Source organism: Nocardiopsis baichengensis YIM 90130 (assembly GCF_000341205.1).
In the GTDB taxonomy this organism is placed as follows: Bacteria; Actinomycetota; Actinomycetes; order Streptosporangiales; family Streptosporangiaceae; genus Nocardiopsis_A; species Nocardiopsis_A halophila.
This window is the reverse complement of sequence record NZ_ANAS01000024.1, coordinates 57,077-108,445: the sequence shown is the minus strand read 5'-3', so window position 1 is coordinate 108,445 and position 51,369 is coordinate 57,077. Positions and strand designations below refer to the sequence as shown.

At 74.4% G+C, this 51,369-nt stretch carries 30 protein-coding genes and 1 CRISPR repeat array (1 of these 31 running past the window's edge); of the genes, 9 read left to right on the top strand and 21 right to left on the bottom strand.

Annotated elements, in window-relative coordinates:
• Window positions 1–979: 979 nt before the first annotated feature.
• Window positions 980–1,525, top strand: coding sequence for an AAA family ATPase (locus tag C892_RS0119975; protein ID WP_040685511.1), 546 nt, complete (start codon window positions 980–982; stop codon window positions 1,523–1,525).
• Here the strand turns inward: C892_RS0119975 and C892_RS30105 are convergent.
• The gene (locus tag C892_RS30105) at window positions 1,522–2,229 is read right to left on the bottom strand and encodes a condensation domain-containing protein (protein WP_239647459.1); all 708 of its coding nucleotides are present in this window, start codon (window positions 2,227–2,229) and stop codon (window positions 1,522–1,524) included. The genes C892_RS0119975 and C892_RS30105 overlap by 4 nt on opposite strands.
• On the opposite strand from C892_RS30105, the gene C892_RS29290 reads away from it, so the two are divergent.
• Entirely contained in the window at window positions 2,110–3,702 is a 1,593-nt protein-coding gene (locus C892_RS29290; RefSeq protein WP_239647458.1) for a penicillin acylase family protein, read from the top strand. The genes C892_RS30105 and C892_RS29290 overlap by 120 nt on opposite strands.
• A gap of 199 nt (window positions 3,703–3,901) precedes the next feature.
• Here the strand turns inward: C892_RS29290 and C892_RS0119960 are convergent, their stop codons facing one another.
• Together C892_RS0119960 and C892_RS29285 are read right to left on the bottom strand one after the other, a co-directional pair.
• Window positions 3,902–5,395, bottom strand: coding sequence for a class I SAM-dependent methyltransferase (locus C892_RS0119960; RefSeq protein ID WP_017558613.1), 1,494 nt, complete (start codon window positions 5,393–5,395; stop codon window positions 3,902–3,904).
• 77 nt (window positions 5,396–5,472) lie between these two features.
• Window positions 5,473–7,062, bottom strand: a complete 1,590-nt coding sequence (locus tag C892_RS29285; RefSeq protein WP_017558612.1) for a DHA2 family efflux MFS transporter permease subunit — start codon at window positions 7,060–7,062, stop codon at window positions 5,473–5,475.
• Between the two features lie 268 nt (window positions 7,063–7,330).
• On the opposite strand from C892_RS29285, the gene C892_RS0119950 reads away from it, so the two are divergent.
• Complete coding sequence (locus C892_RS0119950; RefSeq protein WP_017558611.1) at window positions 7,331–8,059, top strand: LuxR C-terminal-related transcriptional regulator; 729 nt, start codon at window positions 7,331–7,333, stop codon at window positions 8,057–8,059.
• Window positions 8,060–8,091: 32 nt separating this feature from the next.
• Here the strand turns inward: C892_RS0119950 and C892_RS29280 are convergent, their stop codons facing one another.
• From C892_RS29280 to C892_RS0119915, 7 genes are all read right to left on the bottom strand, one after another.
• Window positions 8,092–9,948, bottom strand: a complete 1,857-nt coding sequence (locus tag C892_RS29280; RefSeq protein ID WP_017558610.1) for a non-ribosomal peptide synthetase — start codon at window positions 9,946–9,948, stop codon at window positions 8,092–8,094.
• Window positions 9,945–12,230: a condensation domain-containing protein gene (locus C892_RS30100; RefSeq protein WP_020379997.1), complete on the bottom strand. Its 2,286-nt coding sequence runs from the start codon at window positions 12,228–12,230 to the stop codon at window positions 9,945–9,947. Before C892_RS30100 ends, C892_RS29280 begins: the two co-directional genes overlap by 4 nt.
• A 124-nt stretch (window positions 12,231–12,354) precedes the next feature.
• Entirely contained in the window at window positions 12,355–16,632 is a 4,278-nt protein-coding gene (locus C892_RS29270; RefSeq protein ID WP_017558609.1) for a type I polyketide synthase, read from the bottom strand.
• A complete protein-coding gene (locus tag C892_RS29265; RefSeq protein WP_051060571.1) occupies window positions 16,629–19,973 on the bottom strand; it encodes a non-ribosomal peptide synthetase in 3,345 nt (1,114 codons plus the stop codon). Before C892_RS29265 ends, C892_RS29270 begins: the two co-directional genes overlap by 4 nt.
• Window positions 19,970–25,540 carry a non-ribosomal peptide synthetase gene (locus tag C892_RS29260; RefSeq protein ID WP_017558608.1) on the bottom strand — a complete coding sequence of 1,857 codons (5,571 nt, stop codon included), beginning with the start codon at window positions 25,538–25,540 and terminating at the stop codon, window positions 19,970–19,972. The genes C892_RS29265 and C892_RS29260 overlap by 4 nt, the downstream gene beginning before the upstream one ends.
• 9 nt (window positions 25,541–25,549) lie before the next feature.
• Window positions 25,550–33,157, bottom strand: a complete 7,608-nt coding sequence (locus tag C892_RS0119920; protein ID WP_026124504.1) for an SDR family NAD(P)-dependent oxidoreductase — start codon at window positions 33,155–33,157, stop codon at window positions 25,550–25,552.
• A gap of 20 nt (window positions 33,158–33,177) precedes the next feature.
• The gene (locus C892_RS0119915; protein ID WP_026124503.1) at window positions 33,178–36,252 is read right to left on the bottom strand and encodes a type I polyketide synthase; all 3,075 of its coding nucleotides are present in this window, start codon (window positions 36,250–36,252) and stop codon (window positions 33,178–33,180) included.
• Window positions 36,253–36,694: 442 nt separating this feature from the next.
• Here C892_RS0119915 and C892_RS29255 point away from each other — a divergent pair, with 442 nt between their 5' ends.
• From C892_RS29255 to C892_RS29250, 3 genes are read left to right on the top strand one after another with little or no spacing between them, the layout of a single operon-like run.
• Window positions 36,695–38,071 (top strand): cupin domain-containing protein, encoded by a 1,377-nt coding sequence (locus C892_RS29255; protein WP_017558606.1) that lies wholly within the window; start codon window positions 36,695–36,697, stop codon window positions 38,069–38,071.
• Between the two features lie 45 nt (window positions 38,072–38,116).
• Window positions 38,117–38,893 carry a YqcI/YcgG family protein gene (locus tag C892_RS0119905; RefSeq protein ID WP_017558605.1) on the top strand — a complete coding sequence of 259 codons (777 nt, stop codon included), beginning with the start codon at window positions 38,117–38,119 and terminating at the stop codon, window positions 38,891–38,893.
• A complete protein-coding gene (locus C892_RS29250) occupies window positions 38,890–39,690 on the top strand; it encodes a thioesterase II family protein (RefSeq protein ID WP_017558604.1) in 801 nt (266 codons plus the stop codon). Before C892_RS0119905 ends, C892_RS29250 begins: the two co-directional genes overlap by 4 nt.
• Before the next feature lie 686 nt (window positions 39,691–40,376).
• Here C892_RS29250 and C892_RS32650 read toward each other — a convergent pair.
• A complete protein-coding gene (locus C892_RS32650; RefSeq protein ID WP_017558603.1) occupies window positions 40,377–40,958 on the bottom strand; it encodes a TetR family transcriptional regulator in 582 nt (193 codons plus the stop codon).
• 191 nt (window positions 40,959–41,149) lie between these two features.
• Here C892_RS32650 and C892_RS0119890 point away from each other — a divergent pair, with 191 nt between their 5' ends.
• Window positions 41,150–42,319: a Bcr/CflA family efflux MFS transporter gene (locus tag C892_RS0119890; protein ID WP_161631991.1), complete on the top strand. Its 1,170-nt coding sequence runs from the start codon at window positions 41,150–41,152 to the stop codon at window positions 42,317–42,319.
• Window positions 42,320–43,018: 699 nt separating this feature from the next.
• On the opposite strand, the gene C892_RS0119880 is transcribed toward C892_RS0119890, so the two are convergent.
• Genes C892_RS0119880 through C892_RS0119870 form a run of 3 tightly spaced genes read right to left on the bottom strand, consistent with a single transcriptional unit; the run spans window position 43,019 to window position 43,895 of the window.
• On the bottom strand, window positions 43,019–43,387 hold the full coding sequence (locus C892_RS0119880; RefSeq protein ID WP_017558600.1) for a hypothetical protein: 369 nt from the start codon (window positions 43,385–43,387) through the stop codon (window positions 43,019–43,021).
• Window positions 43,384–43,644, bottom strand: coding sequence for a hypothetical protein (locus C892_RS0119875; protein WP_017558599.1), 261 nt, complete (start codon window positions 43,642–43,644; stop codon window positions 43,384–43,386). The genes C892_RS0119880 and C892_RS0119875 overlap by 4 nt, the downstream gene beginning before the upstream one ends.
• Window positions 43,641–43,895: a hypothetical protein gene (locus tag C892_RS0119870; RefSeq protein ID WP_017558598.1), complete on the bottom strand. Its 255-nt coding sequence runs from the start codon at window positions 43,893–43,895 to the stop codon at window positions 43,641–43,643. The genes C892_RS0119875 and C892_RS0119870 overlap by 4 nt, the downstream gene beginning before the upstream one ends.
• A gap of 440 nt (window positions 43,896–44,335) precedes the next feature.
• Between C892_RS0119870 and C892_RS0119865 the strand changes: the two genes are divergently transcribed.
• On the top strand, window positions 44,336–45,193 hold the full coding sequence (locus tag C892_RS0119865; RefSeq protein WP_017558597.1) for a helix-turn-helix domain-containing protein: 858 nt from the start codon (window positions 44,336–44,338) through the stop codon (window positions 45,191–45,193).
• Window positions 45,194–45,203: 10 nt separating this feature from the next.
• Complete coding sequence (locus C892_RS30755) at window positions 45,204–45,401, top strand: DUF397 domain-containing protein (RefSeq protein WP_083934422.1); 198 nt, start codon at window positions 45,204–45,206, stop codon at window positions 45,399–45,401.
• Window positions 45,402–45,770: 369 nt separating this feature from the next.
• On the opposite strand, the gene C892_RS0119860 is transcribed toward C892_RS30755, so the two are convergent.
• From C892_RS0119860 to casB, 7 genes are all read right to left on the bottom strand, one after another.
• On the bottom strand, window positions 45,771–46,283 hold the full coding sequence (locus C892_RS0119860) for a hypothetical protein (protein WP_017558596.1): 513 nt from the start codon (window positions 46,281–46,283) through the stop codon (window positions 45,771–45,773).
• Window positions 46,284–46,339: 56 nt separating this feature from the next.
• A CRISPR array of direct repeats spans window positions 46,340–46,913; the repeat unit is 25 nt; unit sequence CCATCCCCACGGGCGTGGGGCTCGC.
• 108 nt (window positions 46,914–47,021) lie between these two features.
• Complete coding sequence (cas2e, locus tag C892_RS0119855) at window positions 47,022–47,354, bottom strand: type I-E CRISPR-associated endoribonuclease Cas2e (RefSeq protein WP_239647456.1); 333 nt, start codon at window positions 47,352–47,354, stop codon at window positions 47,022–47,024.
• 20 nt (window positions 47,355–47,374) lie between these two features.
• Window positions 47,375–48,367, bottom strand: a complete 993-nt coding sequence (gene cas1e / locus C892_RS0119850; protein WP_017558594.1) for a type I-E CRISPR-associated endonuclease Cas1e — start codon at window positions 48,365–48,367, stop codon at window positions 47,375–47,377.
• Window positions 48,368–48,435: 68 nt separating this feature from the next.
• The gene (gene cas6e, locus C892_RS0119845) at window positions 48,436–49,122 is read right to left on the bottom strand and encodes a type I-E CRISPR-associated protein Cas6/Cse3/CasE (RefSeq protein WP_239647454.1); all 687 of its coding nucleotides are present in this window, start codon (window positions 49,120–49,122) and stop codon (window positions 48,436–48,438) included.
• Window positions 49,119–49,838 (bottom strand): type I-E CRISPR-associated protein Cas5/CasD, encoded by a 720-nt coding sequence (cas5e, locus tag C892_RS0119840; RefSeq protein ID WP_017558592.1) that lies wholly within the window; start codon window positions 49,836–49,838, stop codon window positions 49,119–49,121. The genes cas6e and cas5e overlap by 4 nt, the downstream gene beginning before the upstream one ends.
• Window positions 49,831–51,000, bottom strand: coding sequence for a type I-E CRISPR-associated protein Cas7/Cse4/CasC (gene cas7e, locus C892_RS0119835; RefSeq protein ID WP_017558591.1), 1,170 nt, complete (start codon window positions 50,998–51,000; stop codon window positions 49,831–49,833). The genes cas5e and cas7e overlap by 8 nt, the downstream gene beginning before the upstream one ends.
• 5 nt (window positions 51,001–51,005) lie before the next feature.
• Window positions 51,006–51,369, bottom strand: the 3' portion of a protein-coding gene (gene casB / locus C892_RS0119830; RefSeq protein ID WP_017558590.1) for a type I-E CRISPR-associated protein Cse2/CasB. 212 nt of this gene lie beyond the right edge of the window; the window shows 364 of its 576 coding nt (coding positions 213–576); its start codon lies beyond the right edge, outside the window; its stop codon occupies window positions 51,006–51,008.

Genomic DNA, 51,369 nt, shown 5'->3' with positions numbered 1-51,369 from the left:
GAGCCGTACTCGTCCTTCAACTCCGAGAAGCAGGATGAAAAGGGCTCCGTGTCCGGATGGCCGACCCCCTTGCGCTCCACCAACTCGTAGGGCAGGTCTTCGATGCTTGATCCACTTCGAGCAAACGAGATCATGGACTGATTTTCTTCCCAGTGGTGCGTGAGAGTTCGATCTGTCAGGCGCTCCGTCAGCCTGTGAATGTCGAAGGTAGCCGATCATGGAACGTTGCCCGATGCAAGGTCGATCCGCTTGACGGGAGAGCATCGCCGCAAGGCCCACGCGGTGCCGGAGGTGACGCGGTCTCGGCGCAAGCGGTGGTCGCCGCAGGTCAGAGCCGTATGATGATTCCTTGGCAGCCACAAACACAGCGAGAGGCCACCGGGGAGAACGGAAGCGACACTTCACCGCTCGAACTGCAGGAGCTCTGCGCACGGCGGCTCCGCCATTCCCGCCCTCCCCGGGGTGAGGGCCTGGGCGGGGACAGCGGACACTCCTCGGCACCGCCTCCCAGAAAGGCTGCGGTCATGCACATGCTCTCGCCATGAACATCGTCGACGAATCCTGCCCGTGCGCACGGAGAGGCCCACTCTGGCGGCAGCGGCTCTTCGAGCAGGCCGAGGGCGTCGAAGACCCGGCCGGCGAGGACGAACCGTCCCGGACCGACGGGAAGGGCATGACCGGACCCCGAACAGACCTCACATCGGCCGGCCCCGGGATATCGCGATCCTGCTGCCGGTCCGAGGCCGTGCCCGCCCAGACGAGCGGTCCCGCGGCAAGGACGCCGAGGAGCGCGGGGAGGGTGCAGGATCGTGTCACAATGATCGCACAAGGGGTTCCCTGGCCACAGGCATCGTGAGAAGCGGGCCGCCGTGCCCCTTTTTGAACGGCGCCGCCTCGGGCCGGTCGCGCCCCGATCGATGAACCGGCGCAGGCTCGTGAGAGTATGTCTTCGCTGTGGAGACGATCGGGAGGATGCGCCGTGAACGCCCGCCGACTATTGGTCACCGGCGCAAGTGGCTCTGGCACGACGACGCTCGGTATGGCCCTGGCCGCACATTGGGCCGTCCCGCACGCTGACGTGGACGACTATTTCTGGGTGCCGTCCGAGGACCCCTACACGGTCAAACGGGACAGCCGGGACCGCGTGCGCCTCATGCATGAGATATTTCTACCGCGCCCCGCATGGGTTCTATCCGGGTCGGTCATGGGATGGGGCGAGCGGATCGTTGATCGCCTGGAAGGCATAGTCTTCCTCGAGCTCGATCCCGGGGTGCGCCTTAAGCGGCTCAAATCCAGGGAGTACCGCCGGTACGGCGCAAGGATCGACCCTGGAGGAGATCGCCAGTCGAATCACGAAGAGTTCATGGACTGGGCCCGGCGGTATGATGATCAGGATTTCGACGGCCGTAGCCGCCGACGCCACGAGGAATGGCTGGCCTCCCTCGACTGCCCTTTGCTGAGGCTGGACGCCTCAGACGAGCTGGCGCTGCTCGTGAAGTTCGTGAGGAACTGGGCGGGCGACTAGGCTTCCCGCACGACCGCGATCGTGGAGTCGGCAGAGGAGGCCAGTCGACGGCAAGCGCGCTCATAGAGGTCGGCGACCCGCTGCCCGTCGTCACCGTTGAAGGTCTCGGTGTCCCACTGGAAGTGACACAGTGCCCCGCCAGGCGTCCGCAGCACCTGGAGCGCCATCTCCGCCATGGCTTCGCCTGTCGAAGGGTTGGGCCGTTGCTCGACGCTCACGGACGAGAACAACGGAGCCAGGGGGTGAAGGCTGTGGAAGATGAACAGATTGCGGAAGAGGGTCTCAGGAAAGCCCTGCATTTCCCGGCCGATGACATCCTGCAAAACGAACGCGAGCGGCATCTCCTGATGGCTCTGTGCATCTCGTAGTGCGCGGGCCGTCGCGATCACGAGCTCGCGAAGCGATCGCTCGGGGTCGATCACGACACGAACCGCCTGTGTATTGGCCAGAAATCCCATGCACCCGTCGGAGGGCCGGCGTCGACGATTCGCCATCGGCACACCGACGGTGACATCGGATTGACCGGACTCGATCGCAAGGATCACGTTGTACACCGCCAGCGCGACCGTTGCGAATTCCCGCTGCTGGCAGGGGATCCGCACCGGCTCCTCGAACTCCCGGGTGTCTATCAGCAGATCCGCTTGGCCTGCCGGGAGTACGACGTGATCGGTCTGGCTTTCCCGGGCGTTCCCGGGATCCAGCACTTCGGACACACCGGCCACGCGGCGTGGGGCGTCACGAACGCGGTGGCCCACTCCGATCAGGTCTTCCGTGAGCGCCTGGCACACAGCGAGCACGGCCTGGCCGCTGCCGGCCCCCTAGGAGACGAACCCGTCGATGTGCTCGAGACGCGCCTTGCCGTGCGCGGAGACGACCACGAGGCCATCCGCTGTGTCGAGACCGGCCGAGGAACCGTCGTCGTCGACGGAGACCTCTGCTACAGCATTCGCCAACCCGCCCGTGTCCTCTGCGACCTCGGGTTTTCGGCGTTCAGGCCGCTGCTGCGGGCGCGTTCGGCCGAAGACGTGTTCTCAGCACTGAAACGCTGGGTCGACCCGGTCAACCGGGTTCTGGCCGCGGACACCGGCGGACGGGTACTGCGCGGCACGGTGGGGGTCACCCCGAAGCTCGACCGCGAGCGTCGCTGGCTGCCCCAGGAGCCCTCGGAACCGCAGGGCTGGCGTGATCCGTCGCCACCGGCTTCGGTGCAGGGGTGGGCGGTGGACGCCAACGAGCTCCCCGCCGACCGTCCCGACCACGACCTCGGTGACTCCTACCCCTCGGCTGCGCGGGCGGATCGCATCCATGTACTCCTCGGACGACTCACCGGCATGATTCCCGAGGACTTCTGGCACATCCACGCCGACACCCGGAGTGCACCGGCGGTAGACCTGGTCGATCGACTCCGCCGAATCCGCAGTGGGGCTTCACTCGGTCCGTCCGCGAGGACACTCGCGGAGGAGCTCGAGGCATGGGACGGCCACATGGATCAGGAGAGTCGCGCTGCGGGGCGTTTCGCCGCCTGGCGTTCGTCCCTCGTGCGCAGGCTCGTCGGCCACCCGGCCCTCGCCCCACTCGGCTCGCCCCACGGCATGGGCGGGATCTTCGACGCCTGGTTCGATGTCCCGCATCGCATCGCGGCCTCCTTGGAGAGCCTTCTCGACGCCGATGAACTGGGGATCGACGCCGCCACGGAAATGCTCGGCGCACTCGAAGCCGCAGCCGGCGAAACCGTCGACCGCTGGGGCGACCGCCACGCGCTCGCGCCGCTGCACGTCCTGACCGACATCGCACCCATGGCCGCCTCGCAGATACCGTCGGTGGGTCTCCCCGGAGACACCGACACGGTGGCTGCGAACGCCTCGGTCCCCGGCGTGACCGACCTTGCCTTCGGCGGACCCGTCGCACGCTGGATCTGGGATCTCGGTGACCGGGACCGAAGCCGCTGGAGCGTTCCCTTCGGCGCGTCCGGCGTACCGACGAGCCCTCATTTCGCCGACCAGCTCGACACCTGGCGAACCGCCTGCACCACCCAGGTCGTGACCGACTGGTCGCGATTGCGCGAGACGCCCTGGCCGGCCTCCACGCCTCCTGTCCACCGTCCTATGACGGCACCGTCCAGTGACGGACGGGATCAGGGGGACGGCCGCTCCGACACGACGCTCGAAGGCCGGTGACAGGACCGGCTCGTCCCCTCTGACCACGCACGGTCGGCGGGACGGGAGCCCCGGCCCGCCGACCGCGCACAAGTGCATCCGCCCACCCGGTCACTCGGCCGTCATTCCGGCTCCGTCCGCTTCAAGGAGGTCTGATACCGCTGCGGCTTCGGGGGGCCACGTACAGCGGGCCGCCGGCGCTCGGTTTCCGGAGAGGCGCTCAGGCCCACTGGATGGCGTCGGCCGCCCTTCCGTCGAACCCTCCAGAGGGCGTCTCCGGAAGGTCCTCCAACAGGACGAACCGGCCCGGCACCGATTCCTCCGGCAAGCGCTCGCGCAGTCGGCTGCGCAGGTCGGCGGTGTCGCACCGCTGCGACCGGCCCTGCCAGGGGCGGTTGGTCGGCCAGAGCCCCGCTCCGGTTCCGGGGAAGACCGGGACGCCGCCCGGTCCTCCCTCGTCCCGACGGCGGACCAGGGCGACGTCGTAGGAGCCGTCAGGGGCCGAGGACGCCCAACTGACGTGGGCGTCATAGGGCAGCTCCTCAGCCAGTCGCCAGAACTCCTCCGGGTCGGCCCCCGCACCTCGGTCCTCCGTCTCCACCGATCCAGCACCGGAGGTGAGGTCTGGGGCGCGCAGCGCCCGCTCGGCGGCGTGGTCGGCGCGGACACGCGGATTGGGAACCGCTGTCAGACCGAGAACGGCGGGCCGCTCCCGCTTCAGCCTGTCGGCCAGCTCGTGCGGGCCGGTCCCCAGCTCCTCCCACGGCGTCCATTTCCCTGGCTCCACGAGGGCGGACGGCGGTTCGTCGAGGTGGACGAGCACGTCGTAGCGGTAGTCGGTCATCTCGTTGCGGTACCGGCCACGCTTGGGCATGACCGCCACGTGGGCGACCCGGTCCATCCGGCCGCGCAGCCCGGTGAAGTAGGAGGGGTCGACCACCAACTCCACCCCGGTTCCGCAGCGGGCCTCCACCGCGGCGCGCACGCGCTCCGGTTCGGCGTCCTGCCCGGCTCGGACCAGCTCCACCCCGGTGGCGAAGGCCGGGTTCACCGCGGCCGAGCGGACGTCGCCGACGAACAGGACGCCGCGCGGCCCCAAGGCCCGCACCGCCCGCTCGACGACGCGTTCCAGGTACGCGGCGTCCGGGAAGTACTGCACCACCGAGTTGAGCAGCACCGTGTCCACCGACCCCTCGGGCACGCCCGCGCTCTCGTCAGCGGCCGCCCGCACCAGGCTCAGATGGCCCGGCAGCGCACCGTCGAAGGATTCGGCCAGCCGGGTCAGGGCGTGCTCGGAGAAGTCCGAGGCGGCGTAGGACTCCACACGGTCGATCAGCCGGTGCAGCAGCAGCCCGGTGCCGCACCCGATCTCCCACACCCGGCGCGGGGCGAGCGCGCCGATCCGGGACAGCGCCCGGCCCAGCCATTCGGCCATCTCGGTGGCCGGCACCTCCAGGTCGGTGTAGCTGCTGACCCAACCCCGCACGTCGAAGCGGGCCTTCTCGGAGTCGGGCCGCAGGTAGAGGTAGTCGTAGAGGGAGCGCCACTCGGCCACCTGGCGGCCGGCGAGCCCGTCTGCCCCGGCCCGGAGCGCGCGGCGGGGCACCACATAGGCGGAGAGCACATCCGGCCCGTCCGGGTGCGGCGGCCGCACACCGCACCGCTCGACCTCCGGAAGGTCCTCCAGTTCCCGCCGGACCCGCTCGACATCCATGCTCTGCACTGCTTCCTCCCTCTCCTCCGGCGGCGCCGGCGCGCGACGGCAATGGCCTGTCCCGGGCGGTCCGGGGATCAGGACTCCTCGCCGGTGCCCGGACCGCGGTCCGCCCTGTGCTCGGCGCCCCCGCCCTCGGACTCCGCCTCCTCCTCGTCCCCGGAGATGTCGGACTGGCGCACCATGGTGGCGGCGATGAGGAGCGTGAGAACGGCGACCCCGGCGGCGGTGAACATCACCGCGGAGGCCCCGGAGGCCACCGCCCGCTCCACGACCTCGGCGACGTTCCTGGCGGCCCCTGAGGTCAGCTCGGCGATCCGGTCCACATCGCCCGTCGCGGCGGCGTGCGCCACGTCCGCCCGCTCGCCCTCGGCGAGCGCGGGGTCGGCGGCGGCCGCGGCACCGATGCGGGCCTTGTACACCACGCCGAGCAGCGCGGTGCCGGTCGCGGCGCCGATGGAGAAGAGGCTGTTGATGGTCCCCGAGGCCATCCCGTGCCGCTCGGCGGGAACGGCGCCCATGCCGACCGCCATGATGGGCGCCGAGGCGATCCCTCCGCCCAGGCCCCACAGCGCGAGCGGTCCGACCAGGGACCACACGGAAGCGTCGGGCACGAAGACCAGGGCGAGCAGCACCGCGGCGAGGAGCTTGGCGCTGTAGCCGGTGATGATGATCCGGGCCGCGGAGAACCGGGCCATCGCCTTTCCGGCAAGGATTCCCGCGGGGATCTGCAGCAGGAAGACCGGGAGCAGCAGCAGGCCGCTCTCGAAGGGGCTCCGTCCCAGGGCGACCTGGAAGTAGAGCACGAAGTAGACCGACCCGCCGATGGTCACCACGCGGGTCAGGAACGACATCAGCGCCGCGGCCGTGAAGCTGGGGGTGCGGAACAGCGACAGGTCGAGCATCGGGTCCGAGGCGCGCCGCTCGACCGCGATGAAGACGCCTGCGGCCAGCGCGGTCGCGGCGAACAGCCCCAGGGTCGCGGGGGCGGCCCATCCCTGGTCCTCGCCCCGGGTCAGCCCCAGGTTCACCAGCGCCAGGGCGGCGACCAGCAGCAGCGCGCCGGGCAGGTCGAGGCGCCCGGACCGCCGCGTGGGCTCCTCGGCGGGCAGGCGGGTGACGGCGAGCAGGAACGCGACCAGCCCGATGGGGACGTTGATCAGGAACATCCAGCGCCAGTCGGTGTAGTCGACGATCAGGCCGCCGAGGACGGGGGCCGCCGCTCCGGAGGCCGACAGGGCGGTGCTCCAGATCGCGATGGCCATGTTGCGCTCCTGGCCCTCGTGGGTCTGGCTGATCAGCGCCAGGGAGTTGACCATGACCATGGCGGCGCCGACCCCCTGGAGGAGCCGGAAGACGTTGAGGGCGAGCACGCTGGGCGCCGCGCCGCAGGCCAGCGAGGCCAGGGTGAACACGGCGATGCCGAGGATGAAGACGCGGCGCCGCCCGTACCGGTCCGACAGGCCGCCCACGGTCTGCAGGGACGCTCCGAGGGCGAGCGCGTAGGCGATGATCACCCACTGCACGCCGGCCAGGGTTCCGCCGAGGTCGGCCTGGATGCGGGGGAGGCCGACCGAGACGATGGTGATGTCGACGACGAGCAGCATCGACGCCAGGGTCGCCATGACGAGCACGATGCGTCGCCGTGCGGGTGTCAGGGGGGTCATACACGGCCTTTCCGGAGGGTCACGGTCACCGCACCGCGAACGCGGGGGCACGGCGCATGCGGGTATTGCAGTGTGACCGGGCGAGCACACCGCGCCACATCCACCGCAGAGGCTAGCCTCACCTAACCACGTTATGCAAGTCCTCGCTGTACTGTTTTTCGATTCCGGCCTATAACGGCCGAACGCCTCAAAAATCAGGACTAAATCGGGCAGAATCGTAGTCCCGCAACCCGATTTCGAAACGGAACGTCGAATTGAAGACCACGCGATGAGCCGCTCCCCGACCCGAGTCCGCCTGGTCATCGCCGAAGGCCACACGCTGATCCTGCGCGGCCTGCGCGCCCTGCTGGAGGCCGAGCCGGCGATCGACGTCGTCGGCGAGGCCGGCGACGTGCGCCAGCTCACCGCGACGGTGCTGCGCCGACGGCCCTCCATCGTCATGACCGGGACCGACCTGCCCGGCGGCGACCTTACGGGCGCGCTCGCCCGGATCGACCGGTCGACCTCCCCGCGTCCGGGCACGGTGCTGCTGGTGCACGGCGACCTGTCCCCGCTCGAGGCATTGGACGCGCTTCGCCGCGGAGTACGGGGAATGGTGTTCAAGGACGAACCGACCAACGACCTGATCGCCGCGGCCGTCACGGTGGCGCGCGGCGGAGCGCTGTTCAGCCCGAGGATCGCCCCGCTCCTGGTGACCGGAGCGGACGAGGCCGCGCGGACGGACGGTCCCCCCGTCCACGGCCGCCCCGGGCCCGACTCCCTCGGCCGACTGACCCGCCGCGAGGCCGAGGTCTTCCGCCTCGTGGCCCAGGGCGCCTCCAACCCCGCCATCGCCGCCCGGCTCTCGGTCTCCGAGGCCACCGTCAAATCCCACTTCAACCGCGTGTGCAAGAAGCTCGGCCTGACCAACCGGGTCGAGGCCGTCATCCACGCCTACGAGTCCGGCGTGGTCAGGGGCGGCGGCCGGAACGCCGGGCGCCGCTGCTCGGCCGGCTGACCGGCGTCCGGAAGGCGGATCGGGGTGCGCACTCATCCTCCGGTCCGCCTTCTGCGCGCCGTCCCCCTGCGCGCCCGCTCCGCCCGGTGCCGCCCCCGGCTCGCACCGTCCCGCCCGCCGGCCTGCGGTCCGCCCGCGTCCAGCCGACGGGCGACCCCCGCCACCGTGGGGTCGTCGAGCAGCCAGTCCATCTCGACCCGGCGCCCCAGCCGCTCCTCCAACCGCTCGCGTGCGTGCATGAGCTGCAGCGAGGTGCCGCCCAGGGCGAAGAAGTCGTCGTCCGGCCCCGCCCCGGCGAGGCCCAGCACCTCGCACCATGCCTGCGCGACCACCGCGCGCGTCCCGGACACGGGCGCGCCGGCCGATGCCCCGCCGCCCGGCGCCGGAGGGGCGGGCAGCGCATCCCGGTCGAGCTTGCCGTTGGGGGTGAGCGGGAGCGCGCCGATCGGCGCGAACTCCGCCGGGACCATGGAGGCCGGCAGCCGCTCGGCCAGGAAGCCGCGCCAGGCGCCCGGGGCCGCCTCCTCCCCCGGGGCCGGAACCACGTAGGCGGCCAGCCGTGACGCGCCCGCCGGGTCGGAACGGGGCACCACCGCGCACTCGCGTACGCCGGGGCAGGCCAGCAGCACCGCCTCCACCTCGCCCGGCTCCACCCGGTACCCGTCGATCTTCACCTGCCGGTCGGTGCGCCCCAGGTAGTGCAGCACCCCGCCGTCCCCGCGGCGCACCAGATCCCCGGTGCGGTAGGCGCGCCCGCCCTCTCCGGGGGAGGGGACGAAGCGCTCCGCGGTCAGCTCGGGTCTCCCCAGGTATCCCTCGGCCAGGCACGCCCCGCCGATCAGCAGTTCGCCCTCGCCCTGCGCACCGCCCCGCCCGTCGTCCACCAGGTCGTCCACCAGGGCCCGCACATGCGGCAGCGGCGCACCGATCGGGGGCAGGTCCGGCCACGCGGCAGGGTCGCCGGTCAGCGCGTGCGCGGTGACCACGTGCGTCTCGGTCGGCCCGTAGTGGTTGTGCAGCTCGGCTGCGTCGAGGAGGGAGAACCAGTCGCGCACCGCCCCGGTGACACGCAGCCGGTCCCCGGCGCACACCACACGGCGGAGGCGCGGCAGCGGCGGCCCCCCGACGGCGGCCACGGCCACCGGGTGCAGCACCGCCGAGGGCAGGAAGAGCCGGTCGATCCCCTCCCGCGCGAGCAGCTCCACCAGCGCTCGGGGATCGCGGCGGTCGCGCTCGCGCGGCAGCACCAGAGTGCCCCCGGCGCACAGCGTGGCGAACACCTCCTGAAAGAACACGTCGAAGCCCATGGCAGCGAACTGCAGCGTGGCCCGGCCCGCCAAATCGCCCTCGGCCGCCAGGTGCCAGTCGATGAGCGAGGCGAACGCGGCGTGCCCCATCACCACCCCCTTCGGGGCGCCGGTCGAGCCGGAGGTGTAGAGGATGTAGGCGTGGCCCCCGCGCTCGGTGCCCGGCCGCGGGGCCGCGGCCCCCGCCTGCACGGCCTCCGCTGCCAGTCCGTCGAGGTCCGCCACCGGCACCCCGGCCGGGGCGCGCTCCGCCGGGCCGTCCGCAACGACCAGGCGCACACCCGCGTCCGCGGCGATCCGGTCGAGACGGGCCGCGGGCTGTCCCCCGTCCAAGGGGACGCACACCCCGCCCGCCCGGGCCACCGCGAGCAGCGCCGCGACCGCGCCCGGGGTGCGGGTCGCCGCCACCCCCACCGGCTCGCCCGGGGTGATCCCCCGCCGCAGCAGCCCCGCGGACGCACGACCGCTCAGCTCCGCCAGCTCCCCATAGGAGAGCGCCCCGGAGGGCCCCCGGACGGCCGTGGTCTGCGGGGTGCGGGCCGCCTGGGACAGGAACGGCTCCACCACGCTCGCGATGCTCACCCTGCCCCCCTTCCCTTGCGGGACCCGTCCCTGCGCGACCGGGCCGAGCGGCGCCGCTCGGCCCGGTCGCGGCCGCGTGCGCCGTCGGCGCCGCCGGGCCCGTCGCCGTCCAGGAAGGCGGCCAGCCCGCCCACCGTAGGGTGCCGGAACAGGTCCACCATCGGCACCAGGCGCCCGGTGCGCTCGCGCAGCAGGTCCTGCAGGCGGGCCATCCGCAGCGAGGTGCCGCCCGCGTCGAAGAAGTTCCGTGCGGCGTCCACCTCGTCGGTGCCCAGAACCGTGCACCACAGCTCGGCCACGGTCCGCGCGGTGGTTCCGGTCGCGGCGGCGGGGCGGGCGGCGACGGCCGGGGGCGCATCGGAGAGCGGGCGCAGCCCCGCCTCGCCGACCGGGAGGCCGTCCTCGACCGGCACGAGTGCGCACCGCGCCCCCTGCGGGAGCGCCCCGCGCAGCGCCTCCTCCGCGCGCGTCCGGGCCGGCGGACCGGCGTCCTCCGAAAAGCGGACGTAGGCCTCCACCCAGGTGGTCCCGTCCGACCCGATCCGGCCCACGACCCGGCGGTCGGCGACGCCTTCCACGGCGGCCAGGGCCCGCTCCGCCTCGGCCGGCCGGGCCGGCGCCCCGGCGGCCGGTATCCGGGCCGCCAGAGGGTCGACCAGGTCGATCCGGGCGCCCTGGGCCGTCGGCCACAGCCGCGCCCGCTGCCCCGTCGGCTCCGGGGCCCCCGCCCCGTCGGCGGTGTGCAGCTCTCCCACCTGCCCCCATGCCGCGGTCCGCCCGTCCGGGGCCAGGACCGTGAGCCGTTCCCCGGGGAACAGGACCGCGGCGACGGTCCCGGGGTGCGGGACGGTCGGCACTTCGGAGCCGACCGGCGGCCCCGGCGGGTCCGGCGGCCGCAGCCGGGAGACCGGCAGGCCGGGGTCGTCGGCGGCGGCCGCCAGCAGGGCGGCCAGGTCGTGCAGGTCGCGGTCGATGGAGGCGGCGTCGAACAGGTCGGTCCCGTAGACCGCGGTGCCGGTGACGCGGTCGGGGTGCTCCCAGAAGTGCAGTTCGAGGTCGAAACGGGTGGAGCCGCGCTCGACGGGCAGCCGCTCGGCCCGGACCCCGGGCAGGTCCCAGTGGGTCCGGGGCGGGTTCTGCAGGGCGAGCAGCACCTGGAAGAGCGGGTTGCGCCCGGGCAGCCGCTCGGGCCCCACCTCCTCCACCACCTGCTCGAAGGGGGTGTCCTGGTCGGCGAAGGACTCCAGGCAGACCGCGCGTGCCCGGTCCACCAGGGCGCCGAACCCCGGATCCCCGGACAGGTCCACCCGCATCACCAGGGTGTTGACGAACAGGCCGATCAGGCCCTCCAGGTCCGGGTGGGAGCGTCCGGCGACCGGTGTGCCCACCGCGATGTCGGACTGGCCGCTGCGGCGGTGCAGGAGGGCGGCCACGGCGGCCAGCAGCACCATGTAGACCGTGGCGCCGCGGTCCGCGCACAGTCGGCGGAGTCCGGTGCGGGCCGCCTCGGGCAGCGTGAAGTCCCGCCGCGCCCCGGCGAAGGAGGCCACGTCCGCGCGGACCCGGTCGGTGGGCAGGTCGAGCGCGGAGGGCGCCGCCAGCCGGTCCCGCCAGCGCGCCAGGCGCCGGGCGGCCTCCCCCTCCGCCGGGAGGTCGCGCTGCCATTCGGCGAAGTCACCGTATTGGAGCGGCAGCGGTCCGAGCCGGTGGGGCCGCCCTTCCAGGGCCGCCCGGTAGAGCTCGCTGAGCTCCCGCTCCATCACCTTCAGCGACCACCCGTCGTGCATGATGTGGTGCATGCTGAAGAACAGCAGGCGGTCCCGGTCGGAGAAGCGCAGCAGGGAGACCCGGAACAGCGGCGGGCGGGCCAGGTCGAAGGGGCGGCGGAGCAGTTCCGGCATCAGCTCCCGGACCCTGTCGGACTCGGCCGGGTCGGGGCCGTCGCCGAGGCCGCCCGCGCCGGAGAGGTCCACGGTCTCCCAGGGGACCTCCACGACCGGGGACACCACCTGGAGCGGTTCCTCCCCGGACACCGCGAACGAGGTACGCAGCACCTCGTGCCGCTCCACGAGCCCGGCCAGCGCCGTGCGCACGGCGTCCTCGTCCAGCGGTCCGCGCACCCGAACCGCCATGGGGATGTTGTAGAAGTGGTCCCTGGGGTCCAGCCGGTGCAGGAACCACATCCGCTGCTGGGCATGGGAGGTCCGGAAGACGACCACGTCCTCGGCGGACGCCTCCCCTGCGCCGTCCCCGGTACCCGCCGCGTCCTCCGACGCGAGCATGTGCCACCTCCTCCGTGTCGTCGCGGGCCGGGCGGTCTCCCCGCCGACCGCGCGCTGGTCGCTGTCGCGCTCCCCGTTCGCTCCGTGCCCCGCGGCGCGGGGCGCGGGGCGCGGAGCGGGGCCGTCATGCGTCCCCGCCCCCTGCTCCCCCGCCCAGGACGAGGGAGCCGTCGGCGGCGCGCCGGGCCCGGCGGCCGCGTCGGCCCGAGACGGGAGCCGGGCCGGTCTCCGGCGCCCCGTCGGCGCCGTCCGCCGGGACGGGGAGGCCCTCGGCCAGCCCCGCGACCGTCGGAGTGTCGAACAGGCTCCGCATGGAGCAGTCGGTGCCGAACACGGCGCGCACGCGCGCGGCGATCTGCATGGCCAGCAGGGACTCCCCGCCCAGGTCGAAGAAGTCGTCGAGGACGCCGACCCGGTCGAGGCCCAGCACCTGGGCCCAGATCCCGGCGAGGCGCTCCTCGGCCGGGCCGCGAGGCGCCGTGTACGGGGTCTCCAGGTCGGGGCGGCGGTTGAAGCCGCCGGAGGCCGGCGCGGACTCCGCGGGGCGTTCCCGAGGGCGGCCGTCGCCGACGACGGCCGAGACCAGCACGTGGTCGGCCGCGTCGGCGCCGCCCGTGCCCTCGGCGTCCGGACTCGGCTCGGCGGCCGTCCGTTCGAAGCCCTCCTCCTTCAGCAGCCGCAGCCACGTCGCCGCGGACACCAGCGGGGACCCCGACCGCAGGTCATCGTCGTAGGCCCACCACCCCTCGTACAGCCCGGTGGTCAGCAGCGACCAGCGGCGCTGGCGGACCGCCTCCAGCAGGACCAAGGCGCCGCCCGGCTCCAGCAGCGACCGGGCGTTGCGCACGGCGCCCCGAAGGTCGGGCAGGGCGTGCAGGACGTTGAATGCCAGCACGAGGTCGAAGCCCCCGGGCCCGTACCCCTGTGCGGCCGGGTCCGCCCCGATGTCCAGCACGCCGAAGCGCATCAGGTCCAGGCCGCGTTCGGCGGCCTCGCGCTGGGCGTCCAGAACGAAGGAGCGCCCGACGTCGGTGAAGTGGTACTCCACCGGACCGGCGCCGCGCAGCGCCTCGGCCACCGTCCAGGTCAGGTAGCCCCGCCCGGCGCCGACCTCCAGGATCCGCACGGGCCGCCCGGCGGCGCGCACGGCGTCGGCGGCCGCGGCCGCCGACGCCTCGCGGCCCGCGGGCACGTCGCTGTCGGCCAGCCTGCGGTCGATCACCCGCCGCTGGAGGGTGTCGTCCCCGTCGGGGAGCAGGACCTCGTTGCCGTCCTTGCGGCCGCGCAGCACGGCGTCGTAGTCGGCCGCGCAGCGGCGCAGCAGCTCGACGTCGGCGGCGAGGTCCGGGCGCCGGGCCAGGAGGCCCTCGGCGGCCGGCCCCGGGGCCGGGACGGTCCCGGCGGCCGGGAGGAAGCGCACGCGGTCGCCGTCGCGGGCCAGCGCGCCGTCCTCGGCGAGGACGCCGAGCATCGCCGCGAAGAAGCGCCGGTGGCGCGGGACGACGCCGAGCCGGTCGGCCAGCTCCGGCACGGCGGCCTCGACCCCGGGACGGGGGTCGGCTCCGGACCGTCGCAGGTATTCCAGGACGAGGCCGGTGGCGAGCCCGTCCAGTTCGGCCTCGTCCCCGCCCCGGGCCGCCCCGGCGGGCCGGGCGGCGCGCACCTCCCGCAGGCGTTCGGACAGATCGGAGGGATCCCAGGCCAGGGCACCGCGGTCGGCCGTCCGGGCCGCGCCCCGCCGTGCACCGGCCGGCGGGTCGATCCAGTACCGGTGGCGCTCGAAGGGGTGGCCCGGCAGCGGCACTCGTCGGCGCGGTCCGCCGCGCGCCGCCCAGTCCACCGGTACGCCCAGCTCCCACAGGCGCCCCAGGGCGCCCAGGAACACCGCGTGGGCGGGGCGGCCGCTGCGGCCCGACGGCACCGGGGCCACCCGGTCCAGCGGCCGCCCGCCGCCGATCAGGCTGGCGGTGCGGGTCAGCGCCTCCCCCGGACCGGCCTCCACCAGCACCGGCGGCGCCTCCCCGACGCCGTCCCCGGTACCGACCCCCAACAGGGTCTCCATCCCCTCGGCGAACCGGACGGGGGCGCGGGTGTGCCGGACCCAGTAGCCGGGGTCGGTCGCCTCCCCGTCACGGAGCCACGTGCCGGTCGCGTTGGAGACCACCGGGATGTCCGGGGCTCGCAGCGGCACCTTGGCGACCACCGCGCCGTAGTCGTCCAGCACCGGGTCGAGCAGGGGCGAGTGCGCGGCGGCGGCGAAGGCCACCGGCCGGTGCTCCACACCGTCGGCGTCCAGCCGCTCGGCCAACCGGCGCAGGGCCTCCCGGTCCCCGGAGACCGTGCACCGCCCGGGGGCGTTGACCGCCGCGACCGCCGACCCCGGCTCCAGCAGCCCGGTCACCTCCTCCTCGGAGAGCAGGACGCCGAGCATGCCCCCGTCGGCCGCGGCCTCGCGCATCAACCGCTCCCGCTCCACCAGCAGCGGCAGGACGTCCTCCGGGGTGAACACCCCGGCCAGGCAGGCGGCGGTGTACTCGCCCAGGCTGTGCCCGATGAGCGCGTCGGGCCGCACACCGGAGGCCATGAGCAGGGACGCGGTCGCGTACTCGGCGGTGAACAGCCGAGGGAAGACCGACCGGCCGTCCTCGTCGGCCGCCGTGCCCTCCAGCAGCGCGGCGCGCAGCGCCGGCCCGCGGCGGCCGAGGGCGGCGGCGCACCGCTCGACCGCCTCGGCGTACACCGGCTCGGTCCGGTGGAGCTCGGCGCCCATCCCCGGGTACTGGACCCCGGCGCCGGGGAGGACGAACACCACCTCGGGCCGCCGCCGCGGGGCCGGGCGCCCGCCGTCGGCCGCCTCGGCCAGCCGCTCGGCGGCCTCCCCGGCGTCCCGGCACACCACGGTGCGCCGGTGCGGGTGCGCCTCCCGGCCCACCTGGAGGGTGCCCGCGACGTCGGCGATCGGCACGTCGGGGCGGGCCCGCAGGCGGGCGGCCAGCCGGTCGGCGGCGGTGCGCAGTCCCCCGGCCGTGCGCGCCGACAGGGTCAGCACGGCCGGTCCCCGCGTCCGGGGCCGGTCGTCGGGCGCCGGTTCGGGCGCCTCCTCCAGCACCGCGTGGGCGTTGGTCCCGCCGATCCCGAAGGAGCTCACCCCGGCGACGCGACGCCGCCCCCCGCGGGACCAGGGCTCGGGGCGGCCGCTGATGCGGAAGGCCGTCCCGTCCAGTTCCAGCAGCGGGTTCGGCGCGGTGAACCCGGCGAGCGGCGGGACGACCCCCTTCTCCAGCACCAGCACCGCCTTGATCAGCCCGGCGATCCCGGCGGCGGCGTCGGCGTGCCCGATGTTGGCCTTGACCGACCCCAGCGAGCAGAACCCCCGGTCGCCGGTCGCCGCCGCGAAGACCCGGGCCAGCGCGGCCACCTCGATCGGGTCGCCCATGGGGGTCCCCGTGCCGTGCGCCTCCAGGTAGCCCACCCGTTCGGCGCCGATCCCGGCCACCGCGAGCGCCGCGGCGACCGTCTCGGCCTGCCCGTCCACGCTGGGGGCCGCGAACCCCACCTTGCGGTCGCCGTCGTTGCCCACCGAGGTGCCCTTGAGCACGGCCCGGACCGCGTCCCCGTCGGTGAGGGCGTCGCCGAGCCTCTTGAGCACCACGGCGCCCACCCCCTCCCCGGGGACCATCCCGGCCGCGGCCGCGTCGAAGGGGCGGCACCGGCCGTCCGGGGAGAAGGGGCCGTCCTTGACGTAGCGGTAGCCCCGGCCGCGGGCCGCCTCCAGGGTCGCCCCGCCCGCGACGGCGGCGTCGCAGCGGTGGGCGATGAGGTCCTGGACGGCCGTGTGCACCGCCACCAGGGAGGTGGAGCAGGCGGTCTGGACGGCGATGGCCGGGCCGGTCAGCCCGAGCGCGTAGGAGACGCGGGCGGGGAGCGTGGAGCCGGCGTTGGCCAGGTGCGCCTGGTGGGCGGTCACGGTGTCGTCCGGGTCCAGTCCGGGGTGGACGTTCTCCAGGAAGTAGCGGCTCTGCGCCGCCCCCGCGTACACCCCGGTCGGGCCCGGCATGGACCGCGGGTCGTACCCGGCGTCCTCCAGCGCGTGGTAGGCCGTCTCCAGGAAGAGCCGCTGCTGGGGGTCGAGCACGGCGGCCTCGCCCGGGGTGTAGCCGAAGAAGGGGGCGTCGAAGGCGTCCGTTCCGTCGACCACCGACTCCACCGCCACCAGGGCGGGGTCGTCGCCGGCGGCGGCGAAGGACCGGGCCGCGACCCGCCCCTCGGCGATCACCTCCCAGTAGGCGTCGAGGTCGGGGGCGCCGGGGAAGCGCCCCGCCATTCCCACGACGGCGATGTCGAGTTCGGGGTCGGCGCCGGCCGGCGGGCCGGCGCCCTGAGCGGTGTCGGACGGGGTCACTGGGCTCCTCCGGCTCTGCGGCGACGGGAGAGGACGGCGCGTGTGGTCCGGGCGCGGCGGACCGCGCCGTCGAGGTCCCCGGCCGGACCCTCGCTCCCGGCCAGGTGGGCGGCGAGGGCCGCCACGGTGGGGTGGGAGTACAGGTCGACCATGGACACGTCGCGGTCCAGGCGGTCCTTGAGCAGTGCCTGGACCCGGACCAGCAGCAGGGAGTGGCCGCCCAGGTCGAAGAAGTTGTCGTGCACCCCCACCCGTTCGGCGCCGAGCGCCGCGCACCAGGCGTCGGCCACGGCCCGCTCGTACCCGTCCCGGGGCGGGGCGGCCCCGGACGGGCGGTCGGGGCCGGGCGCGGGCAGCGCCGCCCGGTCGACCTTGCCGGAGGGGGTGAGCGGCAGCGGGTCGAGGAAGGTCACCGTGGCCGGGACCATGCTCTCCGGGAGGGCCGAGCGCAGCTCCCGGCGCACCTGGTCCGCGGTGGGGGCGGCGCCGTGCTCGGGGGCGCAGTAGGCGGCGATCCGGTCCCGGTGCACCGCGGCCACCCCCTGACGCACCCCGCGGCAGCGGCCGAGCGCCGCCTCGACCTCCTCCAGCTCGATCCGGTGCCCGCGCACCTTGACCTGGTTGTCGGCGCGCCCCAGGAATTCGATCTGTCCATCCGGGCGGAGCCGGGCCAGGTCGCCGGTGCGGTAGAGGCGGGCACCGGGTTCGAAGGGGTCGGCGGTGAAGCGCTCGGCGGTGCGCACCGGGTCGCCGACGTAGCCCCGGGCCAGCGGGGTGCCGCCGATGTGGATCTCCCCGGGCACCCCCACCGGGACCGGCCGCAGCCGGCGGTCGAGCACGTGGATCCGGGTGTCGGGGTTGGGCCGCCCCATGGTGATGCCGCCGGTCGCCGGCTCGTCACGGTAGACGCGGCAGGCCACGCCGATGGTCGCCTCCGCCGGCCCGTACCCGTGGTACATGGTGGCGGCGCTGCGCTCGCGGAAGCGCGCGTACAGCGTCGGGGTGAGCGCCTCGCCCCCGCACCACACGTGCCTCAGCGAGCGGGTGGCACGGAAGAAGTCGCCCCGGTCCAGCATGGCGTCGAGCATCGAGGCGACGATGTAGACGAAGGTGACCCGCTCCCGCTCGATCAGGTCGAGGAGGTGGGCGGCGTCGCCGTGTCCGCCGGGGTCGGCCACGACGAGGCGGGCGCCGACCACCAGCGGGAGGAAGATCTCGTTGACCGAGATGTCGAAGCTCATCGGCGCCTTGTGCAGGACGGCGTCGTCCGGTCCGAGGCCGAGCATGGCGGCCTGCCAGGGCAGGCGGTTGCAGATGGCCTGGTGCCGGATGACCGCGCCCTTGGGGGCGCCCGTGGAACCCGACGTGTAGACGATGTAGGCGGCGTTCTCCATCCGCGCGCGGGGCGGTCCGCGGCGGACGCTCCCCGCACCGGCCCCGCCGTCCTCGGTGCCCGCACCGCCGGCGGCGTCGGAGGCATCGGAGGCGTCAGAGGCGTCCGCCGCGTCGACCTGCGGCATCCCCGCGTCCAACGGGGAGTCGGCGGCGGTGACCACGGCCACCGGGCGCGCCTGCCCGGCCACGCCGACCAGGCGGGCCCGGGGCCACCCCGGGTCGAGGGCGATGAACGCCGCGCCGGTCTTGAGCACCGCGAGCAGTGCGACCACCAGCTCCGGCGAGGAGTGCAGGTGCACACCGACCGTGCGCTCGGGCCCGGCCCCCAGTGCGGCCAGCCGGGCCGCCAGCCGGTCGGCCGCCCCGTCCAGCTCCGCGTAGGTGAGGGTGCGCCCCCGCGCGACCACGGCGGGGGCGCCGGGGGTCCGTGCCGCCTGCCTCTCGACCATGCGGGCCAGCGGCTCGGTCTGGTCCCCCTCCTTGGGGCCGCGGCTCCATTCGGCGATGAGCTCCTGTTCGGCGGCGGTGAGCAGCGGCAGGTCGCGGGCGCGGCGCCCGGGATCGGCGCAGACGGCGGCGGCCAGCGTCTCCATGTGGCCCAGGATCCGCTCGGCCGTGGCGGGGACGAACAGGTCGTCGCGGGCCGTGACGGACAGCTCCAGCCCTCCCTCCGCGGCCTCGGCCGCCTCCAGTACCAGGTCGAAGCGGGCCGTGCCGTCGTAGACCGGGAGTTCGGTGAAGCGCACCCCGGCCGCCTCCGCGGTGCGCGGGGGCGCGGCCACGTAGGAGAAGACGGCGTCGAACAGGGCGGTGCGCCCCGGCTCGCGGGGCGGGCGCACCTCCTCGACCAGGCGGTCGAAGGGGAGCTCCTGGTGGGAGTAGCCGTCGGTGCAGGTGCGGGCCACCCGCGCCAGCACCTGCCGGAAGGGGGCGTCCGGGTCCACCTCCGTGCGCAGCGCAAGCGTGTTGCCGAGGTTGCCGATGAGCCGTTCCAGCTCGGGGCGGTCGCGGTCCACCACGGGGCTGCCCACCACGATGTCGGTGGCGCCGGAGTAGTGGTGCAGCAGCACCTTCCACAGCGCCAGCACCAGGGTGGCCACCGTGGTGTGCTCGGCGGAGGCCAGGGCGCGCAGCCCGGCGGCCGTGGACGCGGGCAGCGCGCGGCCGCGCCGCAGTCCGCCCGTGGCGGGGCCGGGTCCCCGGGACAGGTCGGTGGGGAGCGCCGGGGGCACGGGCACGGGGTCCAGGCGGGACCGCCAGTAGGCCAGCGCCTCGTCCGCGCGCCCCTGCTCCAGGGTGGTGTTCTGCCAGTGCGCGTAGTCGGCGTACTGCAGGGGCGGGGGCGGCGACGCCGCGCCGCCGTCCGCGTACCCCTCGGCGATCTCCTCCAGGAGCAGCCCCCAGGATGTGTCGTCGAAGGCGATGTGGTGGACGGCGAGGAGCAGCGCGTGCGCGTCCGGGGCGAAGCGCAGCAGCCGCGCCCGCACCGGGATCTCGCTCTCCAGGTCGAAGGCGGCGCTTCCGAGCTCCACGGCCCCCGCCTCCGCGGCCCGCCGCCGCTCCCGGTCCCCGGCCGCCGCGGAGTCGGCCACCGGGACCTCCAGCCGGTAGCGCTCGGCGGGCACCTGCTCCACACCGCCCGCGCCGTCGGCGCGGTAGGTGGTGCGCAGCACCTCCGAACGGTCCACCGCCCGGCGCAGCGCCCGCTCCAGCCGGACGGGGTCCAGCGGTCCGTCCAGCCGCACCGCGCCGCACAGGTTGTAGGCGGCGCCTCCGGGGTCGAGGCGCTGGAGGAACCACATGCGCCGCTGAGCCGGGGAGAGCGCCGCGGGCGCGCCCTGCGGGCGGGGTCCGACCGCGGGGCCGCCTCCCCCGCCGCCGCCGAGTCCGGCCTCGGCCAGCCTGCGGCGCAGCAGCTCGCGCCGCCTGTCCTCTGCTCCGCTCACCTTCCGCTCGCTCCCTTCGCCCCGCCCGCCTCGGAGCCGCCCGCGAGCGCGCGGTCGACCTCCTCGGTGCTGAGCCGTTCGATCTCCAGGACGATGCGGGCGGTCCGCTCCAAGGCGTCGCCGTCGCCCTCCTCCGACATCAGGGCGGCCATCGCGCGCACGCTGGGGGCGGCGAACAGGGTGCGCAGCCGGATCGTCGCCCCTTCGAAGAGCCCGCGCAGCCGGGCGACGATCCGGGTGGCCGCCACCGAATCCCCGCCCAGGGCGAAGAAGCCGTCCTCGGCGCCGACCTCCGCCCGGTCCAGGCCGCGCGCCCACTCGGCGGCCAGCACCCGTTCCAGGTCGGTGCGCGGGACGGCGCCTCCGGCCGGTGCGGGCGCCTCCGGTGCGGGCAGCGCCGCGGTGTCCACCTTGCCGTTGGGCGTCAGGGGCAGCCGGTCCAGCACCGTCAGGGTGGCCGGGACCAGGTGGTCGGGGAGCAGGCCGCGCAGGTGCGCGCGGAGTTCAGCGGCGGTGGGCCCGCCCTCGTCCACCGCCGTGTACCCGGCCAGCGCCCGGTGGCCGGGGCCGCCCTCGCCGCCGACCGCGGTCACCGCGGCGGCACGCACCGCAGGATGGTCGCGCAGGGCCGCCTCGATCTCGCCGGGCTCGATGCGCCGCCCGGCGATCTGGACCTGCCGGTCGGCGCGCCCGGCGAACACGATCACTCCGTCGGGGCGGCGCCACCCCAGGTCGCCGGTGCGGTACATGCGCTCCCCGGTGTCCGGGTCGGTGGTGAAGGCATCCCGTTCGGCCTCGGCGTCGCCCGCGTAGCCGAGCGCGACGCCCGGTCCGGAGCAGTACATCTGGCCCACGGCCCAGACCGGGCGCTCGCGCATGTGCTCGTCGAGGATGCGGTAGGCGGTGTTGGGCACGGGGCGCCCGTAGGGGATGGACGGCCCGTCGGCGTCCCCGGGCCGCACCCGGTGCCAGATGTTCCACAGCGTCGTCTCGGTCGGACCGCCCACGCTCACCGCCTCGGCTCCGGGCGCGGCCCCGGCGAGGCGCCCGGGCATGTCGGTGGGGATCCAGTCGCCGCCGAGGAAGGCCAGGCGCAGCGCGGGCAGCCGGGTCCCGGTGCGCTCGAGGTGGTCCAGGAGCATGCCCATGGCGGCGGGCACCGAGTTCCACACCGTGACCCGGTGCTCGGCGGCCATCCGGGCCCAGTGCTCGGGGTCCTTGCGGTCGGCGTCCTCGGGCAGCACCACGGCCGCGCCCGCGCCCAGGGCGCCCAGCAGGTCGAAGGCGGACATGTCGTGGTGGGCGGCGGTGACCGCCAGGACCCGGTCGTCCGGACCGATGCCGAACGCGTGCACAGTGGCGTCCAGCGCGTTGACCAGCCCGCGGTGGGAGATCACCGCGGCCTTGGGGCGGCCCGCTGTGCCGGAGGTGAAGATCGTGTAGGCGGGGCCGTCCGGGGTGGCCTCCGGGCCGGGGCCCTCGTGCGGCCCGGGGTCGGGGTCGGACGCGGGGTCGGCGGCCAGGAGCCGCCGGACGCCCTCGGGCCAGGGCCGGTCCAGGGCGGGCTCGGTGACGAGGAGCCGCGCCCCGGCCGCGCGCAGCTGCCCGTCGATGCGCGCCGGCGGCTGGTCGGGGTCGATCGGCAGGTAGGGCGCGCCCGCGAGCAGGGTTCCCAGGACCGCCGCCGCCTGGTCGGGGCCGAGGCGGGTGAGCACACCCACGGGGCGGTCCGCACCGGCGCCCCGGCGGCGCAGCCGTCCGGCCAGGGCGTGGGCCCGTTCGTACAGTTCGCCGTAGGTGAGCTCGCCGGAAGAGGTGATCAGCGCGGTGCCGTCGGGCCGCGCGGCGGCCCGGCGGGTGAAGGCCGCCTCGGCCCGCTCCTCGGGCACCGGGCGGTCGGGGCCGCGGGCCGACGGGGGTGCGGGCGGCGGCGCCGGGTCCTCCTCGCCCCAGGCCGCGTCCCCGTCCGCCAGCCGTCCGACGAGTGCCGCCAGGGCGGCGAACATGTCCGCCACCATGCCGTCGGGGAACAGCGCCTCGCGGACGTCCCAGTTGACCACGAGCTCTCCGGCCCGGTCCTCCACCACCAGGTCCATCCACACCTGCGGGGTCTGGGACACCGCGTACCCGGGCTCCAACAGCCCGCCGAGCAGCGCGCGGTCCTCGCTGGGCATCGCGGTGGTGCTGGTGAGCACCACCGGCATCAGCGGCCCGTCGAACCGGCCGCGCAGGCGCATCAGCTCGCGCAGCACCCGGACCCCGCTGGTGTACTGGTGGCCCAGGTCGCTCCAGAGCCGGTCCTGCACGGCCTGTGCGCGGTCCTCGAAGCGGCCGCCGGCCCCGGCGTCGACGGTCAGCAGGGTGAAGCTCGCGAACTCGCCGACCACCTCGTCCACCTCGGGGTGGACCGGGAGCCGGTTCAGCCGCGGCACACTCACCGTGAAGCGGGGGGACCGGCTCCATCCGGCGAGCACCTCGCAGTAGGCGGCCAGCAGCGCTCCGGTGGAGCTCAGCCCCCGGTCGGCCGCGCGCTCCCGGAACGCCCGCCACCGCTCGGGGGACAGGCGCGCGGTGCGCCGCTCGAAGCGGGCCCGCGCCGCCGGGTCGACCCCGGCCGCCAGCGGCAGGTCGGGGGCGGGGGCCAGCTCGGGAAGGCGCTCCGACCAGTACGCCCAGGAGCGCTCGTGCAGCGGGGTGCGCTCCACGCGCGCGGCGGCCAGCACGCAGTCGCGGTAGGTCGGCCCGACCGGGCCCAGGTCGGCGCCGGGGTCGCGGTAGTAGGCGTCCAGGTCGCGCAGGAGCACCCGGATGCTGGCGAAGTCGGCGATGAGCGCGTCCAGGCTCAGGCACACCCGGACGCGGTCCCCGTCGGTGAGCGCGACGGCCACGGTGAACAGCGGCCACCGGTCGGCCGGCCGTACTTCGTGGGAGAGCCGCTCGCGCAGCCCTTCCAGCCCGGTCCGCACGTCCTCGGGGCCGCGGCCCCGGAGGTCGGCCACCTCGATGCGGTAGTCGGGCACCTCCGGCAGCACCCGCTGGCACATGCGCTCGGGGTCGATGACGGCGCGGAGCATGTCGTGGCGGCGCACCACCCGGCGCCAGGCGTCGGCGAGCCGGTCCAGGTCCACCCCGGAGCCGTCGAACTCCCGGTAGACGTGGGCGGAGACGCCCCCGGCGGCGATGCCGCCGGTGCGGCCGACGGCGTAGGCCTGCTGCTGGTCGGTGAGGGGGAATTCGGCGTACCGGTCCTCGGGGGCCGGGACCGCCTGCGGCAGCTCGTCGGCGGGCGGCGGGGCCTCCGCCTTGCGGCGCGTCACGGCGGCGGAGACCGCGCCCAGCGTTCCGGCCCGCAAGAGCGTGTGCAGGTCGAGGTCGACCGCCAGCTCCTCGCGGACCCGGTTCATCACGCGGATGGCCAGCAGCGAGTGGCCGCCGAGGGCGAAGAAGTCGTCGTCCAAGGCGACCTCGCCGACCCCGAGCACATCGGACCAGATGGCCGCGACCGCGCGCTCGATGGCGGTGCGGGGCGCTCCCCCGCCCGCGGAGGCGGGCTCGGGGTCCGGCAGGGCGTCCCGGTCGGTCTTGCCGTTGGCGGTCACCGGCAGCTCGGGCAGGAGCGCCACGTGCGCGGGGACCATCGGTTCGGGGAGCAGGCCGCGCAGGTGCTCCTTGAGGGCGTCGGGGGTGGGGTGGGTGCCCGCCGCGGCGCACGCGTAGGCGGCCAGCGCCCGGTGGCCGGGCCGGTCGCCGTGGGCGAGCGCCTTGACCGCGGCCGCGCGCACCGCGGGGTGGGCCAGCAGCGCCGTCTCCACCTCGCCCGGCTCGATCCGGTGGCCGCCGATCTGCACCTGCAGGTCGCGGCGGCCCAGCAGTTCGATCACCCCGTCGTGCCCGCGCCTGCCCAGGTCCCCGGTGCGGTAGAGGCGTTCGCCGGTCTCCGGGTGGACGGTGAACGAGGCCGCCGTCCGCTCGGGGTCGCGCCAGTACCCCTGGGCGAGGCCGGCGCCGCCGATCCACAGTTCGCCGGACACCCCCGCCGGCCGGGGGCGCATGGCGCCGTCGAGCACGTGCCAGGTATGCCCGGCCACGGGTGTGCCGTAGGGGATGCTCGTCCAGGCCGGATCGACCCGGTCGACCTCGTGGAGCAGGGCGATGATGGATGCCTCGGTGGCGCCGCCCACACTGGCGAACCGGCAGCCGGGGGCCAGCGCGCGGGCGCGGTCGGGCAGGCCGAGCGGGATCCAGTCGCCGCCGAGCAGCACCAGCCGCAGAGGCGGCCCGTCCGCGCCGGTGCGCTCGGCGTGCTCACACGCCGCCTCGAACAGGGCCGGAGCCGACATCCACAGCGTCGCCTCCCGCTCCCGGCCCAGCTCCAGCCAGTGGGCGGGGTCGCGGACCGCCCCGGGGTCGGGCACGACGACCGCGCCGCCCGCGCACAGCGGCGCGAGGAGGTCCCAGACGGCCAGGTCGAAGGAGAAGGAGGAGACGCTCAGGGTGCGGTCCCCGGGGCCGATCCCGAAGCTGCGGACCGTGTCCAGGACGGTGGTCAGCGCCCCCCGGTGGGAGACGGCCACCCCCTTGGGCTCGCCCGTGGAGCCGGAGGTGTGCACGATGTAGGCCGGGTCCGTCGGCGTCTGCGCCGGTTCGAGCGGGTCGGCCGGTCCCCCGCCCCACGCGGAGGGGTCGTCCACCGCCAGCACCCGCACCCCTTCGGGCCAGGAGAGCCGTGCGGCCAGGTCCGTCCGGGTGAGCACGGTCCGCGCACCGACGGCGGCGAGCAGGCGGGTGCGCCGGGCCTCCGGCAGGTCGGGGGCGAGCGGGCACCAGGGGGCGCCCGCCTCCAGGGCGGCGAACGCCGCCACCGGCTGGTCGACGCCCTTGTCCAGGCAGACCGCGACGGGGGTCGCGGCGTCCGCGCCCCGCTCGCGGAGCAGGCGGCCGATCCGGCGGGAGCGCTCGACCAGCTCGCGATAGGTCAGTTCGGCCGTCGGGGAGAGCACCGCGGGGCGGTCCGGGTGCCGCTCGGCCGTCGCGGCGACCGCCTCCTGGATCAGCCGGTCCGTGCCGGGGGCCGGGGGCCGGGCGTTGGCGTCGGCGTGCATCCGGGCGTGCCGTCGGGGCAGGCGCGCCGCCGGTGCGGGCGAGGTCAGAAGTAGGGGGTCGGCCGCCGCACGGGTGAGCAGGTCGACGGTGGCCGCGTAGGCCTCGGCCGCCTCCTCGGCGTCCGCGGACCGCCACGTCAGCACGGTCCCTGACGGCCCTTCGGCCAGGGCCAGCCGGACGCGCAGGTCCGCGCGGCCCGGGTCGAGAGTCCACGGCCCCGCTCCTGAGGCGGCGGGGCCGAGCGCACGGGCGCGCTCGGCCAGGGGGGTGCGCACACCGCCCTCGAACTCGGCCGCGGCCCCGTCGGGGGCGGACACGCGCACGGCCGCACGCGTCCCGTCCGCCCACAGGGACAGCGCGTCGGCGGCGGCCGCGCACACCAGGGCGGCCGCACCGGGCCCGCCCTCCCCTGTGGCGGCCATGGCGGCCCATCCGGCCCCGTCAATGGTGAAGGTCCGCTCCATCGTTCCTCCTCAGGGTCGGTCTCGCTCGGGGACGGCCTGCGACGCGGCGGCGATGCAGCGGTCCAGATGGGCCTCGCCCACCGGGTGGAAGGGGGAGCGCCCGGCCAGGTCGCGCTCGGCGTTCGCGGTGTCCAGGCGCACCTCCCCGACCCCCGGCATGCCCTGCCCCGAGGCGAGCAGCGCGGCCACCGCTTCGGCCGCCCCGCCCGGCGCGCGCCGGGCCTCCTCCTCGAGCAGTCCGCGCCAGTCGCCGGGGGCCGCCTCGCGCAGCGGCAGGCCGGTGGCGCGGATCCGGTCGGCCACCGCGCCCAACCGGACCGGGTGCGGGGACGCCAGGTGGTAGGCGCCGCACGGCCGTTCGGCGAGGGCGAGCCGGACCATCGCCCGCGCCGCCTGGTCGACGGGGGTCAGGTCGATCGGCGTGTCCGGGTCGGCCGCGGGGAGAGCGCCGGTCTCCAGGGCCGCCCGGACGATCAGCCAGAACACGGTGTCCTCGGCGCCGGCTCCGGTGGCCGTGTCCCCGCTGGTGCGGCCCATCCGGTGGACCGCGGCCCGAACGCCCCGGCGCCGGGCCCGCTCCACCAGCTCCTCGGCCACCCAGCGGGTGCGCACGTAGCCCGAGTCGAGCACCCGGTCGGCGGCGACCCGGCCCTCTTCGGCCAGCGGGGCGGCCGGGTCGGCGCCGTCCTCCCGGTCCACCAGCACGCCCGGGGTGGACAGGTGGTGGAAGGCGGCTCCGGCCTCGGCGGCGAGGCCGAGCAGCGCGGCCACGGCGTCCACGTTGGCCGCGCGCAGCCGCGTGTAGGTCATCGCCATGGTGGTGTCGGCGGCGATGTTGAGCACGGCGGTGGTCGCGGCGGCGAGCCGGGCGCGGTCGCCCTCGGCCAGCCCCGTCCCGGGCGCGCCGGGCCGGACGGGCACGGCCTCGATCCGCGGGTCGGCGGCGGCCCCGGGGCCCAGACGGCGGGCGAGCGCGGCACGCAGCAGGGCATCGGCGTCGTCGGGGCCTCCGGCCTCCACCAGGCAGCGCACCGGCGCGTCGGACTCGGCCAGCAGAGCGCAGAGCACCTGTGCCCCGACCGCCCCGACGGCTCCGGTGAGCAGCGGGCCCGGCGCGGTCCCCGCGGCCGGACCGGGCGGCGCCGGTGCGGGGGTTCCGGTCGCGCCCCAGGTCCTCTCGGCCGCGTCGGCCTCGGCGGCCAGATCCGGCGGCGAGGTCCCGTCCGCGGCCTCGCGCTCGACGACCTTCGCCATCGCCGCCGCCGTCGGATGCTCGAAGAGCACCTGGAGCGGCAGGTCGGCGCCGGTGCGGTCGCGGACGCCCCGCACCACCCGGGCGGCGTGCAGGGAGTGTCCTCCTGCGGCGAAGAAGTCGTCGTGCACACCGACCCGCGGCACGTCGAGCACCTCGGCGAGGATGGCGGCGACCGTCGCCTCCATCGGGGTGGAGGCGGGGGTGTAGGGGACCGCCGCGCCGGCGCCGGAGGGCCGTTCGGCCAGAGCGTCCGTGTCGGGGCGGCCGTCGGGGCCGGTCGGGACCGCCTCGACCGGCCGCACCGCGCAGCCGACGGGGGTGCCGTACCGGTCGGCGACGGCGGGCGGGGCGGCGGCCGCGTCCGCGGCGCCCGGGCCGGCGGCGAAGGCGGCCAGGCGGCGCAGCGGGACCGGGGCGCGCCCGCCGGTGTCGGTGTGCCGGAGCACGGCCGGGTGCGCGCCGTCCACGCCGATCACCACGTAGTGCTCGGCGGTGCGCAGGGCGTGGCCGAGGGAGGCGGTGGCCTGTCCGGGGGCGAGCAGCCGCAGGCCCCGGGCGCGGGTGAGCTCCTTGAGTCCGAAGCCCGCGCTCATCCCGGTCTCCTCCCACACGCTCCAGGCCAGGGCGTGCACCCGCGGTCCGGTCCCCCGCGGCTCGTGGGCGAGCTCGTCCAGCACGGCGTTCACGGCCGCGTACCCGCCCACCCCGGCGCCGCCGAAGTAGGCATTGACCGAGGAGAAGAGCGCCAGCAGGGGCGCTCGGCGCTCCGCCAGCACGGTCCGCACGGCGCGGGCCGCGGCCGCCGCCGCGGCCACCGAGGCCGCCAGGCGGTCCGGCTCGGTGTCGGCCACCATCCGCGTGGCGAACTCCCCCGCCAGATGGAAGGCACCGCGCAGCGGGGACCCCAGGCGCCGTTCGGCCTCGCGCACCGCGGTCCGCATGCCCTCGGTGTCGGCGGCGTCGACGGCGGCGTACTCGGCGGCGCCGCCGAGCGCGCGCACCTCGTCGAGGAGCCCGGCGCGTTCGCCGAGCGGGCGGCGCCCGGTGATCAGCAGCCGCGCCCCGTAGGCGCGGGCCAGGTGCGCGCAGACCCGGCGCCCGACCCCGCCGAGGCCGCCGGTGACCAGGTAGAGGCCGCCCGGCTCGATCGGGTCGGCGGTGCCGCCTGGGCCGGTGCGGCGCAGCGGGGCCAGCCGCCTCACCAGGCGGCGCCCGCCCCGGTGGGCGGTCTCGGCCTCGGGGCCGGGCTCGGCCAGCTCGGCGGCGAGTACGCGGGCGTCGGCGCCCGGCGCGCGCCCCGCCAGGTCCACGTGGCGGCAGGCCAGCCAGGGCACCTCGTTGGGGGCGCTGTTGAGCACTCCGAGTGCGGCGGCCCGCTCGGCGGTGACGGCGTCGCCCGGGGCCGCGGCCCGCGACCGGTCGGCGGCGGCGACCAGGCGCGCCGGCGCCGGATCCGCGCCGGCGGCGGCCTCCCGGTCGGCGACCAGGGCCCGCACCAGCGCGGCCAGGTCCCCCGCGCCCGCGGCGGCCTCCTCCGCGCCGCCGCGCTCCGGTCCGTACCCGCGCAGGTGCACGATGCCGTCGACGGGGCGCCCGGCGGCGCGCTCCCGGGCCAGCAGTGCGGCGTACGCGTCGGCGTCCCCGGGCGCGACGGCGGCGATCCGTGCGCCGCCGGTGCCCGCCGCCCGGTCGGAGAGCAGGGCGACGAGAAGGTCGGCCAGGTCCCGAGAGGGGCCGTCGGGGTCGGCCGCCACCAGCCAGGTGCCGTCCGGGAGGGCGTCGGTCGGCGGCCGTCCGGGGCGCCACACCCGGCGGCGGAACCAGTCGGGCACCGTCCCCGATCCGTCCACGAGCGCTCGGAGCCGGCGCTCGGCCGCATCGAAGGCGCCCTCCTCGTAGCGGGTGCGCAGCCGGGACCGCTGGATCTTGCCGATCTCGGTCTTGGGGACGTCCTCGCGCTCCACCGGCACGAGGGTCGCCTCGCCCAGGCCGCAGTCGCGTGCGAGCTTGGCGCGCAGCTCCAGGGCTGCGCCGCGCAGGTCGGTTCCCGGGCGGGGGTGGAAGAACACGGCCGCCCGGTCGGTGTCGGCGCCGTCGGGCCGTACGGCGCAGGCCGCCGTGTAGGAGCGCTCGATCCAGTCCAGTTCCTCCACCACCGACTCGATCTCGTGGCAGTGGTGGTTGACGCCGTTGACGATGATGACGTCCTTGGCCCGCCCGGTGATCGTCAGGGCGCCGCCGGCGAGGCGGGCCAGGTCGCCGGTGTCGAACCAGCCGTCGTCGGTGGTGGACTCGGCGTTGGCCTCGGGGTTGTCCAGGTAGCCGCGGGTGACCGGGACACCGCGTACCTGCAGGCGGCCGACGTCGCCCTCGCACAGGACGGCGCCGTCGTCGCCGACGATGCGCAGGGCCACCCCGGGGTAGGGGTGACCGACGGGGGTGAAGGCGTCGGTGTCGGCGGAGGCATCCGGGTCGAAGACCGCGTCGGTCACCGCCGAGCAGGTCTCCGACATGCCCCAGGCCGGGTGCACGGAGTCGGCGGGCAGCCCGTGGGGGGCCAGGTCGGCCAGGAGGCGGCGCACCACCCGGGGGACCACCGCCTCGCCCGCGTTGATGATGAACCGCAGCGCCGACAGGTCCCAGTCGCGCGTGCGGCCGTCCGCCGCCAGCGCCTCGGTGACGAGGCCGAAGGCGAAGTTGGGCGCCCAGGTCGCGGTCACCCTGTGGCGCGAGCACCACTCGATCCAGCGGAGGGGGTCGTCCAGGACGCGGTCGGTGGCGGCGTGGATCTGCGCGCATCGCACGTACACGTCGCGCAGGTGGAACATGACGACGCCGGTGACGTGGTCCATCGGGATCCAGTTGAGCGTCACCTCCTGCGGGCCCAGCCGGTTGAGGTCGGCGGTGCCCCGGCTGCGGACGAGCAGCGCCCGATGGGTCTGGGTGACGGCCTTGGGCGTCCCGGTGCTGCCGGAGGTGAGCAGGAGCAGGGCGGTGTCGTCGAGGCGTGCGGTGCGGTGGGCGCCGTCGCGGGGGTTGTCGCGCAGCCGGTCGGCCGCGGCCAGCCGCAGGCCGTCCATTCCGCGCCGCTCGGCCATGGCGCGCAGCGGCCCCTCCAGCTCGGCGCCGCACAGGACCCAGGGGCGGCCGAGGGACCTCCAGACGTTGTCCACCTTGGCGACGGCCGCCCCGTCCTCGGTGTAGGAGGGCGCCACCCCCAATGGAACCGGGACGAAGCCGCCGAGCTGGCAGGCCCAGAAGGCGGGCAGGAAATCGGCGTTGTCGGGGAACTGGAACACGGCCTTGTCGCCCGGCTGGAGACCGGCCGCGCGCAGGCCCCCGAGCATCCGCTCGGCCTCCTCCAGCAGCTCGGCATAGCTCTGCCGCGTCTCGGCGCCGTCGGACCGGATGTGCATGATGTCACCGCCCGGCTCGCACGCGGCGCGCACGAGCACCGCGCCGAGGTCGGGCAGGTCCGGCTCGGGGGCCGGTCCGCCGTCGCTGATCGCGGGGACGGGGTCGGCGGCGGGCACCGCCCCGCGCCGGCGCTCCCCGTCCGCGGGGCGGTGCCCGCCGCGCGAGGCGTCTCCGGCGGCCGGCGGCGCCTTCCCTTCCCTCTCCGGCCGTGCGGCGGGCGCGACCGGTTCGATCCGGTCCTCCTCCAGGGGAGCGGAGACGACCGCGACCGCCACGTCGTCGACCCCGTCGGCGGTACGCAGCGCCTCGGCCCAGCGCTCGGCGGCGGTCCCGTCGGCGACCGGGGGCGCGGGGACCGGCGCCCCGTCGGCGGGGAGGACGGCCACCGGCACGACCGCGGCGGGCACCAGCTCGGCGGGGAGCACCCGCCGCAGCCGGTCCTCCGCCTCCTCCGCGTCCGCGCGGCCGCGTCCGGCCGTGTACACGACGGTCTCGGTACGCCCGTCCGGGGTGGCGACGGCCGTCGCCCGGCAGTCGTCGGCCAGCCCTGCGGCGACCACGGCCCGCTCCACCTCGGCGGCCTCGACCCGGTGGCCGCCCGGCCAGGCGGGCGCGCCGCACGGGTGGCGCAGCGCGGCCTCGTCGAGCGGGGAGGCGGCCTCGGCCTCCGGGCCCGGCCGCGCGAGGCGGCGGGGGCGGGGCAGGCGTTCGGCGGCCGCGTTCCTCAGCTCTGGGGTGAGCGATTCGCCCGAGGTGAGCAGGGCGCGAAGGCCGGACAGGGCTCCGGCCCCCGCATCGTCGGCGAGGAGGCGGGCCAACGCTCCGGGGGGCAGGACGACCGACGTCACCGGGTGCCTGCGGGCGAGGCGGACCAGCGGTCCCGGGTCCGACGGGTCCGTCCCGGCGGCGGCCTCGGGATCGGGCAGCGCCACTGCGGCCCCGTTGAGGAGGGGCCACAGCACCTCGACGGTCTCGGCGTCGGTTCCCAGCGGGCCCGTCCAGGCCATGGTGTCCCGCGGGCCGGGTGTGTCGACGTCGCCCGGGGCCAAGGGCCCGGCCACCGCTTCGGCCTGGGTGATCGGGCGCGGAGCGGCGGGGGTGAGCCAGAACGGCGCGTCGGCGGCGCCGTCGGGGGCGGGCGGCGCCGGGGCGGCTCCGGGCCGGACCAGGGCCGGTGCGGGCAGGCCGTAGGCGTCCTCCTGCCCCTCGGGACACAGCACCGCCACGGCGCCCGCCTCGGCGGCCCTGCGGCGCCGGAAGGGCGCGGGGTGGTCCGGGTCGATCGGCGCGCAGGCGGCCCCGAGCCGTGCCAAGGCCAGTGCGGCGGTGACCCGCTCCACCGAGCGCGGCAGGGCGAGGGCCACCGCGGACCCGCGGCCGATCCCCGCCGCCGCGAGGGCGGCGGCGGCCTCCTCAACGGCCTCGGCCAGCGCATCGAAGGCCACCGTGCGCCCGCCCTGGACCAGGGCGGGCGCACCGCCCCGGTCGGCGGCCCGGGCCTCCAGGGTGACGGGCACCGGCACGGGCCGGGCGGTCCGGTCCGAACGGGGCCGTATCCGCAGCTCCCGCACGGGCGTGTCCGGATGTGCGGCCCCGTCGGCCAGCAGGGCCGCGAAGTGGTCCGGGATGCGGGCCGCGGTCGGCTCATCGAACAGGTCGACCGAGGCGCGGACCGTTCCTTCGATCCGGCCGCCCTCCTCCCAGCAGGTCAACGAGAGGTCGAAGGCGGCCCCGGGCGCTGCGGCGTCCACGAACTCCGCGACCGGCCCGCCGGGGGCGCCCGCTGCGGCCCCGCCCCGGTGCTGAAGCGCGAACATCGCCTGGAAGACCGGGTTGCGCGCGGGGTCGCGGTCCGGGCGCAGCCGCGCGACCACCTCGTCGAAGGGCGCCTCCTGGTGTTCGAACGCCTCGGCGCAGGTCGCGCGCACCCGGTCCACCAGGGGGCCGAAGCCGCCGGCGGCGGCCACGTCGGAGCGGACCGCGACGGTCGTGGCGAACGGGCCCACCGCTTCCTCCACCTCGGGGCGGGTGCGGCCGTGCAGAGGCGTGCCGACGGCGAAGTCCTCCCGCCCCCCGTAGCGGTAGAGCAGCGCTTCGAACCCGGCCAGGAGCACGGTGTAGAGGGTGGCGCCGCGGGCGGCGGCGAAGGCGCGCACGGCGTCGGCGGTCGGCACGGGGAGCGCGAAGCGGGCCACGGCGCCGCGGTGGGTGGGCCGGGCCGGGCGGGGGCGGTCGGTGGGCAGCACCAGGTCGGGGACGCCGTCCAGGTGGCGCGTCCAGTAGTCCAGCCCCGCCCTCTCGGCCTCGCCGCCGGAACGCGCGTCGGCCCAGTGGGCGTAGTCGGCGAACGAGACGGGCGGTGGTGCGTCCTCCCCGGGGTCCGGGCGCGCCGGCCCGGCGCAGGCGCGGAGCAGGTCGCGCACCATCAGCCCGACCGAGATGCCGTCGGCGACCAGGTGGTGGACGGCCAGGTGCAGCAGGTGCTCGTCGGCGCCGGTGCGCAGCAGGGCGAAGCGGGCCAGCGGGGCGTGCGCGGTGTCGAAGACGTGCGCGGACCGCTCGGCCAGCCACTCCTGCGGATCGACGCCGTCCCGCACGGCGTCCTCGGCGCTGAAGGGGGTCGGAACGGTGTCATGGACCACCTGCTCGGGAGCGCCGTCCGTCTCGGCGAACGCGGTGCGCAGCGCCTCGTGCCGGTCGGTCAGCACGGCGCAGGCCCGGCTGAGGGCGGCGGTGTCCAGTGGGCCGCGCAGCCGTACGGCGGCGGACAGCGTGGAGGAGGCGCCGCCCGGCCGCAGCCGCTCCAGGAACCACAGTCGGCGCTGCACCGGGGAGAGCGGTACGGGGGTGCGCACCGGACGCGAGGGGATGCCCGGAGCGCGCCCGGAGCCGCCGCCCCGCCACCGCTCCAGCAGCTTGAGTTTGGCCTCGGAGAGTTCCGTCATGGCCCGCTCGCCTCCTGTCGTCACCGCTCGTCGGCGAGGAGGCGGGCGGCCTCCTCGTCGGTCATGGACTCCAGCGCCTCGCGCAGGCGCTCCTCGACGACGGCGGCCATCCCGGCCACCGTCTGCGGCGGCTCCAGCAGCTCCCCCGCCGCCAGGTCCACCGGGAAGGCGTCCTTGAGCCGGGCCGTGACCTGGGCCGCCAGCAGCGAGTGGCCGCCCAGCTCGAAGAAGCCGTCGTGCACACCGACCCGTTCCAGGCCCATCACCGCGCACCAGGCGGCGGCGACGGCCTCCTCGACCGGGGTGCGCGGCGCCTCGTAAGCGGTGTCCAGCCCGGGGCGGTCGTGCCCCGCCGGGACCGCCCCGTCGCCGGCCCCGCGGTTCTGCGAAGGCGCGGGGGCCGCCGTGGCGCCCTCCGGGAGGGGGGCGGGGTCCACCCAGTAGCTCTCCCGCTCGAACGGGTAGGTCGGCAGCGGGACCCGGCGGCGCGGGCCCCCGTGGAGCGCCTCCCAGTCGACCGCGCAGCCGCGCTCCCAGGCGCGCCCGACCGCGCCCAACAGCGCCTCGGCGTCCTCGGCCCGCCCGTCGACGGCCGGCAGGCACGGGGCGGCCGCGGACCGCCCCGCGGTGTGCGCGGCCGCCAGCCCGCTGAGAGCGCGGCCCGGCCCCGCCTCCAGCAGGACCGACGCCCGTTCGCCGAGGGTGTCGACCCCGTCGGCGAACCGCACCGGGGCGCGCATCTGCCGCCCCCAGTAGGCGGGGTCGACCGCCTCCTCCGCGGTGATCCACCGCCCGGTCACACCGGAGGCGACCGGCGCCTCGGGCGGTGCGAGCGCGACCCCGGCGGCCACCTCGGCGAACCGCTCGGCGGCCTCGCCCATCAGCGGCGAGTGGAACGCCCCCGCGGTCTCCAGGCGCCGGGTGCGCACCCCGTCGGCCTCCAGCCGCTCCACCGCGCGGGCCAGGGCCCACTCGGCGCCCGACACCACCACCTGGCCACGGCCGTTGACGGCCGCCATGCCGATCTCCCCGGGGGCGTCCAGGTCCGCCAGGACGGCGGCGACGTCCTCCTCCGGGGCGGCGACGGCGGCCATCGCCCCCGCGGCGTGCTCGCGCATCAGCCGGCCGCGCTCGGCGACGAGCCGCGCGGCGCCCTGGAGGTCCACCACCCCGGCGAGGCAGGCGGCGGCGAACTCGCCGACGCTGTGCCCCAGCATCGCCGCGGGCCGCAGCCCCCATGCCCCGAGCAGCCGCGCCAGCGCGTACTCCACCGCGAACAGGGCGGGCTGGGCCACATCGGTGCGGCGCAGCAGGTCGGTGTCGGCCGGGTCGGCGCCGTACAGGGTGGCGGCCGGATCGGGGCCGCCCGCGGAGCGCACCGCCGCGGCGCAGTCGTCGAAGGCCTTTCGGAAGTCCGGCTCGCCGCGGTACAGGCCGGCGGCCATCGCCGGGAACTGGGCGCCCTGGCCGGGGAAGAGGAGGGCGAGCCCTGGGGCCTCCCCGGCCGGGTCCCCGTCCGGACGCACCGCCTCCAGGGCCCGGGCGGCGCCCTCGCGATCGCGCGCCACCACCGCCGCGCGGCGGGTGAAGCGGGCGCGGCCCTCCTGGAGGGTGAAGGCCGCGTCGGCCAGGTCGACCGGGGTCGAGCGCAGGTGGGCCGCCAGGTTCACGGCGTGCGTGCCCAGCGCCCCGGGTGTGCGCGCCGAAAGGCACAGGAGCTGCCAGTCGCGGGCCGGTTCCGGCTCCGGGGGCGCGGGCGCCTCCTCCACGACCGCGTGGGCGTTGGTCCCGCCGACGCTGAACGAGCTGATCCCGGCCCGGCGCGGGTGCTCGCCCCGTTTCCACAGGGTGAGCTCGGTGTTCACCCGGAAGGGCCCGGAGTCGAAGTCGATCCGGGGATCGGGGCGGTCGCAGTTGATGCTGGGGGGCAGCGCGCCGTGGCGGAGCGCCAGCAGCACCTTGATCAGCCCGGCGGTGCCGGCGGCGGTGTCGGTGTGGCCGATGTTGGGCTTGAGACTGCCGATCCGGCAGGACTCGCGCCGGTCGGTGCCGAAGGCGCGGGTGAGGCCGGCGACCTCGATGGCGTCGCCCAGCCGGGTACCGGTCCCGTGGGTCTCGACGTAGTCGATGCTCTCGGGCTCCGTCCCGGCCACCGCCATCGCCTCGGCGATGACGTCGGCCTGCCCCTCGGCACTGGGGGCGGTGAACCCGGCCTTGGCCGCACCGTCGTTGTTGACCGCGCTGCCCCGGATCACGCCGAGCACGGTGTCGCCGTCGGCGACCGCGTCCTCCAGCCGCTTGAGCAGGACCGTGGCCACCGCCTCACCGGGGACGGTGCCGTGGGCGCCGGCGTCGAAGGCGCGCACCCGCCCGTCCGGCGCGGTCACGCTGCCCTCCTTGTAGATGTAGCCCGCGCGCTGCGGGAAGAAGATGTTCGAGCCTCCCGCCAGCGCCATGTCGGACTCGCCGCTGAGCAGGCTCTGCGCCGCCACGTGCACCGCCACCAGAGAGGCCGAGCAGCCGGTGAGCACGGTGAAGCTGGGGCCGCGCAGGTCCAGCTTGTAGGACACGCGCGGGGTGAGGAAGTCCTTGTCGGTGCCGATCTGGGCGGGGAAGCGGCCTACCTCGTTCAGGTACGCGGGGTTGGCGTGCAGGTTGTTCAGGAAGTAGGACTCGGGGCCGCAGCCCCCGAAGACGCCGACGGCGCCGTCATGGCGGGCCGGGTCGTACCCGGCCGACTCCAGGGCCTCCCAGCAGGTCTCCAGGAACAGGCGGTGCTGGGGGTCGATGATCTCGGCCTCGCGCGGTGTGTAGCCGAAGAAGGCCGCGTCGAACCGGTCCACGTCCTCCAGTACCGGACGGCGCCGCACCAGCCGGGGGTCACCGATCAGCTCCTCGGGGACGCGGGCGGCGCGCAGTTCCTCGTCGGTGAAGACCGAGGCCGCCTCCCGGCCCTCGCACAGGTTCCTCCAGAACTCGTCCAGGTCGCGGGCGCCGGGGAACCGGCCGGCCATTCCGATGACGGCAATTCCGTCGCCGGCACCGACCGCCTCACCAGTTGAATCCCCGACCCCGACCTTCACGGCGGAATGCATGAACCGACCACCAAGCCATTCTCGAAGACGCAGTGAATACCCGGAGGCGATGGCGCACCGAAGAAGAAACGCCGCACCAGTCGGGGAGCGTAGCCGCCGCGATGTGCCCGCACAACACCCCGGAACGGAACGATTACGCCCACCGTTTTCACTTCCACTCGCCTCCGACACCGGGAACTGGAAAGATGAGCGGACATTCATGCGAAATCCATCGCCCTCCGCCCCCGAGCCCTCGAACCTGCCGCCATGCCTTCCAACCGGGGTTGCAGAAAAACGACCAACCCGCAGTCGTATAGAAACGCGGACAAAGGATTGCTAGCCTCCGATACGGCCTTGGGTGAAATTGTTCGCCGGTTGCAGGCCGAGTCCGCACTCCCGTATTTCCCCCTGTTTGCCCGGCGCCGCCGCGGCACGCCCGCGAGAAGACAGGAGAAACCCCGACATGGCCTTGCCCGAAGACCCGAACGCCATCGTCCGAGCCTTCGCCGCCAACCCGGCCTTCCGCAGTGCCGAAGCACACGAGCTGGTCAACGACGCCAACCCGTTCCGGCGCCCCGTCCGTCCGCCGGACCTGGATTTCCTCGACTACGACCGGGAGATGCCCTCCTCCGAGGCCGGGCTGCTCACGGCGCTGCTCGGCCACCGCATGCTGCGCAACGCCTACGACACCTCCAACGCCTACCTGCCGCCGCCCGGCGACTCCCCGGCCCGCGCGGACCGCGCCGGGTTCTACGGGGACCGGGCGCGCGTCCTGGCCGCCGGTGTGCGCACCGTGCTGGAGCGCCACCTGTTCTCCTTCCTGGCCGCCGAGCGCCCGGAGCCCCCCGCCACGTCCGAGGCCCTGCGCGACCGCGTCCAGGGGGTCTTCGCCGAGCGCACCGCCGCCCCCGGCCGCCTGTACACGGTGGCCGGCGGGCTGCAATCGCCCCGCGAGGGCGCGGTGTTCGTCCTGCTGCAGCTGAGCGCCTTCCTCCCGGTCCAGCACCGGGCGGCGGCCCGCGCCCTCGCCGGGGACGTGCACGCCGCCGCCCCCGGCCTGCACGAGGTGTTCGCCGAAGACCTGGCCGACGGGCGCGGTCGGGAGGCCGCCTACCGGGCCCTGTACACCGACACCGGGCTGACCCCCGCGCCCGGCGCCTACTGGCAGTTCCTGCTCGGATCCTCGCTGGCCCGCGGCAACCACCTGGACCGGCTGGCCCGCACCCCCGAGCGGTTCTTCGAATTCCTCGGCGCCTGGACGCACGCCGCCTGTGACGCAGGCGCCACCGCCGCGCCCATGGCCGAGCTGCTGGCCGGCGCGCTGGACACCGACGCCGCCTACTTCCGTGCGTCGGGCGTGCGCACCGCCGGCGACGTCGACGCCCTCCTCGCCGACGTCGCCGACCCGCTGGCGCGGGCCTACGGCACCGAGTTCACCGCCGCCTTCTCCGCCGGGTTCGAGGACGCCCGGCGGCTCGCCGCGCTCTGGGACGAGGACCTGGCCACCCAGGTGGACTGGGCCGACCGCCTGGACGAGTACAAGGCCAAGGCCGAGAAGCTGCAGTACCGGCTGGACACCGAGGGCATCGACGTCGACCTGGAGACCTTCGAGGAGACGGAGGAGGAGACCTCCACCACCCACGTCCACGACGACCACCGCCTCGTCGTCGTCGAGAAGGGGCGCATGCACTTCTGGAACAACGTGGGCCGGATGATCCCGATGGACGAGGGGGACAAGCTCCTCATCCCCGCCGAGCGCCTGCACGGGTCGATGGTGCTCTCCGGCGCCTGCACCTACCACCAGCCCGTCATCCCCGACGAGATGCTGCGCCAGGTCTGACCGGCCCGGACAGCCCCGACGAGACCAGGCCACTGGAGGAGAACCGTGGACACCGACGAGGCCGAGCACGTCATCGGCGACCTCCCGCCCTGGGGGGCCGCCCGCCTTCGCGAGCTGCGGACCACGCTGCTCTCCGCCGAGGAGCCGTTCCCCTGCACGTTCGCGGTCTCCGGGATGAAGCGGGGAATGCTGCGGTACGGGTTCGTCGGCCCCGTCGGCGAGCCCGGGGCGGTGGACGCGCTCGCCTCCGTGCTCACCGCCTACCTGGAGTCCTACCGGAGCATCGGCAGGGAGACCTCCCTGGTGGTGTTCTTCCGGCCGGACAGGCGGGTACGCCCCTTGGCCGAGCAGCGCGCCGACTTCTGGGGGGTCCTCGAAGGTCTGCGCGCACGCGATCCCGAGCCGTGGCCCCGGGACGTGCCCGGCGACCCGGACGACCCGTTGTGGGAGTTCTGCTTCCGGGGCGCTCCGCTCTTCGTGGTGTGCAACACCCCGGCGCACGGACGGCGGCGCAGCAGGCACAGTCCCGGGTTCTTCATCACCTTCCAGCCCCGCTGGGTCTTCGAAGGGCTGGAGGAGGGGACCCCGCGCGGGGACTCGGCGCGGCGGGTGATCCGCGACCGGCTGCGCCGGTTCGACGGCATGGAGCCCTCCACCGTGTTGGGCTCCTACGGCGCCCCGGACAACCGGGAGTGGCGGCAGTACTTCCTCCCGGACACCGACGCCGCCCCCGAGGGGTGGCCCGAGCGGTGCCCGATGCGCGCCGCCGAACACGCCGACCCGCCCGGCGAGGGAGGCTCTCCGGCCAGGGTGGCGTCGTGACCGGGGGCGGGGTGCGGGTCGGCCTGCGCGGTACGGCGGACGGGTCGGGGCCGCTCGTCGCCTGCTTCCCGCACGCGGGAGGCGCGGCCAGCGCCTACCGGAACTGGCCGCGGCTGCTGGCCGGGGCGGACGTACTGGCCGTGCAGTACCCGGGCCGGGAGGACCGCCTGGGGGACCCGTTCGCGTCCACTCTGGAGGAGCTGGCCGACGCGGCGGCCGGAGCGCTCGCCGAGGCGGCCGGGGCGACCGGGCGGCGCCCCGTGCTCTTCGGGCACAGCATGGGGGCGTCGGTGGCCTATGAGACCGCCCTGCGGCTGCGCGACCGCTCGTGCGAACCGGCGCTGCTGGCGGTGTCCGGCCGCCCGGCCCCCGCCCACCAGGCGCCGCCGCGCCTGTCCCACCTCGACGACCGCGCGTTCCTGGAGCGCGTCGCCGAGCTGGGCGGCCTGGAGGACGTGCTGCGCCATCCGGAACTGGCCGAGCTGGTGCTGCCGCAGCTGAGAGCCGACTACGGCCTGCTGGAGGCGTACCGCCCGGCGCCGGCCGCTCCGCTCTCCTGCCCGGCCGTGGCCGCGCTGGGGTCGGAAGACCCCACGCTCACCGAGTCCGGCGTCGCCGACTGGCAGACCGCGACGAGCGGAGCATTCCGGCTGCTCCGCTTCCCGGGCGGCCACTTCTACCTCAGGGACGCCGCGGCATCCCTGACGGCGGAGCTTCTCCCCCACCTGCCCCCTGGGATGCCGGTACCGGCCGCGCCCGGCCGCAGCCGGCCAGGAGGAACACCGCGGCGATCGTGATCCAGCGCGGCCACACCGGATTCGACATGGGGATTCGTTGCCCCCTGCAGGTCACCGACCATGTGCGGGAGCCGTCCGCGGGTGAGTGCCACCGTGCTGCGCGGCGCCCGGAGGCTCATGGAGACGGAAACCCTCCCCAACGGGCCCCAACGGTGTTGAACGGCTCCCATCGATGGCCTCTGACCTGCGACTTCGCAGGTCGGTACAGGTCGCCGGAATCGCCGGACCACATTGTTGCGGTAGAGGTCACAGGTGCGAATCCTGTATCGCCCACCAGCATCACCGCAGGCCGGGGCCGTTCAACGGCCCCCGGCCTGCGGTCGCTGGGCCCCGGAGATGGAGCCACGGAGGAGAGGATCTTCCTCCGGCACCATCACGGGGCCTCATTCTTCTCCAGAGGAAGGTAGCGGTCACCGGCTCGCGGATCCGTCTCCACGAGCCGACTCCTCCGGCCTCAGAGCGGACAGGCGCGCGTGCCGGTCGCCGTCCGAGCGCGTTCACCGCCTGTTCCTTCTTCACGGGCGTCACGTGCTCACGGACCTCCCCCACCCCGGCACCCGGTGTCCCGGACACGCCGCACGGGCCGCCTCCGGAATCCCGTCCTCGGCCGACCGGGTTCGGATGCCCGGAGAGCTCTCGCCGGATCTGCTCATACATGCGGGACAGGCCGACCGCGCAGAAGCGTTTCAGGCGCCGGGTTCGAGAACAGGGGTGAGCTCGGCGACGGCGATCTCCGCCAGGCCCTCCCGCCGCAGGGCGGCCGCATTGAAGAGGCTGCCGTCCACCACGGCCGTGGTCAGCGAGACGCTCAGCCGCTCGCGGCCGGCCGCGTCGAGCAGGGCGCGTAGCTGGGCGTCCAAGCTCTCGCGGTGTTCGCGCATGCGCAGCGAGAGCACCTCCGACTCGCGGGCGCAGTCCAGCACCACGCCCACGTATCCGATCAGAGCGGAGTCGCCGAGATCCGGTCCGTAGAAGGACTCCAGAAAGAGCTCGGCCAGGCGTCGCGCCGGGACGGCGGGGCGGAGGCGGGCCGCCGCCTGCTCGGCCGCATCGGCCCGGGCGGCCTCCAGGCGGTCCAGCGCCGCAAGCAGGAGGTCCTCGCGTGTGGAGAAGTAGTACCGGATAGAGCCCAGCGGCACCTGGGCGGCCGCCGCCACCCGGCGGTGGGTGACAGCGGCCATGCCGGCTTCCAGCAGGAGGGCCTCTGCGGCCGCGAGGATGCTGGAGCGGCGCTGCTGACTGCGCGCTTGGGTGGAGCGGAACGGCATGGCGTCGTCTTCCTCACAAAGTTGTACACTCGTATCAAATTTGGATTACCGTGGATCTTCCGCGCCGAGGACACACCTCGGAAGCGCACGCGACTCCCCGCGCCAGAGGGCCGCACACTGACCTTGCACGAGGTTTCATCGTGACCGGAATCAAGACTCCCACCCCTGCCACCCGTCGGGTCACTCCTGCAGTGGTGGTGGCTTTGGCCTCCATCGTCGGCCTCGTCCCCTTCGCCATTGATATGTACCTGGCCTCCCTTCCGGAGATCGGTCGGGAGTTCTCCGCGCCGAACTGGGCCACCCAGCTGACCCTGACCGGCTACCTGCTGCTCCTCGGCGCCGGCCAGCTGGTGGCGGGCCCCGTCACCGACGCGGCGGGCCGCCGTCGTCCGCTCCTGCTGGGCATCGGCCTGTTCGTGATCGGCTCGGTGACCGCCGCCCTGGCACCGTCGATGGCCGTGCTGGTGCTCGCCCGCCTCCTGCAGGGGGTGGGCGGCGCGCTGGCCACCGTGGTGGCCAACTCCTCGGTGCGCGACCGCGCCACAGGAGAGTCCGCCACCAAGCTGTTCGCCGTGCTGATGACCGTCACCGCACTGGCGCCCATCGTGGCACCGGCGGTCGGCGGCTGGCTGGACGGCCTCTTCGGCTGGCGCTCGGTGTTCTGGGCACTGGCCGGTCTGGGCACCGCGGTGCTGATCCTGGTGACGCTGTTCCTGCAGGAGTCCCTCCCCGTGGAGCGCCGCAGTCGCCTGGCGATCGCCCCGGTTCTGCGCGCCTACGGCTCTCTCCTCACCACCGGCGCCTTCCTGCTGCCGGTGGCCGCCATGGTCAGCATGTTCATGCTGCTGTTCGCCTACATCGGCGGCTCCAGCTACGTCTACCAGGACGACTACGGTGTCGGCTCCGAGGCCTTCGGACTGCTCTTCGCCTCCACCGCCATCGCGCTGCTGATCGGCGCTTCCCTCGCCAACCGGCTCGCCGCCCGTCTGAGCCAGCAGAAGCTGGCGCTGCTGGGCGTGAGCGTCTCCGTGGCCGGCGGCGTCCTGGCCGTACTGGTCACCCTGGCCCACCTGCCCATCGGTGCCCTGGTGGGCACGATGGCCGTGATGATGCTCGGCCTCGGCGTCTCCGAGCCGGCCCTGATGAGCAACAGCCTCTCCGCCGTGGAAGAGAACACCGGCCAGGCGGCCGCCATGCTCGGAGCCGGACAGTTCGTGCTGGGCTCAGCAGCCTCCACGGCGGCAGGCGCAGCCGCGGGCTTCGGCCCCACCGCCTGGACATGCCTCCTGTTGGCCGCGGTGCTGCTGGCCCTGCTGCTCAGCCTGGTCAGCTCCCAGAGAGCAGCACCCCGGAGAGCCTGATCCCGTTCCCGGCCCCACTCCGCACTCCCGCTCCGCTCACACCACGGGGCGGGCGCCGCCCGTCTCGTACCGGCCCCACGAGAACGCTTCCGCACCAACGGATTCAGAGGCCCTCTCAATGGACCGGCCCGCCCGGAAGGCATTCGGGGACCTCCCGGGCGGGCGCGGTGGCCGCACTCCCCCAGGCGGCCGGGGAGCCGCCGCCAGGGGGTCGGGTGGGGCGGCGGATCGGTGGCGGTGGCTCGCCCACCGCGCCGCCCGGCACTACGGCGGGGCACAGGGCGCGGCGGGTGCACTTCCGCGTTGTCGCATGAGGGCCGCCCGCAGGCTCCCCACACCTGCGGGCGGCCGGACTACTCGGTGTCCTCGGGTGCGGGCCCTGGGAGGACACCGTGGTGGTGCACCATGCGGCGGACCGCGCCCGCGAGCCGTCCCAGCCGATGGAGACAGGCGCAGTGGGGGGCGGCGCCGCGCCGGTCGGTGCGCAGGATGATGCGCGTCCCCGGTGCGACGGTCAGGGCGCCCCGCCGTCGGGGGCCTCCTCGTACACCTTGCTCGACGACGGGTCGGTGACCGTCTCCTCGGCCGTGCCGTGGTCAGAGCGCCGCTTCACGGCGGTGCCCTTCCTCGGGTCGGGAGCCGGTCGGCCGGACCGTCCGACGCCGGCGCCGTCCGAGAGCCCGTCGAGCAGGCGGCCCATCAGGACCACCGCCCGGCGAGCGCGGCCTGGACCCGGTCGCGCCCGAGAGTGCGGGCCAACCCCATGAGTTCTTGGACTTCGCGGGCCTCGTGCTCGCGCTGCTCGCGTTCGACCGCGGCCTGGTAGGGCCGGACCCGCGTCCGCGGGGCGCCGGTCAGACGGCGATCGGCGTCGGCGATCAGCTCGCCGAAGGTGTCCAGGTCGCAGCAGGCCAGGCCGATGCCATGCCGGGTGTGCTCGGCGGTGAAGAGCAGGCGTTCGCCGTCGCTGGTGTAGCCCATGCCCCAGTCGGTGTACCGCAGGGCCAGGTCCACGAAGCGGGCGTAGTCGCCGCCTTCGAGGCGGGGCGGGGCGTAGGTAACGCTCATCGCGGCGCCCCCTGCGGCCCGATGTGGGCGTAGGTCACGGGCATGAGGTCGGCGCCCTGGCGGATGGCGGCGGCCACCGCGCCGGGTCCTGCGGCATCCACGAGCGGCAGCAGGCCGACGACGTGCGCCGCGCGCTGGGCCACCAGTGCGTTGCGGACCTCGGTGGCACAGACGCCGGCGGGGTCGGGCGGGGTGAGCGTGTCGCGGATCGCCTCCAGCAGGTCACGCGCCGGGGGCTTGAGAGAACGGGGGCTCATCGCGCACCGCCTCCCGCCACCCGGTAGTTCACGGGCAGCAGCGCCGGGGCGCTGCGCACCGCGCGCGTTCCGGAGTCGAGGTCGCCGTTCCCGGTGATCTGCACCAGCACGCCGCAGACGTACTCGGCGCGCCGGGAACGGAGGCGGTCCTGGCACGTGACGTGGGCCAGGTCGGCGGGGCGTGGGACCTCCATGGCGTCCCGGACGGCGTCGAGCAGGTCCGTGACGGCCGGGGGCGTGTCGGCGCTCATGCTGCAGCCCCCTCTCCGCTCACGGTGAGGTGGCGGCAGAGCCGACGGTGGGCGCCGCGCAGGCCGGTGACCGTGGCGGTGACGCGCTCTCCGTTGTCGGTCGCCTGCTTGTTCTGTGGCTCACTCAGGCGGTCGGCACGCCGGGCGGCGTGCCGACCGCGCGGCGGTACTGGCGCGATCAGCGCCAGGATTCGCATGAGACATGAGAAGGACATGGGTCCCCCCAGGGGATCGGCCGGGTGGGAGGCCCGGCGTGTTTCTGGCTGCCTCCCATCGTCGCGACCGTCACCAAAATTTGCAAGCCCCAAATCTACTAACCGCTGGTAACTTCATGAGCGACCAGCGAGAGGAGATGCAAGGTGCGTGAAATGTCGGATTCTGTTAGGGGACCCATAGGATCAGGCCGTCCGCCAGGACCTCAGAGGAAGGACTCCGTCCTCGTGGCAGCAAGCCCCACCCTCCGGCGACGGCGCGTCGCCCGCCTGCTCTTCCAGCAGCGTGAACGCGCCGGGCTCACCGCGAAGGCCGTCGCCGCGGAGGCCAAGCGCCGATCCGGGAAGACGCGCGGCTGGTCCGAGTCGAAGGTCAACCGGCTGGAGACCGGGGAGTGGAAGCGGCTGTCGATCGACGACGTGCTTCTCCTGCTCGACATCTATGACGTCACGGACGAGTCCGAACGGGAGGACTACGCACGTCTCGTGCGCGAGGCCAACCAGAAGGGTTGGTGGGCGACCTACGAGAACGTGCTCGGCGGTGGCCAGCTCATCGGCTTGGAGGCCGAGGCGTCCTCCATCCGCTCCTACCAGTCCATGACCATCCCCGGCCTGCTCCAGACAGAGTCCTACGCACGCGCCATGGCAACCGCCAGCGCCATGGGGGAGACCGACGAGGTAGAGCGCCGAGTCGAGGCGAGGATGCTGCGCAAATCAGTGTTCTCCAGGGCGAAGCCGCCAGCCTTCTGGACCGTCATCGACGAGGCGGCGCTGCTCCACATCACCCCCGAGCTGCGTGATCAGTTGGAGTATCTTTTGGAGGTCAGCCGCCATCCGCACATCGGCATCCAGGTGCTCCCGGTCGCGCATGGTCCCCATGCCGCGATGACGGGGCACTTCGTCGTCATGGAATTCCCGATGCCGGACCCGCCGGTGGTGTATCTGGAAGCCGTATCCGAGGAGCTCTACCTGGAGTCCGAGAATCAGGTCCGCGAGTACCAGCGGCGGTTCGACTTTGTGCAGGCGTCCGCGTTGTCCGTGGATGAGTCCCGCGAGCTGATCCGCGCCCGAGTGTCAGTCCTCTAAGAGAGCAGCCATGCCAGAAGCATCCCATCCCCTGAAGTTCCGCAAGTCCAGCTATAGCGGTGGCCAGACCCAAGACTGCGTCGAGGTCGCCGACGCTCCCGCGGCGACCGCTGTCCGGGACTCCAAGCACCCTGAGCGGGGCCATCTGCTGTTCCCGGGTACGGAATGGCAGGCCTTCCTCACCGACGTGAAGCACAATCGACTCTGACCCCGCAACAAGGACGGCCCCGGCAGAAGCCGGGGCCGTCCTTGCGTTTCGCCAGAAACTTATCCCGCCAACCATGGTACTTCGTCGACGGCTGTGCGCCCAGATTGCCAGGCGTCGGGCTCGCTGGGCGGACACGCAGTCGTCGCGGTTCTCGGCCGGTCCATCCCCACGGGCCCGCGAGGAGCAGGCGCCCTCAGGCTAGTTCAACGGCTTGCCTACGCCCGAACAGGTACTCCGCCCGCCCGGCGCCTGGTGCATCGGGGTGGGCTGGCCCGCCTCCCCGCTGGCGTAGCTCCCGCAGTCGGGGCAAGTGCCCTCGACCACGCTCATCCGGCGGATACGCCCCCGCGCTCTCATCGCGGCTCCCTCTTAGACGGCCTCCAGTGCCTTGAACGCGTTCCCCGAAGACGGGCTGTCGCCCTGCCGCAGGGTGTGCACGAACAAGATGGAGATCGCCGCCTTGGAGTGGCAGAAAACCTTCACCCCGTAGGGCTGCGGGTCGGAGTACGCCTTCCGCGTGCGCTCGGAGAACCGCTCCACGCCGCTGACCTCCCGCGACTGGGCGTTGGTGATGAGCGCCGCCAAGTACCCTTCCACGTCCGCTGACCGGATCCGGCCGCCCTCACCGATCGGGTGCGCCTCTACAGGGGCTGGAGGTTCGCCCTCGACGATGGGCTCCTCGTCCAGCTTGTCGGAGCCGTCTCCGGAGGATCCGCGCACGATCTGCAGGTACACCTGACCGCCGTTGGAGAGCTGCAGGACGATGCCGTAGGGCCGTTCGGTGTATCCGGACGTCTCGAACGTCGCGGCCTGGTTGATGGCAGGGTCACCGCTGTTCTTGATCAGGTCAAGGAGCCAGCCCTGGAAGCGGTGAGCGCGCACGGGTTCCCTCGTTTCATCTCGGGTTGGTGGGCGGGACAGACCGCAGGGACTGCGGCCGATCCCCACGGGCGTGGGGATCGCCGAGGGATGGTGGGACGCCCTGACCACCGAGGCGGTCCATCCCCACGGGCGTGGGGCTCGCAGATCCCAGCGTAAGGCGAAACGGGGCGTGACTGGTCCATCCCCACGGGCGTGGGGCTCGCCTCGCCGGGCACATCGCGGCGACCGCGATCCTGGGGCCATCCCCACGGGCGTGGGGCTCGCTGGTTGGAGGCGGAGGGGACCACGCCGGACGGCGGTCCATCCCCACGGGCGTGGGGCTCGCCTCGCCGGGCACATCGCGGCGACCGCGATCCTGGGTCCATCCCCACGGGCGTGGGGCTCGCTGGTTGGAGGCGGAGGTGACCACGCCGGACGGCGGTCCATCCCCACGGGCGTGGGGCTCGCCTCGCCGGGCACATCGCGGCGACCGCGATCCTGGGGCCATCCCCACGGGCGTGGGGCTCGCTGGTTGGAGGCGGAGGTGACCACGCCGGACGGCGGTCCATCCCCACGGGCGTGGGGCTCGCATCGTCTACACGGACTCGATCGGGTCAGGGCTCGGTCCATCCCCACGGGCGTGGGGCTCGCACTTGCCCACCTGCGAGGACTTAGTGCGTTACCATTTCTTTATCAAAAACCAGCCTCTTGACAGAGAGTTATGTAATCAAACGACTACTCTTCGCATTCATCAGTCCTTCACCATCCCTCAGGGACAGGCCATCCACCGGACTCATCCTCCATGTCGCGATGCTCCTCCGGATTCATCTGGATGAGCTGAAGGCCCTCGTAGTCGATGACCTCCCGGCGCTGGGGGCCGGCCGTGCGGACGAGGAATCGTTGTTCAGTGTCCGTGGGATGGATGCACACCGCCGACCCCTCCCCCAGTGAGGCACTGACCACCTCCCACAGTTCCTCACGCACACGGGCCGAGAGGGTTCCCACGTAGAGCCCCGCCCTGGGTTCGATCATCCAGCGGCTCAGCGCGCCTCGAACACGAGGGGGAACGGCCGCAGTCGCGATGACCACCATGTTCGCCACGCCACTCCCCCTCAGGCCACGTCGTCGCCGTAGTTCGTGCCGCCCGGAACACTGCCCTTGTCGGGGTCCCAGAGTTCGACCAGCCGAACGGACTCCTCTTCTTCCTCCTCCTCGTCCTCGTCCCGCTCGGGCCGGTCAGGGTCGAGAAGCCACTGGAGGTCCCGGACCATCCGTGGGAGGCGGCGGTAGAGGCGGAAATCCTCCCGGAGCCTGCGGCGGGCATCGCCTTCCGGGTTGGACGAGCGCGCCAGAGAGAACGCGAGGGGAACGGTGACCTCGGCCTTGTACAGGTCGGCGATGTCATAGACCAGCGACTGCTGCTTGCCGGAGTGCACGAACCCCAGCGCCGGCGAGCAGCCCAGGTGACTGATGACGGCGTGGGCGAGTCCGTACAAGGCCGCGCTGGCCGCGGACAACCCCTGGTTCACCGGATCCTGGTCGTCCCAGTCCTCGGGGTCATAGCTGCGCTTGAACGGCTTCAGGCCGTGGCGCTGCGCGAGCGCCCGGTAGAGGGCCTTCATCCGCTGGCCTTCGATTCCGCGCATGCGTTCGAGAGGGGTCCCCGGGGCGATGTCCTCCCGGAAGCGCAACTCGTACATGCGCCGGGCGACCTCCAGTCGCGCCTTGGGGTCGGACCAGGCGTGTACCTGCCGCTCCAGCCAGTAGGTGGAGCGGTCGGTGGGCTGGAGCGCCCCGTAGCAGCGGACGCCGCCCGACCCCGTAGCGATCACGGTGGTGCCGTGCCGCATGAAGGTCGACAGTGCCCGCTGCGTGATGGAGGTCCCCGGCCCGAGAAGCACACAGGCCAGCGACGCCGTAGGCAGGTAGGTGCGCTGAATGTCGCCGTCCTCGGGCTCGACCACCGCGCAGACGCCGGTGTCGGTCTGTTCGACGCGGGCGATGTCGATGTAGAGGAAGGCCAGGCCATCGGAAACTCGCGGCAGCATCGCAAGGGTCGGTGAGGCGAGCTTGCGGCGCGCCCCCGAGGAGTAGTCGCTACTCATCGGCCCCTCCCAGCAGCGCCAGACTGAGCAGACCGCACCCGTGGGACTTGCCACCCCGCGAGCCTCCATTACGCAGAGACGGCAGGGGCCAGGCTGATCAGACCACACCCATAGGCCTTCGCCCGTCCCAGCCCCGAGCGGACGGCTTCGACGAAGGCGTCGGCGTCGGTCACCACCAGCCGGCCGTCGTACTGTGCGGCCGACACCGTGATCTTGTTCCGCCCGGCGGAGGAGGACTTGTACCCGATCTTCGGAGGCAAGGGGGTCACGTCCACCGCCATCGCCCCGTCCGAGGTCGCGGGGATCACGAACCCGTTCTGCTCCCCCTTGCGGGCGATCCAGCCGAGCCGGCTCTTCTCATCGTGCAGTGCCACACGCCGGCCGCGATCGGCCTTCGGGTCATTCGGGTCCCGCACGACGCGCGTGGGATTGGCGGTGCACCGGAAGTGGAGCGTGCGACCCGGGGTGATCGCGGAGAACACGCTGTCCATCTCCCTGGTCTCCGCGGGGACGGCCAGGTAGTCGGACGGCAGGTCCCCCCAATTCGGTTCGAGGGCGCTCTGCACCAGCAGCACGTGGCCGGAATCGGTCCTGTCCAGGCGCCACAGCAGCCCGTTCTCCTGCCGCGCCGACCCGCCGGACACGACCTCAGGGAAGACCGACATGAGGGTGCGGTGCATGTGCTGCACGTCGGCGAGGTCACGTCGGTAGTCGCGCGAGCGGAGACTGGGGCGGAGTCGGCTCAGGTACATCATGCGGCTCCTCCCTCCCTCGATCCAGGAATCGGAACATGGCAGACGCGCACGTACCGCTGCCGGAACTCGCGATTGCCCGACTCGAACGTCACGGGCACGTCGTAGCGCGCCTCGGCATCGGTGTGCTCGGCGGGGACCTCCACCACGGCGCGCAGCAGCGGATCGGTCTCCGCCCCGCCCCGGAGCTCTCGGTCCTCCTCCTGCCAGGGGTGCTCCCGAAGGGCCTCCTCCAGGGTGCCCTCCGGGCGGATCCCCGTTCCGAACCCCCGCTCCTCGGCAATGATCAGCGGGGAGGCGGGCACGTGGGCCCTGCGGCCGAAGAACAGGGGCCAGTGCGGCCGGCGGACGGCCGCGGCCAATCGCTCCAGGAAGCCGAGCTCCCCTTGCAGCAGGACGAGAAAGAGCGCATCGGCCAGGTAGTAGCGGTGGCTCACGACATTGCGGTGCCCGGTCCCCCGGGTCGTCGGAACGTCGGTGGTCACCTGGTAGTCGCGCTCGACGATGCCCTCGCGGTCGACCCGCACGGCCATGCGCAGGGACGCGAGATCCACGAGGCGCTCCCGGTCGGTGCGCTCGACCCCCGCCGCGGCGCCCAGCAGCCCCACCACCCCCGATTTGGTCGGCTCCTGTGCCGTGTCTCGGTGGGTGAAACGCGAACGCACGCCCCAGGACTGCATCGGCGCGTCGAAGCGCAGCGCGAGCACTGCGTCAGCCACGGACGGCCCCTCCCAGGACGGCTTCGGTGAACTTGCGAAGATTCCCGACCTGCTCCCCCTGGGGGACCTGGAGCCCGTCGAGGTCACCGGACAGGGAGGCCATCGCGACCGTGCGGATCTCCTCATCGCCGTAGAAGCTCCGCAGGCGGGTGAAGTGCTGCCACATCCGCTCCGTCGACGTGCCCATGACCCCCTTGCCGGGCACCGGGTCGAGGAAGGCGTTGGCGAGGTTCCAGGTTCCGCTGTCACGGACGACCGCCAGAAGCGTGTCGGGCATGGTGAGGGCCGCCATGGAATTCTGCTTGCCGCTGGGGACGGCCCGAATGAACGCGTTGAGCCAGGCACTGACGGCCCGCTTCAGCAGGTCCTCGTCGTCCTCGTCCAGCTTCGCTTCCTTGCCGAAGAGGTTGTGCCGCAGCTGGCCGGTGTCCAGGTTGGCGTAGCGGTAGTAGCACGCCGCGTTGAAGTCGACCGTGCCCATCATGTCCGCGCCGGCCTCGTCGTCGGGCTTGAGGTCGTCCACGGCCGTGTAGAAGTCGAACTCGCTCGCGACCGAGTGGGTGGAGAGGGCGTGGGCGACCTGGGAGGCCGCGTCGACGTTGAAGTCCTTGTTGTCGGCGACCATGCGCCCGAAGAGGGCGATGTCAACTGCACGGCGAGCGTCGAGGATCCTGTCGGCGACCTTTTTCGCTTCGTCGGTCGCCTTCTTCTTTTTCGGCGCCCCCTTGCTGTTCTGCTCCTTCTTGCGGGCCTCGGCATCCGTGAGCAGCCTCTCGCGGTGGTCCCGGCAGAACGCGGCGAGGTCATCGACGGCCCCGGTCCCGACGAAGAGCAGGTACTCGGTCAGGTCGTTGGTGTCGAGTCCGAAGCCCATCTGCTGAAGGGCCTCGCGTACGATCGCGTGCTCCTCTTCGCCCGGCTCTCCCTCCCCGGGCGTCAGCTCGTGCGCCGCCTGCAGCAGCAACCGCTTGGTCCTCCAGGCGGTCTCGCCCTCGGCGAGGCCGACCTCGGGAAAGAGTGAACGCGCGGCCTTCTTGAGGCTCTGGCTGGAGACGCGTCCCCGCAGCGCTCCTCCGAAGGTGACGGTCTTGGGCTGGCCCAGATCGTCCCGGTTCAGATTGCTCGTCGGGAACGACTGGAGGAGGTGCAGCTCGATGATCATGGCGGTCAGGTCGCTTCCTTCGTGCTGGAGTGCTGGCTCATGTACATCTGGCGGCGGAAGTCCCGCGCCCAGTCCAGGCGGACGGTGCGGGCCTTCTCCTCGTCACCGCCGCGGAGGCGGATCAGGTCCCACAGAAGCTGTTCGTAATCGAGTGGTCGGGCAACCGGAGCGGTCGCGATGAGACGCACCGATTGGCGCAGGTAGTGCTCCAAGGCCCCGTTCTCGTTGGAACCGATCAGCTGGCGCACGCGGGCGTCCGCGGCGGTAGGCGATCCCGTCTCGGCGAGGGCCGCGCACAATCGCCATCGCCGCTTCGGATCGGTCTCGCCGTCAGGGTGGAGCGCGAAGAGGCCGGCGAGCAGTAGGCAG

Coding starts and splice junctions, on each gene's coding strand:
- C892_RS0119960 (WP_017558613.1), bottom strand. CDS start 5,395: ATGGATGTCGAGCGGGTCCGGCGGGAACTGGAGGACCTTCCGGAGGTC.
- C892_RS29285 (WP_017558612.1), bottom strand. CDS start 7,062: ATGACCCCCCTGACACCCGCACGGCGACGCATCGTGCTCGTCATGGCG.
- C892_RS0119950 (WP_017558611.1), top strand. CDS start 7,331: ATGAGCCGCTCCCCGACCCGAGTCCGCCTGGTCATCGCCGAAGGCCAC.
- C892_RS30100 (WP_020379997.1), bottom strand. CDS start 12,230: ATGCTCGCGTCGGAGGACGCGGCGGGTACCGGGGACGGCGCAGGGGAG.
- C892_RS29260 (WP_017558608.1), bottom strand. CDS start 25,540: ATGGAGCGGACCTTCACCATTGACGGGGCCGGATGGGCCGCCATGGCC.
- C892_RS0119920 (WP_026124504.1), bottom strand. CDS start 33,157: ATGACGGAACTCTCCGAGGCCAAACTCAAGCTGCTGGAGCGGTGGCGG.
- C892_RS0119915 (WP_026124503.1), bottom strand. CDS start 36,252: ATGCATTCCGCCGTGAAGGTCGGGGTCGGGGATTCAACTGGTGAGGCG.
- C892_RS29255 (WP_017558606.1), top strand. CDS start 36,695: ATGGCCTTGCCCGAAGACCCGAACGCCATCGTCCGAGCCTTCGCCGCC.
- C892_RS32650 (WP_017558603.1), bottom strand. CDS start 40,958: ATGCCGTTCCGCTCCACCCAAGCGCGCAGTCAGCAGCGCCGCTCCAGC.
- C892_RS0119880 (WP_017558600.1), bottom strand. CDS start 43,387: ATGAGCGTTACCTACGCCCCGCCCCGCCTCGAAGGCGGCGACTACGCC.
- C892_RS0119875 (WP_017558599.1), bottom strand. CDS start 43,644: ATGAGCCCCCGTTCTCTCAAGCCCCCGGCGCGTGACCTGCTGGAGGCG.
- C892_RS0119870 (WP_017558598.1), bottom strand. CDS start 43,895: ATGAGCGCCGACACGCCCCCGGCCGTCACGGACCTGCTCGACGCCGTC.
- C892_RS30755 (WP_083934422.1), top strand. CDS start 45,204: ATGCCAGAAGCATCCCATCCCCTGAAGTTCCGCAAGTCCAGCTATAGC.
- cas2e (WP_239647456.1), bottom strand. CDS start 47,354: ATGGTGGTCATCGCGACTGCGGCCGTTCCCCCTCGTGTTCGAGGCGCG.
- cas1e (WP_017558594.1), bottom strand. CDS start 48,367: ATGAGTAGCGACTACTCCTCGGGGGCGCGCCGCAAGCTCGCCTCACCG.
- cas6e (WP_239647454.1), bottom strand. CDS start 49,122: ATGATGTACCTGAGCCGACTCCGCCCCAGTCTCCGCTCGCGCGACTAC.
- cas7e (WP_017558591.1), bottom strand. CDS start 51,000: ATGATCATCGAGCTGCACCTCCTCCAGTCGTTCCCGACGAGCAATCTG.